The sequence below is a fragment of the Sorangium sp. So ce295 genome (assembly GCF_051527405.1).
Taxonomy (GTDB): Bacteria; Myxococcota_A; Polyangia; order Polyangiales; family Polyangiaceae; genus Sorangium; species Sorangium cellulosum_B.
Genome location: NZ_CP150324.1, coordinates 8,081,052 through 8,138,207, shown reverse-complemented (window position 1 = coordinate 8,138,207; position 57,156 = coordinate 8,081,052). Strand labels below are relative to the sequence as shown.

The following is a 57,156-nucleotide window of genomic DNA, read 5'->3' as shown; positions in this document are numbered from 1 at the left end:
TGCGCACCATCGCCCGGTAGTAGGCCTCGGCGTTCTTGACCACGAGGGCGTTCTGCTCGGCGACGAAGTGCCCGTCGCGCCCGTCGGCGCCGAACTCCGGCGCTCTCTCGCGCACCTCGGCGAGCAGCTTGACGGCCTCCGCCTGGCACGACTCGGGCACGAGCACCGTCGCCCGGGCGTACTCGTGGGCGCGCAGCGCGCGCCGCCGATGCGCTCGATCAAGGGGTCGAGATCGGCCGTGGAGCGCAGCGGCCGAGCCAGCGCGCGCAGCGCGGCCAGGAGGTCGGGCGTCGCGCGCGTCCCCGGCTCGATGAGGCGTCGCGGTCGAGCCATGATGGGATCCTCCTGGGGCGCGGCGCCGGAACGGCAAGCCGCGCGGGGTAAGGGCGGGGGTGCAGGCCGCCCGGCGGCGGAAGAAGGTCCGCCCGGTGCCGCCGAGCCCGTGCCTCCGCGGGCACCTCGCCGCCGGAGCCCGGTTCGTCCTCCGACGACGAACAGACGACCAGACTCTGCGTCGACGCGACGCGACGCGACGCGACGAGAAAAGTCTCGCTGACGGGTGTGCCTCCTCGGATGTCCTGCAGGTGCAAGCGTTCGCGAGGTGCTCCCGGAGACGATCCGGATCACATCGACTACAAGTCTGTCGAACATTTGCATCCTGACCAGATGCTGCCCGCTTCGGTCGTACGATTCCCAGCGATAAGCGTGATCGAATTGCCCTCCGCTGGGAATGGGTATCTGGTGATGTCGTCCCGGCCAGCCTTCTCCAGACCTCTCGCTCCAACGGCCCTCCTCCCCCTGTTCGTCGCGTGCGGCTCCAGCGACAGCTCCGAGACCACCGGCGCCGAGGCTCTTCGCTCCGGACCCGGCTGGACCGGAGGCGTCGCCCGGGAAGAAATCTCATAGCTCGGTTTACGGGTCCTCGGCTTGACGGCGAACGAATCGCACCGCGCCCTGAAATCTCTCGTTCACGTGCCATTGGCATACCCACAGCACATGGTCGCACACGTCACGAAAGCAGCGTCGCCAACGCGTAAAACGCACTGACTTCCCTGTCGTCCGCTCTGAGTACGGCGGTTTGCCCGCGTGTCACGTACCACGTGTCATGTACCGCGTGCCGCATCCCGCCACTGCCCTCGAAACATGGAGGCCTTCATGTCTGTCCGTTCTCGTGCCTCGCGCAAAATAACCGCTCTCGCGATCCCCGTCCTCGCCCTCTTGAACTTCCCTGGCTGCGCTACAGAAGTAGGAACCGGCGGTGCCGGGGGTGATGCTTCGGGCTCGGGCGGCGGGACACCGAGCGGGAGCGGGGGAGTCACCTCGGGTGCAGGCCCCGCGACCAGCGGTGCTTCCTCGACCAGCGGAGGTGCCGGTACGGGCGGCGGTGCTGCGACGAGCGGAGCCGGCGCGGGCGGCTCCCCGACTGGCGGGGCTGGCACGACCAGCGGGACTGGCGAGGCAAGCGCGACCACCGGGACTGGCGGCGGCCAATTCACGTGTGTCCTGCCCACGTTGCCTGAGCCGAGCGGCCTGACCGAGGTGAACGAGAAGCTCCCGGATCCGTTCACGTTCTTCAACGGAACGAAGGTCACGACCAAGGAGCAGTGGGAGTGCCGCCGCAAGGAAATCCTGGCCATGGCGGCCAAGTACCTCTACGGTCCGGTCCCCGCCGAGCCGGATGAGGTGACCGGAACCGTGTCCGGAGGTAACGTTTCAATCACCGCCAAGGTGGGTGGAAAATCAGAGAGCTTCTCGGCGAGCATCAGCGGATCCGGCAGCGTGATCGCCCTCAAGCTGTCGGGGGGGATCTTCCCGTCAGGCCATAAGACGCTGTCGTTCGGAAGCGGCTTTCAGGACAAGATAAAAAATCTCTTCGGCCTGTCCGAGGTCAACACCAACGTCGCCAACGGGTGGATGATCGACCGGGTGATGGACGTGCTGGAGAAGAACCCGGGCAGCGGACACGATCCCACGAAGGTGATGGTGTCGGGGTGCTCCGGGTGCGGCAAAGGCGCTTACCTGGCGGGTGTCTTCAGTCGTGCGCCGGTGGTCGTCATCGTGGAGTCGGGCGGCGGCGGTGTGGCCAACTTGCGCCAGGCAGAGTGGTTCAGGCACGGTGACGGTGGTTCCGTCTGGCAGTGCTCGGATGCCAAGCCTCAGAGCATCGACAACCTCGAGGACAGCGGTATCTGCGGACCCTGGGTGACCGGCGCGGCCCGCTGGCTCCGGAACGACCCCTCGAAGGTGTACAACCTCCCCTTCGATACGCACATGCTCCTGGCGACCATCGCTCCGCGGCACCTGGTGCACTTCACGAACGCCAACGGCAGGAACTCGTGGTGTCACCTGGGTGGGACCTGTGAAGCGCTCTCCGCGTGGGCGGCGAAGCCCGTGTGGAAGGCGCTCGGCGTCCCGGAGCGCATGGGTTTTACGATGTACAGCGCGAACCACTGCGGCGCCTCGGGCACTCAGACCGCCCTTGCAGGCGAGATGTTCAAGCGAGCGTTCGAGGGCAATACCAGCGCAAACACGGACGTCATGAACATCCTGGACAATGGCGTTCAGCAGCCGGTCAGCGAATGGAAGACCATGTGGGTTGACTGGGATATGGATGTGGTGCTGCAGTAGTGATGCCCTTGGGGGGCATGAGAGCCATGCTGGCCTTGCCCTCCCTCCGGCGTGATCCCCGGGCGTCGGTCGTTCGCCGCCCGGGCCCGGCTCGCTCGCCGGCGAGCAGACGACCAGACGCGACGAGATCCCGGCGAGAAGCCTTGCTCGAAGAATGTCGCCCCATCGGATGGCTCCACAGGAGCTACCTGGTGCGATGCGCCCCCAGAACCAATCAGGAGGGATGACATCGGTTGCATGTAGGGTGGATGTTTACGACTGGGTTGAAGACTTTTCACGCCAGCGATGCGATTCCCAGCGAACAGCGTGATCGAACCGCCGTCCGCTGGGAATGGGCGTCCCATGATGTCGTTCCGACCCAGCTTCTCCAAACTTCTCCCCCTGACCGCCCTCCTCCCTTTGTTCGTCGCGTGCGGCCCCAGCGATGGCGGCGTCACAGTTGATGAGGATGACACCACCACCGCCAGCTCCGGCGGCCCGACGAGCGGCTCGTCGTCGGCTGGCAACACGTCGTCCGTGTCCGGCACCGGCGGCGGCACCAGCGGCGTGACCTCGGGAACGGGCGGTCCGTCGACGAGCGTCTCGGGGGTCGGCGGCTCGGACCCGACGGGCGCCGGCGGCTCGGACCCGACGGGCGCCGGCGGCTCGAACCCGACGGGCGGCGGGGCCACGACGCTGGTCGGGGTCGAGACCCCGGGCGAGGACTGTCCCGTGCCCAACATGCCCGCTTTCAGCGAGCTGAAGGCGTACGACAAGCTGCACGATCCCTTCACCATGGCGGATGGTACCAAGGTGACGACCCGGGCGCAGTGGGTGTGCCGGCATCGGGAAATCTCGGAGATGATCCAGCACTACGAGACTGGCCCGAAGGAGGTCAAGAAGGCCACCGTCAAGGGCAGCCTGGCTGGCGGTAAACTGACGGTCAACGTGAGCGGTGGAGCGCAGGATGTCTCCTTCGCCCCGACCGTCGAGCTGCCCAGCACCGGTACAGCGCCCTACCCTGCGATGATCATGCTCGGCGGCTCTCTCGACAAGGCCCGGCTGAAGCAGCTGGGCGTTGCGATCATCAACTACGATCACAACGGGGTACAGCCGGAGGGCAACCGGAGCGGCGGCATCTTCTCCAAGTTCCATGGGAGCGCAGAGAGCGGCGCGCTGATCGCCTGGGCCTGGGGCGTGAGTCGCATCATCGATGCCCTCGAGTCCATGCCAGACGCACAGATCAATCCGAAACGGATCGCTGTCACGGGCTGCTCGCGAAACGGCAAGGGGGCGATGATGGTCGGCGCCATGGATTCGCGCATCGCGCTGACCATCCCGCAGGAGTCCGGCTCGGGCGGTGTTGCGGCGTGGCGCGTCTCGGAGGTCGACAACATGGGCAGGACCGGCAGCTCCGGCGTCCAGAACCTCTCGAGGACTTACGGCGAGCAGCAGTGGTTCAGCAAGACGATCGAGCAGTTCGGCAACGCGGTGACCAAGCTCCCGATCGACCACCATCAGCTGGTCAGCATGGTGGCGCCTCGCGGCCTCCTGATCCTCGGCAACCTCAACTACGAGTGGCTGAGCACCAACAACGCAGATCAGGCGGGCGGAGCCGCCAGGTTGGTCTACGAGGCCCTCGGCGTGAAGCAGAACATCGGGTACATCGACAGCGGGCACAATCACTGCGGAACGGACTACGCGGGCGGCGAGCAGGAAGCGGTCAACGCCTTCGTCAAAAAGTTCTTGCTCGATGATGCCAGCGCGAACACCGACATCTGGAAGCCGAAGAACCAGCTCGACAAGGCGAAGTGGGTGGAGTGGACGGCCCCGACGATCCCGTGACGGCAGTTCGTGGGTGAACAACGGGCCCCGAGCACCGAGGTGCGGGGCCCGTCCGTCGGCCCGGCGCGACAGCGCGGAGACGAAGCTCGCTCACTCCCAGCCGGAGCTGCTGGCCGCGCCCAGGATCGCGCTCACGCCGTAGACCTGGCCGTCGCGCATCTTGAACATATGCATATCGGTGTTCCCCATGAACATGGTGAACCCGACCCCGATTCCCCTCTCGACGTCGGCGAAGATGAGACGAGGGGGAAGCGCGGGTGACCCCGAGCCCGGCTGGCCAGGATTGCAGCTCGCGCCGGCGCTGCAGGTGAACGACCCGCCGCCGTTCTCGATGCGCTTGCAGTTGCTGACCGTGTTGCAGACGCCGCCCGGGAACATCCAGAAGTACTTCTCCATCCAGCCCTCGAGCTCGTCCCGCGAGTTGCGCTCGTCCTCCGGAACGGGCTCCTCCCACTTGACGGTATCCCCGCTCGCGATGATCGCGCCGGTGTTCGAGGCAAAATTCTGCCCGGAGACCTTGTAGTCCCCTGGCCGCACGGCGATGGTCTCGATCTCGGTGATCTCCCGGCCCTGTAGCTTGAGGCGAAGGGCGACCGGGATGTCCATGCTGCCGTCCGGCACCACGGCCTGGCTCGCGGAGCTGCAGGTCTCGGTATCGAGCGCGCTGTGAGCGTATTTGAGCGCTCCGGCGGTCTTCCAGAGCCCGTCTTGACCGAGCGCCAGGGCTTCGCCGTTCTCCGTGAATTTTACGTTGTCGGCGAGGGGCAGTGTCGACGGATCGTGCGCCGCGAGCGCTTCGAAATAGGCGTCGATCGTGCTCTTCAAAAGCTCGCGGGTGCAGGCCGTGGAATTCCCGCCTCCCCCCGTCCCGCTGGTCGCGCCGGTCGCGCTGTCGCCCCCGCCTCCAGTGGACGTTCCTCCGCCGCCGGTCCCACCGGCCGGCAAATCACCGGATCCACTGCTGCTCGTCGCGCCGACGCTCTCGGCGGTCGACGTCGTGCCCGTGCCGCCGCTGCCGCTCGTTTCCGGCGCAGGCGGCGAGTTGGCGCCGTCTCCGCCGCAGGCGATGAGCGCGAGCAACGGCAGACAGGCAGCGAGGGAGCGACCCACAGAGAGGATGGATATCACGCCATGGTCAGTCATGTCCTCGGCTACATCTCCCACGTCGGCACGTCAAGGCCGTCTTGCTCAGCGGCCGCGCGCATCTCTTTGAATGTTCGAGTGCTCTCCGAGATAGAGAAAAAATATCGTCACAACGTGCCCGTCACACTCTGACCCGGGCTTGCTCGCCGCCGCTGGACTGGCGCTTGCCGCTCCACGGGCGCGCGTGCTCGGCGCGTCCACGAGGCCCGATGCCGGACAGGGCCGCCGGGCGAGGGATGGACGGTCACCTCGGCGACCGATTTCAATATCGATGGGATGTCGGATCTGCTCTGGAACAACGAGCGACAGAACCTGATGACGGTCTGGCTGATGGATGGAGGCCAGCTGCTGGCCCCGGGGCCGGTGCTCCCGGGGCCGCCAGGCGAGGGCTGGACGGCGCCCACCGCGCAGGACGTGAACGCCGACAACATGGGGGACGTCTTCTGGAACAACATCCAGAAGAACCTGATGGCGATCTGGCTGATGGACGGAGCCGAGCTGCTCGCGCCGGGGCCGGTGATCCCGGGGCCGCTCGGCCGCGGCTTCCAGATCGTCACGTCGTCGGATTTCAACTTCGACGGCATGGGGGACGTGCTCTGGAACAGCCCCGAGCAAGGCCTGATGGCCGTGTGGCTGATGGCCGGACCCCAGCTGCTGTCGCCGGGACCGGTGATCCCGGGGCCGCTCGGCCGTGACTGGGAATTGCGCCCCGGCACCGACGTGAACTACGACAGCATGGCGGACGTCCTCTGGTACGCCGTCGGAACGAACCAGGCGGCGGTCTGGCTGATGGACGGCACGCAGCTGCTCGCTCCCGGGCCGGTGATCCTGGGGCCTCACGACGGCCGGTGACGCGGCGCCGCCGCGCGCCCAGGCACGCGACGTCTCGCGCGGTCAATGGCGCCGCTCGCTCTGGACGCGCGACGGCGGCATTTCGGCGCGGACGGAGATAATCGAGGTCGTTGAAGGTCGCCGTCGACTCGAGCGCCGTTGTGGGCTTGACGCTCCGGGAGCGTTTCGATTTCCTCCTCTCTCATGAAGAGTGTGAATTCAGCTGCCGGAACTTCCGGAGAATGCGCAAGAATCCGACGGTCGGCTCGATCGTGGCTCGACCGGCTGGCGTGGATGACCGCGGTGTCGTTGCTCATCGCGTGCGGTTCGGGCGATGGGAACAGCGCCGGTACGGGCGACACGGGCACGGGGGGCTCGGGCGGCGCAACGAGCAGGACCTCTCACGGTGCGTCGGGAGGTCCGGGCGGAGGCAGCGACGGCGGCGGGGCGGGGGAGGGCGGCGCAGGAGAGTGCGAGAGCGGCCCGGAGGCGCTCGAAGGCAGCGTCCATCAAGGCGATCTGCTCATCGCCTCGGACGCGGACGCCCTCGCGGCGCGCGCTTACTCCACGATCAACGGCACGATCTCGGTCAGCTCCGATTTCGCCGGAACGCTCGACTTGCCCAGCTTGCTCGAGGTCGGCGGTATCCGCGCCGAGGGCAGCGCCTCGAGCGGGGAGCTGGTCACGGCGCAGATCAAGGCGATCCGCATGCCGAACCTGGCGCGAGTTCGAGGTACGTTGTGGATCTATCTGGCGTTCGAGCTGCTGGAAGCCGATTTTCGCAAGCTCGAGGCCGTCGACGCGCGGCTCTGGATCCATCGAAACACGGAGCTCGCGACGCTGCGGCTCGATGCCCTGCGCAGCGTGGGCGAGGACGTACAGATCACCGACAACTTCAAGGTCCCGGCATGCGCTCTCGAAAGGATCGAAGCCAACCTGAGGGCGGCCGGCAACACAAGCATTGGCATTTCCGGAGGCTCGCAGGAGACCGGCTGTGAATGCAGGCTCGTCTGCGGACAGGGGCTCTGCTTGTAACGAGCGCCGGTCCGTGGCCAAGTCGAGAAGGTGAGCCATCGGACAGGGGGCTCCCTGCCGGCAGCTTCGGGGCGTCGATCGGCGCGGCGCAGCCGGCCATCGCGAGAGCGCCCCCATCGAGGCCTCGTGCGCGGCGTCCATCCGGTCTATGCTGCGACCAGCACGCCAGGTCGTCGTGCTGGTTCGCTCGAACGATGGGTATGGAGTCAAGCCGGCTCTTCTCATGAGGCAGGTGCGCGAGTTCTTTCGATCCGTGGCGTCCGAGCCGCGAGCGCCGCACCCCCCTCGGCGCGTCCGGATGGATTGGGTGCTCCTGGCCGTGTTCGCCGCGCTCGGGTCGCTCGAGGTCGCGATCCGGCGCGACCTGCCGTGGCGGATCGCTTCGCTGGTCCTCTGCATCGGGCTCTTGCCGACGCTGCTCTGGCGGAGGACCAGGCCGCTGCAGATGGTCGTGATCGCGTTCGGCCTCCTCATCGCGAACCAGCTCGCCGTGATGGCGACCGGCAGCGCGTCGCCGGGGCTCTACGCGATGGTCTACATGGTGCTGCTGCCTTATTCGTTGTTCCGGTGGGGTACGGGGCGTGAAGCGATGATCGGGCTGCCGATCATGGTGACCTCGGCGGCGGTCGACATGATCCGTTCTCATGCCAGGACGGGCGATGTCATCGGGGGCTACGCCGTCCTTCTCTCGACGATGGCGCTCGGCGCGGCGGTGCGCTACCGGGATCGCGTGCGCCTGCGAGAGCTCGATGAAGCCAAGCTGGCCGAGCGAGAGCGGATCGCCCGCGACCTGCACGACACCGTGGCCCACCATGTATCGGCCATCGCGATCCGCGCGCAGGCGGGCCTGGTCGCCGCGTCGGCTCGCCCCGAGGCGCCTGTCGACGCGCTCCGCGTGATCGCGGACGAGGCGTCTCGCGCCCTCGGCGAGATGCGCACGATGGTCCGGCTCCTGCGTCGAGGCGAGTCGGCCGAGCTCGCGCCGAGCCCGCGGGTCGCCGACCTCGGACAGCTCGCGGGCCCATCCGCCACAGGGGCTCCTGTCGAGGTGAAGTTGACCGGGAGCTTCGATGACCTGCCATCGTCGGTCTCCGCCGCGGTCTTTCGCCTCGCGCAGGAGTCGATCACCAACGCTCGCCGGCACGCTCGCCACGCGACCCGGATCGACGTGGAGGTCACGGCCGACGACACGTCCGTGCGTCTGCGGGTCACCGACGACGGCCAGGGGGCCCACGCCGGCCATTCCACGTCGGCGGGATACGGGTTGGTCGGCATGATCGAACGAGCGACGTTGCTCGGCGGCACGTGCCATGCGGGCCCGGGCCCACGGCGCGGCTGGACGGTGACGGCCGTGCTGCCTCGGAAAGGACAGTCCAGTTGAGCATTCGCGTCCTCGTCGCCGACGATCAAGAGATCGTCCGCACCGGGCTCAGCATCCTCCTCGACGCCCAGCCCGACATCGAGGTCGTGGGCGTCGCCGGCGACGGACACAAGGCCGTGGAGCTGGCGCTCGCCCTCCGTCCCGACGTGTGCCTGTTCGACATCCGCATGCCCGGGATCGACGGCATCGAAGCTACCCGACGGCTCGCCGGCCCGACCGTCGACCGTCCCCTGGCGGTCGTGGTGATCACCACCTTCGATCACGACGACTACGTGGTTGGCGCGCTCAAGGCCGGCGCCCGCGGCTTCTTGCTGAAAGACGCCGGTCCCGACCTGCTCGCGCAGGCCATCCGCGCCGCCGCGAGCGGCGACGCCCTGATCGCGCCACGTGTCACCGCCCGCCTCCTCTCCACATTCGCCGCCTCTCGGCCTCAGCTGCCACGAGCACAGCCCGGGGAGGCCCTTACCGCCCGCGAGGAGGAGGTCCTCCTCATCGTGGCCCGCGGTCGAACCAACGCCGAGATCGCCGACGATCTCCACATCAGCCTGAGCACCGTCAAGGCGCACATCGCCAGCCTCATGACCAAGCTCGGCGCGCGCAACCGGGTCGAGATCGCCATCTGGGCCTACGAGACCGGCCGCGTCCGCGACTGACCCGTCGGCCCGGGGCCAGGTGGCGGTGCACCTGGCCGAAAGTACGATCACCCCATCGGGCAATCGGCCGACCCGGATCCGCCATTTGCGCCAATTGCGACGCATCCAGGGCCGTCCCTAGCTTTTCGGCATGACGAACGAGAGCACCTCGACCCCCTCGGCGAAGCGAGACTGGCTCGTACCCGCGCTCCTGCTCGGCCTCAGCGCGGTCCCCGTGGTGGCCGGCGCCTTCCGCCTGGCCGAGCTGAGCGTCGGCGCCAAGGTCACCCCGGACAACGCCCGCTTCTTCGCTGCGCCCGTGCCCATCGTGCTGCACATTTTCAGCGTGAGCGTGTTCTCGGTCCTGGGCGCGTTCCAGTTCTCCCCGGGCTTTCGCCGCCGGCAGCCTCGCTGGCACCGCGCTGCGGGGTGGGCCGTGGCCCCGTCAGGGCTCGTCGCTGCCGCTTCGGGTCTGTGGATGCAGGCGTCTTACGAGCTCCCCGAGGGAGACGGCGACGCCCTCGCCGTTCTCCGGGTGCTGTTCGGCTCTGCCATGTTCATGTCGCTCGTGCTCGGCCTCGTCGCCATCTCGCGGCGCGACTTCGTCCGTCACGGCGCCTTCATGCTGCGCGGCTACGCGATCGGCCTGGGCGCGGGGACTCAGGTGCTGACCCACATGCCGTGGGTGCTGCTCTTCGGCGCGCCGGGCGAGGGCGTCAGAGCGGTCCTGATGGGCGCCGGCTGGGTGATCAACGTCGCCGTCGCGGAGTGGATCATCCGCAGGAGAGCGACATCGTCTCGGAAAGAAAAACAGCCGGGCGCGCAGCTGCGTCGCCCGGCTGTCGTTCCCTCGATCGCTCGGCTTATCGGATCCAGCGATTGACGATGTTTTCGTACAGCTCTTGCTGACCGCTCGTGAGCTTGACCTCACCGCCAGCGTTGCCGATCTCGGCCAGCTGCTCCAGCGTCAGCTTGCCCTGCTCGAACTCGGCGCCCTTGCCGCCGTCGAAGGACGCGTAACGCGCCTTGCGCATCGCCTCGAGCGGCGACTTGCGGATCAGGTCATCGGCGATGAGGAGCGAGCGGGCGAACACGTCCATGCCGCCGATGTGCCCGTGGAAGGTGTCGACGAGATCGCTCGAGTTGCGGCGGCGCTTGGCGTCGAAGTTGACGCCGCCGCCCTGGAACCCACCGCTGCGGAGCAGGATGAGCATCATCTCGACCGTCTCGTTGATGTTGTAGGGGAACTGATCGGTGTCCCACGCGTTCTGGTAGTCGCCGCGGTTGGCGTCGATGCTGCCGAGCATGCCGTTGTCCGCGGCCACCTGCATCTCGTGATCCATCGTGTGGCCGGCGAGCGTCGCGTGGTTCGTCTCGAGGTTGAGCTTGAAGTCCTTGTCCAGGCCGTGCTCGCGCAGGAACCCGATCACGGTCTCGGCGTCGAAGTCGTACTGGTGCTTCGAGGGCTCCATGGGCTTGGGCTCGATGAAGAAGACGCCCTTGAAGCCGCGCGAGCGCGCGTAGTCGCGGGCCATGGTCAGGAAGCGAGCGAAGTGCGCCTTCTCGCGCTTCATGTCCGTGTTCAGCAGGCTCATGTACCCTTCGCGGCCGCCCCAGAACACGTAGTTCTCACCGTTCAACGCGATGGTCGCGTCGAGGGCGTCCTTGAGCTGGGCGCCGGCGTAGGCCAGCACGGAGAAATCCGGGTTCGTGGAGGCGCCGTTCATGTAACGCGGGTTGGAGAAGAGGTTCGCCGTGCCCCACAGCAGCTTGACGCCCGACTGGCCCTGCTTCTGCTTGGCGTACTCGACGATGCTCTGGAGGCGACGCGACGTCTCGGCGCGGTTCTCGCCCTCCTCCACGAGGTCGATGTCGTGGAAACAGTAGTGCGTCGCGCCCAGCTTGGTGATGAACTCGAAGTTCGCGTCCATCTTCATGCGGGCGCGGGCCAGCGCGTCCTTGCCCTCGTCCCAGGGGAAGTTGATCGTCCCCGGACCGAACGGATCGTGGCCACGGCCGCAGAACGTGTGCCAGTAACACACGGCAAACTTGAAGTGATCCTTCATGGCCTTGCCGGCGACGACGCGGTTGGCGTCGTACCACTTGAAGGCGAGGGGGTTGTCGGACTCAGGCCCCTCGTAGGGGATCTTGCCAACACCCGGGAAGTACTCTCTGTCGCCAGTGACAACGGTCATAAACGGATCTCCAGCTCGTGGTTTGCGTGTGCCTTAGTTCAGAGGGCGCTTTCGACAACGGCGTCCGCGGGGGTTGCCCCGGGGCTCTGGTCTCCGGGCCAGGGTGGAGGCGGCATCTCCACGCCCGCGCTGGGCTTCCAGGCATGTTGCGTTTGTTGTGGCTCCGGCGCTCCTCAAGTCAGGTGAACCACCGGCGCGCATCAATTGCGCGCGTGGCGGAATCGGCGGGCTAGCAATAACATGGTGCCGGGTCGGAGGCTAGGGTGGGCCTCCGGCGCCTCGCGCCCTTGACTCTGGCTAGCTGTGCCGCGTCAACCTCCCCGCACGGACGAGCCGCGAGACCTTACCGAGGTTGCCTCCGCTGCCCTCGCTGGACCCGCCAAGGCGCTCGTGCTGCCGCCCCCCTGCGACGCCGGCCGTGTGGAGCGAGCCGGTCCACGGCGGCGGTGTCTTCCAGCGACATGGCATTTCAGCGCCTGGCGGCGGAACTTCGATGTGGGTGGCGCCCGAGAGGGGCCGAGCCCTGCGCCTCGGTGGCTTCGCGAGGCAAGGACTCACCCGCATCGTTTGCCGCCAGCCGCGCTCGCGCGGACGCTTCGCTCACCTACCAGGTCAGCGTGTCCATGTCAACGCTCGCCAGGACCCGCGGGACGAGGGGCGGACGGTGGTCTGGAGCAGGCGAGACTGCGGCCGTCGCGCCGGATCGCGAGCGACGGTCGACGCCGCAAGCTCGTTGCCCAGGGGCGCCTCGGGTGGCGCTGGAGGCCTTGCCGAGCCGCCGGGCCCCCTCACCGGGGGCCTGCGGGAGGAGCCTGGGACTGCTCGCGCGGCGGTGGGTGAGGGGATGTCCGCCCTCGATGGCTGTTCTGGTCCAGGGTGCTGGCGTGGTGTCCTGGCCGGCGAGATCTGCGCACAGCACGCTGAGCGCCAGGGCGCCTTCCTCACGCGCCGCGCGGAGATTCTGCCCCATGAGAGGCCGGCTCGCGCGGTAGCGTGACGAGATGTCGAGACGAACCATGCGAGTCATCTGGTCTTTGGTTCTTATGACCTTGCCCCCGGGCTGCGCTGGCGAGTCGGGCGGTGATGTGTCGAGTAGCGGCGGAGGCGCATCGAGCGGTAGCGGGGGAGGGGCGTCGAGCGGTAGCGGGGGAGGGGCGTCGAGCGGTAGCGGCGGCGGGGCGTCGAGCGCGAGCGGGGGAGGGGCGTCGAGCGGTAGCGGGGGAGGAGCGTCGAGCGGTAGCAGCGGCGGGGCGTCGAGCGCGAGCGGCGGTGGGGCGTCGAGCGCGAGCGGCGGCGGCGCGGGCGGTGATCCGGGCCCCGGCGCGTGCGGCGTCACCCGCGACCGCATTCGCATCACCCAGGTCGACGTCGGGGGCCGCGTGATCAACAACGAAGATGAGGCCGCGCTGAAGCCGCTCGTCATCTCACCGATACCGTCCGGCGGGTCGCGCCTGGCATGGATGAGCGACGACGGACAGGTCCACGTCCTCCAGCTCGACGCCGATGACAAGGCCGTGGGGCGCTCGTTCGGATTGCCGGCGAACGACTTCGCCGACCTCCACGCCGACGACGACGGCGGCGTGCTGCTGCTCACCCGCGATGCCGAGGGCGGCGGGACGCTGAACTGCGGCACGCCCTCGAACCTGTGCGGTACGCCGCCGTCCCCGCCGATCGCCTGTCACGACATGTACATGGTCCGCTTCGACGGCGAGCGCGCGACCTGGGCGACGAAGCTCACGAGCTCGAGCGCCGCGCTGCCGCCCTACTCGACCGGCCCCACCGGGCCCGATGTGACCATGATCTGGTGGTACGCGCACCACGGCCGCATCGCCTTCGACGGCTCGCGCTATGCGGGCTATTTCGGCGCCGCGATCAGCGTCTCGCAAGGCGGGTGCATCAACATCCACCAGGGCGATCGCATGAAGGTCGTCGACGCGAACGGCGCGCTGCAGAGGGACGGCTTCGACTGGGGCTGCAGCCACAGCGGTTACGAGCGCATCCTCTGGGACGACAGCGCCCGGAAGTTCGTGACGGTGTGCAAGACCGACAACGACAACCGCATCGCGTTCGCGCCGAATTACAAGACCATCTATCCGGTCGATCTCGCCTACTCGAACCTTGGAAACCTCGTCACGGCGGCCGGCGGCGGCTACTGGCTCACGACGAGCAATATCCGCTCGGGCCAGCCGGCGGGCGCGAACGGGCTCGCGGAGGTCCGGCTGCTCCACTTCACCGACGGCGCCGCGGACAAGGACCTCACGATCGCCAGCGACGCGGGCATGAACCACCGCGCTCCGCACCTGGCCGCCTACGGCCGCTCCCGCATGCTCGCGGCCTGGGAGACAACGACGAGGGCCGGCGAGCTCGCCCGCAACGACGCGGCGCGCGCGCTGTACGTACAGACGCGCGATCGCGCCACCGGCGAGGCCGAGGGCGAGCCGCTCGAGGTCGACGTGCTCGGCAATCGTTACCAGGACTTCGTCGCGTTTCCCGACGGGAGCGTGGCCTTCGCCGCGCCCGGCAGCTCGAACACCACGATCCAGGTGCTGCGCATCCTGCCCTGCGAGTAGCGCGCGCCGCGCCGTCGACTCGTCCTCTCCCCGGCGACCTCGGCCGTTGACGGCGGGCCGCGAGCCGGCCCACACACCTGGGGAGATGGGCAAATCGACCTTGACAGAACTGTGGTTCATCGCGCCTTCTGGGCCCTCGCGTCGCGCGTCGTGACGGCGGATCGAGCGGGACCCGTATGCGCCATGGAGTGGATCTCTTCGCGACATTGCAGCAGATCGTGCGACGGGCCATGGCGATCGCGCCGCGGGCGCCGCGCGGCAGCCTGCTCCTCTGCGAAGGGAACCGCCTCGTCTACAGGGCGCTCGAAGGGTTCGACGCGTTGGCTCGGCAGGGGGTGAACCTCCCGACCGACGCGGGCCTCGCCACCGAGAGCGGCCCGCGTGCCCCGCGCGCGGCGCCCGAGGCGGCGAGCGGGATGTGCGTTGTCAGTGCACATGCGTGGTATGAAGCGCACCTGCCTCTCGCGATCGCGGCAGAGGGCGCGGTGCCCGGCGGCGCGGGGGTGCTTGTCGCGCCCGTCGTCGTCCGGGGAGCGCCGGCGGGCTATCTCGCGCTGGAGCAGGCGACCCTCGAGGCTCCGCAGGGCGAGCGCCGCGCGATGCTCGAGGTGCTCCTGGACGCCGCCGGGGCCGCGCTGGAGCGGCACAGGCTCTATGACGAGAAGGCGAGGTTGGCGCAGGAGATTCGCCTGCTCGAGCAGGTGCTGAACGCGGTGGGCACCACGGTGGAGCCGGACCACCTGCTGGACACGCTCGCTCACGGCATCAAGAGCGTGCAGATCGACCAGCAATGGGCCTCGGTGGAGCTGTGGCTCGTCGAGGACGCCGGCGGCGGAGAGGGCGCCGCCGCCGCTTCGGGCGAGCTGGACGCCCGCGTGTTCCGGGCCGGGCGGTCGGCCCCCATGACGTACTTCCACACCCTGCGCGACGGCGCGGTCGACGCCGCGCGGAGCCTCGGCATCTCCGTGGATTTCCGCCTCGGGCGCCCCGCCGGCCCGGGGGGCCAGCGCGAGATCCTCGAGGACGGCATCCGGCGGGGTGTGGACGGCATCATCATCGCTCCGGGCGCCCCCGAGGAGGCGGAGGAGGGGTTCCGGCGCGCGGCGGAGGCGGGGATCCCGGTGATCGTCGTCGACACGCCGCCGGTCCCGGGCAGCCGGGCCCCTCTTTATATCGGCACGGACAACGTGGCGGCGGGCAGGCTGGCGGGCGAGATGATGCGGCGGCTGCTGCCGAGCGGCGGGGTCGTGGCGTCGCAGCGGCCCACGAAGGACGCGATCAACACGCGCGAGCGCATCGCGGGGTTTTGCGCGGCGATGGAAGGGGCCGAGTTCACCGTGCTGCCCCCGCACGAGGACAGCGACCACGACCTGGAGCTCGGGACGGAGCTCGCGCGGGCGGCCCTCCAGCGGCGGCCGGACATCGCCGGCGCCTTCGGGGTGGCGGCCGGCGGCGGGCCGGCATGGGGCCGCGCCGCGAGGGAGATCGGCAGGGGCGGAGAGCTCAAGATCGTCGCGTTCGATCTGTTCTCCGCGACGGTCGCGCTGCTCCGCCGGGGCGCGATCCACGCGACGATCGTGCAGCGCGAGTACGACATGGGGTATCGCGCCGCGGAGATCGTCCACCGGATGATCACCCTGGGCGTCGAGCCGACGCTCGCGGAGCTGCCGGCCTCGCGCATCATCCATACCGGCGTCGATTGCGTCACCCTCGAGCACACGCCGTGGTCCACGACGCTCAGCGATCACCTCGCGCTCGACGCGGCCCACCGCGTGGCGAGCCGGCGCGTCGAGGGCAACGCCGCAGGCCGGCCGATCGAGGTGCTGCTGATCGGCGTGGCGGCGCGCAGGGAGCCCGTCATCGAGGAGCGCGTGTCCTTCTCGCCGCGCTCGCTGGTCGGCCGGGTGCTCGACGCAGGCCGCCCGCTCGTGGTCGATCCGGCCGGGCACGGCGGGCGCGAGGACGCCTCGCTCCTCCGCGGGCACGCCGGCGCGCGGACGCTCGTCGGGGTGCCGCTGCGGGCGCGGGGCAGCGTGGTCGGCGTCCTCGTCCTGAGCAGCGAGCGCGAGGACGCCTGCGGCAGCGACGACGTGCCGTTCCTCGAGCGGGTGGCCGGCACCGCGGCCGTGGCCATCGAGAACGCCCGGCTGTTCAGCCGGATCTCCGAGCGGACCACCGAGCTGGAGCAGGCCAACGAGCTCCAGGAGTCGATGCTCCGGACGATCCATGAGCTGTCGAGCCCCGTTGTGCCGATCGCCGATGGAATCCTGGTCATGCCCGTGGTGGGCACGATGGATGCCCAGCGATCGAGCCATTTCATCGCGTCGCTGCTGAAGGAGATCCACGAGCACGACGCGCAGGTGGTGCTGATCGACGTGACGGGGATGGCGGTGGTCGACGCCACGGCGGCGAACCAGCTCGTCCGGGCGGCGCAGGCGGCGGCGCTGCTCGGCGCGGAGGCGGTGCTCGTCGGCGTGACCGCGGGGGCGGCGCAGATGATGGTCGCCCAGGGCCTGGACGTCGGCGCGATGGTCACGCACGTCGACCTGGCGCGCGGCTTCCGGTACGCCCTGGCGAAGACCGGCGGCCGCATCCTGTATCGGCGCTGACGGCGACGGCCGCCGATCGGGTCGGCGCGGACGTGCCGCTCAAGCCGCGCTCTCGACAGGCCGGAGCTTGCTCTGCTCCGCGCCGGCGCTCGCGTCGACGCGCGCGGCGAGCATCGGGCGGAACGCGGCGCGGTACGCGAAGGCGAGGTAGAGCTCGAGGGCGAGGACGAGCCCTGTGACCGGGTTCGCCGGCGCGAGGAACGTGTGGAAGGCGACGATGTTCACGACGACGGGCGCGAGGAGCGCGAGCGCGAGGGGCACGTAGCGGTTCGAGAGCAACAGCGCGCCTGCGACGACCTCGGTCCCCTTGATGAGCGGGAACATGTACCCCGTCGCCGCGAGCGCGCCCGCGAAGCTGGCCGCGGCCTCCGGGGCCGGGGGCTGCGGCAGGAACTGCAGGAAGCCGTTGAGCCCGAACACGAAGAACAGGAGCCCTTGCAGGATGCGGGCGGCGGTGGGGGCGAAACGCTTGACGTTGTTCATGGTGAGCCTCGCTGAGGTGTGGCGGGCTCTCCCGATCGGAGCGCCCGTGCCTTTCCTAATGCGCCCTCGCGGCGCCCGGTGCTATCGTGCAACGGCTCAACTCAACGTTGCGCTGGCGCAACCTGGCGAGAGCCCCCCGACCGGCGCCGTTTACCCCTCGTGAGGTCCTACCATGCCCAGCCCCCGCGCGGCAGCGCGAGCGCGCCCTGCCCGGGCGCCCCAGCTCGATGAGATCGCCGCGTTCGCCCGGGTGGCGGAGCTGGGCTCGTTCACCGCCGCGGCGGAGCAGCTCGGGGTCCCGAAGTCGACGGTGAGCCGGGCGGTGACGCGGCTCGAGGACGGCCTCCAGGTGCGTCTCCTCCAGCGGTCGCCGCGCGCCGTGGCGCTGACCGAGGCGGGCCGTCGCTTCTTCGGCGACGTGGCGCCGCACATCGCCGGTCTCCGCGACGCGGCGCAGGCGCTGGACGCCTATCAAGGGCAGCCCCAGGGCACGATACGGCTGAGCGCTCCCCCGGATGGTGGGGAGTCTTTCCTCGGAGAGATGCTCGTCGAGTTCGGGGCGCGTTACCCGCTGCTGTCGCTCGAGGTCGACATGTCCACGCGCCGGGTGGACCTCTTGCGCGAGGGCTTCGACGTGGCGCTCCGGGCGACGCCCGAGCTCCCGGACTCCTCGCTTGTCGTGCGCAAGCTGCTCGACTCCTACGTGCAGCTCTTCGCTGCGCCGGCGTACCTCGCGCGCCGCGGCCTGCCCCGCGCGTTCGACGAGCTCGTCGACCACGAGCGGGTGGTGTTCCTCCCCAATGCCCGGCGCGGACAGCAGCCCGTCGACGGCCCCCGCGCGGTGCGCGACGCGATGGCGACCGGGCGCATCGCGACCGACGATTTCCAGCTCATCCGCTCGGTGCTCCGGGCGGGGGGCGGTATCGGGCCGCTCCCGCGCGTCCTCGCCGCGCCCGAGCTGGCGAGCGGCCGCCTCGTCCACGTGCTGCCGGAGTGGTCGCAGCGCGCAGGGACGCTGTACCTCGTCTATCCGAGCGCGCGGCACGTGCCGCGGAACGTGGCGGTGTTCCGCGACTTCGTCGTTGCCTGGGTGAAGCGGCTCGCCTGTTAGAGCGGCGGTCACCCGCTTCGGATACGGGCCCACCTCGACGTTTTCGGTGCTCAGCGCACAGGAGTGCGCTTCCGCGCCGAAAACGCCGATCTGGACCCGTCTCCTGTGCGGGTGACCGCCGCTCTGCGACGTTCGTACTGGGCTCGGCTGAGAACCGCTTTATGGCTGGTTGTCGATCATCTTCTGGAGGGTCGCGGCGATCTCGAGGAGATCGGCGTCCGCGCCGGTCGTGTTCGCGGCGAGGACGGTCTCCCGGGCGGCCGAGAGCGCGCTGGCGCGTTCGAAGGGGCCGAGCTCGGCGAGCTGCTTGAGGGCCTCGGCATACGCGATGATCGCCGCCGCCTTCGTGAGGTTGCCGTCGTCGATGCCGAGCCCTCCGAGCGTGGTTTGCTGCACGGCCTCCTTCGCCTCACCGGTCGTCGCGTCGCGCCAGGTGACGCGGACCCGATACGGGTCGCTCGCGCTCGGCAGCGACGGGTCGCACGGGCGGAGGATCTGATACAGCATCATCGAGTCGCTCGGGGCGAGGTGCTGCGTGCGCACCTTGGCCGGATCAGGCGAGTACTCCTCTCCATAGAACTTCTGGATGCCGAAGTACGGGGGCAGCGTGAGCTCGATCCTCACGTCGCGCGCGGCGACGAGGACCGTCTCGGCGAACCGGTCGACGAAGACGCGCCGCGCCTCGTCGGCGCTGTCGAGATAGACATACGCGCCGCGGCCGGCGTCGGTGACCACGTCCATGAGCGTGTCGTTCACGCCGTCGCCGACGCCGACGCCGACGAGGTAGATGCCCTCTCCGTCCGCGTCCTCGGCGTTCGCTCCGATGATCTGCTCCTCGGTCACCCCGGCGTTGGCCTGTCCATCGCTGATCAGCACGACGCGGTTGATGCCGCCCGCGGCCCTGTGCGCGTTGGCGAGCGCGTACCCCGCGGCGAGGCCGCTGTTCAGGTCGGTGCCTCCGTCGGCCTCGATCGCGCTCGCGACCTCGAGCAGGACGGGGTCGTCGGGGCCCGAGACGACGTGGCCCTCGAGCACGGGGCTCTGCCCCGTATTCCACGTGACCGCGTTCACGACGTCGCCCTCGATGAGCGTCGACGCGATGGCCCGGACAGCAGCCCGCTCGAGCTCGATCGGCTCTCCCGACATCGATCCCGACGTGTCGAGCACGAGCGTGATCGTCATGGGCTCGCGCGCGGCGGGCGCCCGGCTCGACTGCACAGCGATCTGGAGCGCCAGATCGCCCGTGAGAACGCAGGATCCGAGCTGCGATACGATCGAGAGCTCTCCCGGCTCGGCCGGGGCGAACGAGTACCGGTAGTAATTCAGGAACTCGTGTGTGCGGATGACATAGGGGTCGATCAGCGGCGCGCCGCGCTCGATCTGGCGGCGGACGATGACCGGAGACGCCATCGAGTTGGAGTCGTCGGACGAGAGGTACAGCGTGAGCGGCGTGGAGAGGTTGACCCCCGCGCACGAGCCGCCGCTGGCCTGCGGCGCGAGCCGGGGCCCGGCGTCCCGCGAGCTGCCGGCCCCGCTGCCCGTCGTCGTGCTGCCGCCGCCGCCGGCCGAGCCGCTGCTGCCGCCGGCCGAGCCGCTGCTGCCGCCGGCCGAGCCGCTGCCGCCGCCGGCCGAGCCGCTGCCGCCGCCCTCGTCGCCGCACCCGCCGGTGCCGTCGCCGCCACCGCCGCCGGCCCCGCCTTCGGCGCATCCGCCCCCGGAGCCGCCGCTGCCGTCCCCGGAACCCCCGCTGCCCGCTCCGCCCACAGGCGGCTCACCCGGCGGCTCGGTGTTGGGGTCCGCGGAGCCGCCGCTCGAGCTCGATCCCACGCCCGCGCTCGCGCCCGTGCCCGTGCCCGCGCCCACGCCCGCCACCGGGTCGCGGCCGGAGCCGTCCCCCTCGCGGGTCGCGCCGCCGCCGCAGATCGCCGCCGGCGCCTCGCCTAGCTGGAGCGGCTCGTGCGGCGGCGCGTCGCTCGACGACGAGCAGGCGATCGACAACGAGACGGGGATGATGAGCGCGAGCGCTGTACGCTGAAACTGTGCCATGAACACCTCCACGGGCCGTGCGCTCTCGCACGGGCGGTGCCAGGGAAATCATCAATCATTCCGCCGATAGATGCCTCGTTTGCGCCAGGGTGTTCGGCTCATGTTGGCCTGAATCGATTCGCGGTGTGCCAATGTGCGATGGGACGTGTCCGTGGCGCGCCGGCGATGGGGATGCGCCGAGCGCCCTCGCGGCTCTGGGCCACGCGGAGGGGCGAAATGGCCCGGGATCGAGCCCGAGATGCGCACGGCGATGACCGCAATGCCGCCGCGGACGATGGCTCGGTGTACCCTCCCGCGCCGTGCGTGCGTTCGAGAGTGCCGTGCTCCACCCGCGCTGGCTCGCAGCTGTCGTCGTGCTCGCCGGCGCCCTGACCGGGGGTGACGCCTGGGCGGAGATCCAGCGCCTGCGCATCGCGTACGAGGCGCACGACGGCTGTCCCGACGCCGCGGCGTTCCTGCGCGAGGTGACCGCGCGCACGGACCTCGCCCGCGCCGCCGCGGCGGACGAAGCGGCGCTCGACGTGCGGGTGCGCATCACCTCGAGCGCGGACAGGAGCCGCGGCCGGATCACGCTCGGCAAAGGCGAGGACGCGCGCGTCCGCGAGGTCGACGGCTCGACGTGCGGCGAGGTCGTCGCGGCCCTGGCGCTCATCACGGCCCTCCGGGTCGACCCCACCGCGTCTCTCGATCCGCAACCGCCGGCCGTCGGGCCGCGCTCGTCCGAGGCTCCGGAGGCTGGCGGAGCTCGGGATGCCGGCGTGGCGCCAGCGCCGGCCGTGGATCCCGTCGCGGCCCCGCCGCCCGCCGCGGATCCCGCCGCAGCGCCGGGCGCGGGGACCTCGCCGCAGCTGCCCGCGCCGCCGCCCGCCGCCTCGCCGGCCCCATCGGCGCCGGCCGTGCGCCCCGCGACCGCGCCGATCCGCCCGCCGCCGCCGGTCGCGGGGGCCTCGCACCCTCCGCGGCCGCGACGGCCGCCCGTGGAGCAGCGCCCGTGGACGCTCGGCGTCCAGGGGAGCGCGGCCTCCGGGGTCGCCCCCGAGGCGCTGCTCGGCGGGGGGCCCTTCGTCGAGCTGCGCCCCGATCTGGGCCTCGGCGCGGCGTTCCGCGTCGCCGCCGAGGTGGCCGCCACCGGCGCGGTCGACGCGGGGCCGGGCGGCGCTCGCTTCGTGCGCGGGATCGGTCGGGTCGACGCCTGCGCGGACCTCTTCCGCCCGGCACGCCGGCTCTCGCTCGGGCCCTGCGTGGGCGCGGAGGGCGGCTTCCTTCACGGCACCGGGCTGGTCGGCAAGGCGATCTCCGACGTGGACGAGGGCACCGTCCCCTGGGCCAGCCTCGGGCTCCTCGCGCGCGTGACCGCCTCGCTCGGGGCCCTCGTGCGGATCGACGCGCAAGGTGGACCGGAATTTCCGCTGGTGCGGCGATCGTTCATGTTCGAGCAGCCCGCGCAGCTCATCCACGAGGTGCCCGCGGTCACGTGGACGCTCCGCGTCGGCGCCGGCCTCTCGCTCTGATCACCGGCCGCAGGGAGCTACGCGCGACGAAATTGTGATCCCGGGGGAGAGCCTCGGAGATTGCTACGGCGGGAGGCTTCGTCATGAGACCTTTGAAAGCCGTACCTTCACTCGGCTTCTTCTCGGTGCTCTCGCTCATCGTCGCTGGGTGCGAGATCACGATCGTGGGTGACGACACCGGCGGTAGCGGTGGAGACGGCGGCGGCGGCGTTGGCCACGGCACCACGGTCAGCGTCGGGGAGGGCCCAGGCAGCGGTGGGGGGGATCCCTGTTTCCCCGGCGTCCCGGCGACGTCCCAGATCCCGCGCCTGCTCAACCGGGAGTACGACGCGGCGGTGCGGGATTTGCTCGGCGTGACGGCGCTGGCGAGCGCCGGCAACGTCCGGCCGTCGACGCTGCTCGCCCCCGACTTCGAGGGGGACATGACGGGTGTCGCATGGAACGCCTATCTCGCGGTCGCCGAGCAGATCGCCGCCGAGGTGATCGCCGGGCCGAACAGGTCCAGGTTCGTCAGCTGCGATCCGGCAACGTCCGGGTGCTTCGAAGAGACGATCATCGACTTCGGTCGCAAGGCCTTCCGCCGTCCTCTGCTCGAAGAAGAGGTGCAGAGCTTCCTTCGGCTCACCGCGGTGGAGCCCCAGGGCACGCCCGACGAGATCGCCGAGGCCATCCTCTTCACCTTCCTCGCCTCGCCCTCGTTCATCCTGCGCCCCGAGCTGGCGGAGGAGCCGGAGGGAAGCGCCCTCAAGCTCTCCAGCTACGAAGTGGCGGCGAGGCTCTCGTTCCTGCTCTGGGACTCCGTTCCAGATGACATCCTGAACGCCGCGGCCGACGCTGGCCAGCTCGCCACCCGGGAGCAGATCCTGGCGCAGGCGCAGCGGATGATCCGGATCCGCGAGAAGACGGCGCCGGTCGTGGTCGCCTTCCATCGTGATTATGCGGAGATTCGTCCGATCTCGCACTGGCGAATCCACGATCACGACACGACCCTGTACCCCGACTATTCCCCGGACGCGGTCGCTCCCATGATGGCGGAGATCGACGCCCTCTTCGAGGAGGTGGCGTTCGAAGGGGGGTCCTTCGAGGACCTCTTCCTGAGCAACGTCGCTTTCGTCAACGAGGACACCGCGGCGCTCTATGGGCTCGATCCAGCGAATTATGGCGCGGAGCTGACGCGGGTGGAGCTCGACCCGGCCGAGCGGCCTGGGTTCTTGACCCGCGTCGGGTTCTTGAGCTCGTACTCGTCTTACGCCGCCACGAGCCCGATCCTCCGGGGCGCGTTCATCTCGCGGCTGCTCGGGATCAGCCTGGTGCCCCCGCCTGTCGCGGAGCCGGTGCCCCCTCCGGGCGAATACACAACGCAACGCCAGCGCGTCGAGGCGCTGACCTCCCCGGCGGTGTGCGCCGGGTGCCACGTCCCTTACATCAATCCGCCAGGCTTCGTGCTCGAGAGGTACAACGCCGTCGGCCAGGTGCAGACCACCGATCCGCTCGGCGGTCCCATCGATGGAACCGCCGACGTCCACTTCGGCATGGACATCACCGAGACGATCGAGACACCGCTCGAGCTGATGAACGAGCTCGCCGTCGCCCGGGCGGCCAAGCACCACTATGCCGAGCGGTGGGTCACCTTCGCCACCGGGCGGCAGCCGAACCCGAACGACGTCTGCGACGTCGATGAGCTCGACGCCAAGCTATCTGCCGACGGTTACACGATTCTCGACCTGCTCGCCGATCTTACCCAGACAGATTCGTTCCGTCTGCGCGTCCGCGGAAACTGAGGAGGGAATACGCCAGGAACCAGGAAGACGCGCCTGACCCGGCGCTCCTTCGAAGCGCGCCCGAGCAGGCCCCACGCTGGCCGCATCGGCGCGGGCGCCGGGTCGACGTGCGCGACGAAATTGTGATCGCGGGGAAGCCCCCCGGGAATTGTACGCCGGGAGGCTTTGTCATGAGGCTCTGGCGCGCCGTATCCTCGCTCTGCTGCTTCGCGGCGCTCTCGCTCGTCGCCTCTGGGTGCGGGATCACGATCCTGGGCAAGGGCACCGACCGCGACGATCAGAGCGGCGGCGGCAGCGGCACCGCGGCCGGCGTCGGGGAGGGATCCGGCGTAGGAGGGGGATCCGGCGTAGGAGGGGGGGACTCCTGCTTGCCCAGCATCCCGGTGACGTCCCAGATCCCGCGCCTGCTCAACCGGCAATACGACGCGGTGGTGCGGGATCTGCTCGGCGTGACGGCGCTGGAGCGCGCCGGCAATCTCCCGCCATCTGCGCTCCTCGTCCCCGACTTCGAGGGCGACATGACAGAGCCCGCATGGAGCGGCTATCTCGCGGCCGCCGAACACATCGCCGCCGAGGTGATGGGCGGGCCGAACAAGCCCAGGTTCCTCGCCTGCGATCCGGCGGCGTCCAGGTGCCTGGAAGAGACGATTGTCGCCTTTGGTCGCAAGGCTTTCCGCCGTCCTCTGCTCGAAGAAGAGGTGCAGAGCTTCCTGCGGCTCACCGCCGTGGAGCCCCAGGGCACGCCCGAAGAGATCGCCGAGGCCATCCTCCTCACCTTCCTCGCTTCGCCCTCGTTCATCATGCGCCCTGAGCTGGCGCAGGAGCCCGAAGGAAGCGCGATCAATCTCTCCAGCCACGAGGTGGCGACGAGGCTCTCGGTCCTGCTGTGGGATTCCATTCCAGATGACATCCTGGACGCCGCGGCCGACGCTGGCCAGCTCGCCACCAGGGAGCAGATCCTGGCGCAGGCGCAGCGGATGATCCAGGTCCGCGAAAAGACGGCGCCCGTCGTGACCCGGTTCCATCGTGCTTATGCGGACATTCGCCCGGGTTCTCGCTGGGGGGCGGCCGACCACGACACGACCCGCTTCTCCGACTACTCCCCGGACGCAGTGGCTCCGATGATGGCAGAGATGGACGCCCTCTTCGAGGAGGTGGCGTTCGAGGGCGGGTCGTTCAAGGACCTCTTCCTGAGCAACGTCGGTTACGTCAATCAGGACACCGCTCCGCTCTATGGGCTCGATGCGGCGGATTACGGCCCAGATCTGACGCGGGTGGAGCTCGATCCGAACGAGCGGCCGGGGTTCTTGACCCGCGTCGGGTTCTTGAGCTCCTACGCGCGTTACGACGCGACGAACCCGATCCTTCGGGGCGCGTTCGTCGCCAACAGGCTGCTCGGGATCGACCTGGCCCCCGTGCCCGCCGCGAGCGAGACGCCGCGGCCTCCGGGGCCGTTCTCCACGGAGCGTGAGGCCGTCGAGGCGCTGACCTCCCGCGCGGGGTGCGCCGGATGCCACGGCACGTACATCAACCCGCCGGGCTTCGTGCTCGAGAGGTACGACGCCGTCGGCAAGGTGCAGACCGTCGATCCGCTCGGCGGCGCCATCGACGGGACCGCTGACGTCACCTTTGGCGCCGACAACGTCAAGACGATCACGTCACCCATCGAGCTGATGAACGAGCTCGCCGCTGATCCGGCCGCCATGCGCCATTATGCCGAGCGGTGGGTCGCCTTTGCCACGGGACGGGAGCCAGACGGGAGCGACAGGTGTGACGTTGACGGGCTCAGCGTCAGCCTGCTTGTCGACGGCTATACCCTCCTCGATCTGCTCGCCGATCTCACCCAGACCGACTCTTTCCGCCTGCGCGTCGCCGGGAATTGAGGAGGGAATGCGACAGGACGAGGAGCCTGTTCGCTCGCCCTCGCGCGAACGGCTCGGCGTCGCTCGCTCCCGCGGCGCCGTGGCGCGGCCCGGCGGCGGGCTCTTCCGGCGGCTTGAGCGGCGGCACCTCCGCGCGTAAGGTTCGCCGATGAAGCTCCCGTTCGACAACACTTACGCCCGCCTTCCCGACCGCTTCCACGCGCGCGTCTCCCCCGCGCGGGTCCGCGCGCCGCGCGTCGTGAAGGTGAACCGCGCGCTCGCGGAGGTGCTCGGGCTCGACGCGGAGCAGCTCGCCTCGCCGGAGGGGGCGGAGGTGCTCGCGGGCAACACGCTGGCCGAGGGCGCGGAGCCGATCGCGCTCGCGTACGCGGGGCACCAGTTCGGCAGCTTCGTCAACCAGCTCGGGGACGGGCGGGCCATCCTGCTCGGCGAGGTCGTGGGCAGGGACGGCAAGCGGCGCGATCTCCAGCTCAAGGGCGCGGGGAGGACGCCGTTCTCGCGGGGCGGAGACGGGCGCGCGGCGCTCGGGCCGGTGCTGCGCGAGTACGTCGTGAGCGAGGCCATGGCGGCGCTCGGCGTGCCGACGACGCGCGCGCTGGCCGCGGTGACGACGGGCGAGCCGGTCTATCGCGAGGAGGTGCTCCCCGGCGCGGTGCTCACGCGCGTGGCCGCGAGCCACATCCGCGTGGGCACGTTCCAGTTCTTCGCCGTGCGGGACGACCGTGAGGCGCTGGCCACGCTCGCTTCGTATGCGCTCTCCCGGCATTACCCCGAGGCGGTGGGCAGCGGCAACGACGCGCTGGCGCTGCTCGAGCGCGTCGTCGACGCGCAGGCGTCCCTTGTCGCGCGCTGGCTCGGCGTCGGCTTCGTGCATGGCGTGATGAACACCGACAACACGTCGATCTCCGGGGAGACCATCGATTACGGGCCGTGCGCGTTCCTCGACGAGTATGATCCCGCGAAGAAGTTCAGCTCGATCGATCGGGGCGGCCGGTACGCCTTCGGGAACCAGCCGCGCATCGCGCAGTGGAACATGGCGCGGCTCGCCGAGGCGCTCCTGCCGCTCCTGGCCGAGGGCGAGGAGGAGGCCGTCCGTCTGGCGACCGAGCGCGTTGAGCGCTTCTCCGCGCTCTTCGTCGAGGCCCACGCGCGCGTCCTGCGGGCCAAGCTGGGGCTCGCGCGCGAGGAGGAGGCAGATCTCGCGCTCGCCGCGGATCTGCTGGAGCGGCTCGCGTCGAACGGCGTCGATTACACGGTCTTCTTTCGCCGGCTGTGCGCTTCAGCGGCCGATCCAGCGGCCGACGCGCAGGTGGCCTCCCTGTTCGCCGAGCCCGGCGCCTTCCGCGACTGGGCCGAGTCGTGGCGCCGGCGGCTCGCCCGGGAGGAGATCACGCCCGAGGCGCGCGCGAGCGCGATGCGGCTCGTCAATCCGGCGTTCATCCCGCGCAATCACCGGATCGAGGCGCTCATCCAGGCGGCCGTTCTGCGTGACGACTTCGAGCCGTTCGAGACGCTGGTGCGGGTGCTCGAGCGACCGTACGACGATCAGCCGGAGAGCGCGCACCTGAGCGAGCCCCCGCAGCTGGACGAGCGAGTGCAATACACGTTCTGCGGGACCTGATTACCCTTCAAGGGTGCAGCATCGCAGCAAATCGATCCTGGTGGTGGGGTACTTTGCCCGAAGGTGAGGTCATTTGAACGCCAAGACGCCATAAGACGCCACAAGACGCCACAAGACGCCAAGAAAAATACAAAAATTTGGCGTCTTGTGGCGCCTCATGGCGTCTTGTGGCGTCCTCTCGGTTCCTTCTTCCCGGCACGGTGGGAGAGTTCGCCCCCAACCAGACGAGGAGAGGTCTGGCGGACGGTTCGACGGGGTGATAAACTACCGTTTCTTCAAGCGCTCGGGCGGCAACCACCCTCCAGGAACCGGCCACCATGAGTCAGAGGAAAGGCAAGCCGCGCCCCGCGTCAGGAAAGAAGGCCCGGCGAGACGCCCGCAAGGACGGCGCGGGTCGCGTGCATCTCACGGTCCTTCGCGACCCCGCGAGCGGGCATGAGCGCGTGGCGCTCAGGACCCCGGTGTTCCGCGAGGCGTGGCAGAACGACATCGCGGCGGCCGCGGCCAACACGGCGTATTCCGCCCTGCGCGGGGAGCCGAGCGTGGATGGCGCGGTCGAGCTGGCGCGGGACGCGATGGCGGCCACGTCGCGGCTCGCTGCGGGGCTCCTGGCGCGCGCGCCCGACGGCGCGGTGGCGTGCAGGGCGGGCTGCGATCACTGCTGTCATCAATCGGTCGGCGTCACTCCGCCGGAGGCGCTCGCGATCGCCGACCACCTGAGGTCGACCCTGTCCGACGCGGAGCTCGCGCGCGTGGCTCAGCACGTGTCCGGGTGCCACGACAGGACGCGGAGCCTGCCGTCGGCAGAGCGGTTTTCGCCGGACCACCCTTGCCCCTTCCTGCGGTCGGGGCGGTGCTCGATCTACGAGGTTCGACCGCTCTCCTGTCGAGGCATGAACTCGCTCGACGCGGGCGAGTGCGCGACCAGGCTGCGGGACCCCGAGGCGCGCGCCGCGTTCCTGGCGCGCGGCGTGGGGGGCCGCTCGTTCATGGAGCCCATTCGCGGCGTCCACGCCATCAGCGCCGGCCTGCAGCTCAGCCTCTCCGAGCTCTTCCGCCTCGATATGCGCCCCCTGGAGCTGACGGCGGCGATGCACCTGCTCCTGAACGGGCCGGACTCGCTCGCCGACGCCTGGATCCGCGGGGAGCGGCCGTTCGAGTCGGCGCGCAGCGCCGACAAGGCGACGGATCCCGGCCTGGGCGAGCTCATCGCAGCGGTGGGTCTCGCGCCCGGCCGGGAGTCGTGAACGCCCCGCCTCAGGCCTTGAGCTCGGTCAGCTCGCCCGGCTTGGTGATGCAGGCCTGAGCGTCCCTGCTGTCGAGCTTTCCAAACCGGCCCGCGTGGGAGAGGGCCTTCCGCTCAGAGGAGCTTCATGTACGCGACCATGTCCGCCTCTTCCTGGGCGGTCAGGGTCGTGCGCCCCCCGAGGGGGGGGGCCAGGATCGGGGCGGCCTCGAACACCAGCTTGTAGTGGTGAACGACGTCCTCCAGCGTAGGGGCCGAGTTGTCGTGGAAATAGGGCGCCGTCTCGTTGATGCCCCAGAGGGAGGTGGTCTTGCCGTCCCCCAGGCCGTCCAGGCTGCCGAGGACCAGGGCGTAGGCCGGATCGGCGGCGAGCATCGAGAGGACGCCGTTCTCGAGCCTCGGCTGATAGACGGCGATGATCGGGAAGTACGTGTCTGGATCGGAGCAGAGCAAGCTGCTCCCGTCCGAAGGGCAGACCATATTGTAGCGACGCATCGGGTTCGGCGTCGGCCGCGTCTCGGTGGTGCCGAGGACCTCTCCCGAGAACCCGGTCAGCACGCCCGTGATCCTGAGGAACGGTCCGAGGACGAACTGGTCGCTCGCCGTGTTCAGCATGGGCCCGCTGTGGCACTGGCCGCAGAGTTGGTTCGGGAGAAAGTGCTTGCGCCCGCGCTTCTCGGAAGCCGTGCGGCCACGAGGCAGCTCGGGCTCGGGCCCGCCGTGCGCGTAGCGGCGCAGCTCCCGCGAGCTGAACAGCGTCCTCTCGTAGTCGGCGATCTTCTCGAGCTGCCGCCGCGTGGGCGTGACCGTCGGCTCGAAGTGCGAAAGGATCGCGTTCGCGGCCTGCGTCTCGAGGTCGGGCTCACGGGTATCGAACGTGATGAGCGGATCGAGCGCAGGCGAGTTCTTGACGGAGGGGACGCCTCGGAAGACGGTCACGCTCGTGGCCGCGGGGTCGTCGTCGAGCCAGATGTTCGGCGGCAGCGGGAACTCGAAGCGGATCGTGGCCTCGTTGAGGAGCCGCGTGTAGCTGTCGCCGACGCCATCGTCGCTGTCGATCGGGCGGAAGAGCGGATCGTTCGGGTTGGCCGCGTACCGCGCCTGCACGTCCGCCGGGGAGATCGTGCCGGTCTCCTCGCTGTGGCAGGTCACGCAGCGGCGCCCGTTGCCGCCGAAGGTCGCTCTCTCGAAGAGCTGCTCGCCGCTCTGGACCCGGTGCGCCTGGGCGGCGACCGCGACGAGCTCGCCTGTGCCCCACTCCTCCTCCCCCGCGCAACCCGCGGCCCCCAGCAGCGGGATAAGGAGGAAGAGACAGGCCATGAACATGCCTTGATGGGAATTGAACATGTGATTCATAAACCCTCCCTGATAATGAGCTTTACAGGGGAGCGTCGCCCGGAGCGAACACGGTGTCGTGATCGCGCCGGGCGAGGACGCGCGCCCGAACGGGGCGCGCAGCCATCATGTTGGATCTAGAACACGGTGATTCGGGCGTCCGCGCGAGGTTGCGGCGCGCCGCGAAGAGGACCCCCGGGTGACCTCGCAAGTGTCCAGAGGAAACGAATCGGTCCCCAGCTGTCAAGGGAGCTCAGCCGTACTCTCCGTGCTCGACCCGTTCGCCATGGTGTGCGTGTCCGTGGGGTTCGGGTCGCCGGTGCGCGCCGGGTGCCGCCGCTGTGTGACACCGCGTCGCCTGCCGGACCGAGGGAGCCTCGAGCGCCTGGCCAGGCCGGCGTCCAAGATCCTGCCCCATCAACGCGTGTTACCCTGCGACGGTGGTCATGGAGTCGCAGCTTACAATCGACGCCCTCGAGACCGGCGTGGTCCACGTACATGCCTGCCGCGCGTCGGAGGTCCGCCCGATGCGGCGCGCCGCCGTGCACACCTATTCGGTCCTCGCCTTTCACCTCGGCGGCCGGATGCGGGTGGAGCACCGCGGCGAGCTGGAGCTGACGGCTGGCCAGGTCCACCTCATCCCGGCCGGCGATGCCCACCGGTGGCTCACGGCGAGCAAGGTGGATATGCGCGGCGTGGCCTTCTGTCGCTCGTGCCTCCCCCAGGATCGTTTTCAGGAGCTGCTCGCGCCGCTCGAACGCGTCCGGCGCGGGGCTTTCCCGGTCGTCGAGCTGCCGACCAGCAGGCAGCCCCACGTGCTCGGTCTGCTCGAGGAGCTCGAGCGCGAGCTGTCACGATCCTCGGGCATGCTGCCCGTCGTGGCCGAGAGCCTGCTCGGGCTCCTGCTCGCCGAGATCGCGCGCGCCGCCCCGCGCGACGCGGCTCCTCCCGAGGCCCCCTCGATCGTCGCCGAGGCGCTCGCCGTGATCGAGGCGCGCTGTCTGGGACCGCTGACCCTCGGTGAGGTCGCCCGCGCTGTGCACCGGTCTCCCGCCCATGTCACGACCGCGGTGAAGCGGTCGACGGGCCGCTCCGTGGTGGCGTGGATCCTCGAAGGCCGCCTCGCCGAGGCGCGGCGCCGCCTGCGCGACACGGATGAGCTCGTCGAGATCATCGCCGAGCGGGTCGGTTATGCCGACGCCAGCCAGTTCAGCCGCCTCTTCCGCCGCCGCCACGGCGTGGCCCCGGCCGCGTGGCGCGCCCGCGAGCGCGCGCTGCCTCGCCCTGGGTGATCGTCCGGCAGGCCTGTCGCGCTGAGCTCGCTTTCAAGCTGGATCACGCGCCGTGAGCCCTCGGGCGTGGCCGCCAGGTGGCCTTGCAGCGAAGTTGCCTTCGTCGATCGCCTTGAGGCATCACCCCGACCCCCGAGCTGGTCGGCGCGCCGCCGCGCGGGTCGCGGCGGCGGTCTGTTTGGCACGGGGCCGAACGAGAGGAGAACAACGATGAGCTACGTCGACGGTTTCGTTGTGCCCGTGCCCGCGGGCAAGAAGCAGGCTTATCGCGATCTGGCCGAGAAGGCCGCGGCGGTGTTCAAGGAGCACGGGGCGATCCGCGTCGTCGAGTGCTGGGGTGACGACGTGCCCGACGGCAAGATCACCGACTTCAAGGGCGCGGTGAAGGCGGAGGAAGGCGAGGTCGTCGTCTTCTCGTGGATCGTCTGGCCCTCGAAGGAGGTGCGGGACGAGGGCAACAAGAAGGTGATGGAGGACCCGCGCATGCAGATGAACAACGAGGACTCACCCTTCGACGGAAAGCGGATGATCTACGGCGGGTTCGACGTCCTCGTCGACGTCTGAACGGCAGGCCGCGGTCCTCGAGCCCCGCGGTCAGGCGGGCCCCGCGCCGGTCACGGCGATGACCTCATCCCAGAGGTCAACGTGGTGGACGAGGCTCACGGCAAAGTGCTCCTCGTCCAGCTCCACGAGGATGGGGTCGGACTCGTCCCAGCTCGCTCCGGCGAGGACGGCGGCCACGCAGCCGGCAGCGAGCTCCTTGCGGCCTGCATCCTTTAGCGCAGAGACGCTGGCGCGAGCCCAGCCGGTCCGGGCATCGAGCAGCAGAGCGACAGTCGCGGACGGGAACGCGCGCTCGAGATGGGGGAGCGCTCGAGGGGCGGCTGACGGATCACCGAAAGGGGTGGCGATCAGGACGAAGAACTCCGAGGTACGGGGGGCGCCCTCGAGCGCGGCGCTGTAGCGAAAGAACTGAGGGCTGTGCTCGACGCCAGGGACCGGCAGCATGACGAAGCGGCCCGCCGTGACCTCACCCGCCCCAGGATGTCCGGGCGGAACGAGGAACCCGTCCTCGACAGGCTTCACCTGGGCCGACACGGCGTGCTGGCGCGCCGCGCGCGCCGTCATCCGGGGCCCCGCAGCGCCTCGACGAGCGCCTCGGCAAGCGCGCGCACAGGGAGCGAGGGCGACCGCTCGCCGAGCAACTCGAGCACGTCCTCGTCGTCCTCGCCGCACGAGAGCTGCACGGCCGCGACAACGGCCCCGTCGCGCTCGACCGCCAGGTCGAAGATCCCCTCCTCGTCGCTCACCGGCGCGCCGAGCAGCGCCGACAGCCGGCGGCCCAGGAGCTCGGCCAGCGGCTCGTCGCCGTCGAGGCTCGCCTCGTCGGGCTCGATGGTGGCCTGGACCGCGCGCGTCGGCGCCCCGCTCACCTCGGCGCCCTCGCGATCGAGCCGGAAACGAAGGCCACGTGCCTCGAAGAACCCCGTCGTCATGGGCTCGATCAAGGCATGCCGCGGATGCGCCGGCAAGCGGGTCGGGTATCGGGCGATGGCGAACGGCCTTACGCCCGACGTCCACGCGCATACGCGCGTGGCGACTCGCCCATCGTCCTCTTGAACGCGGCGCTGAACGCGCTCTCCGACCCGTAGCCGACGGCGCCCGCGATCTCGAAGACCGAAGCGCTGGAATGAAGTAGCCGCTCGCCTGCGATGAGCATTCTCACCAGACCGGCTTTCCTGTCCGCTTGAGCGACCGGAGGAAGCGCAGCCGATCGGCCTCGGGCGGCAGCGGATCCGAGCCCTGGGCTTCGACGATGAGGAAGCAGGTCATGTCCTCGAAATCCACCGTCCGCTGGTGTGCCGCCGGCGGTGTCCCTTTCACCTCGATCCTGTCACCGCCGGGCGCGCGCCTCTCCGGCCCGAGCGTTCCATCTCGCCGCGCCATGCAGCTCGCGCTGAAGGCGAGCCGTCCAGGCGTCTTTCCGCCGACCGTGTGCGTGCGCAGCTCCACGTCGTCGGTTGCCCCGGCGCGCGTTCGAAAGTCGTTGAACGGGAGCGGCAGCTCCACGGAGAAGGCGCCTTCCGTCGATCGGGCGAGGTGCCACCCATCTCCGAGCGGCTCGGTGGCCTGGACTCTGTGCATCACCATGAAGATGCCTGCGCCGATTTCACGCTCCTCGCCCGGGCCGATGCCCGCCAGTCGCTCGGCCACCTCGGCCTTCGAGGGCGCGGCCTGGCCAGCGACCAGTGGAGCGTGCGAGTTTGCCGGTGCGCTCGTGCCGCTTTCGGGGGCCGCCGCGCTCGCGGTTGAGATCTCGTTCGATTGCGTGGGTGCTCTCTGGCACCCGCAGAGCGCCGCGAACAGCATCAGAGGTAACCGCCGCCTTCTTTCAAGCGCGCTCTTCATGGAGAAGCACCTCGTGTCGCGGGCTTTCTGGGGACGTCGCGACCCCTACTCGTCCGGCTGATGCTCGAGGCCGAGCTCGGCCGCGAGCCCGTAGAAGCGCTCCGCCTCCTCTCGGTTGCCAAGCAGCTCATGGGAGCGGCCGAGGTTCACATACAACGAAGGGTAGAAGCTCTGGACACGTTCGTCGTCGACCTTCCTTGCGCGAAGGAGCGCCTCTCGATTCCACGACATCGCCTCCTCGGGCGTGTCCTGAAACCGTGCGACGTAGTGCGCCGCCACGCAGGCGTCGTAGTCGTCCTTGCAGACAGCCCACGCCCGACGATAGAGCTCCCGGGCATCCTCTTTCCTGCCCTCGAACTCCGCCCGGGTGCCCTCCGCACAGAGTCGAATCACGGGATTGTCCAGGTCCATGCACCACCGTCGTGCCTACCGCGATCCCGGGGAGCGCCTTGCTGGTGAGGAGGCGTCGACCCCGCCCGCGCCCGGCGCGTCACCCGCCTGGGCACGGAGCCCCGCCTCGGTGACGGCGCGCTCCACGCGGTCGGGCGACCATGCGCCCGCGTGGCGCGTGAAGAGCGTTCTCCCCTTGAACGCGCGGCCCGCGAGCTCCGCGGGCATGTCGGGCCAGCGCGCGACGAAGCTCCCCTTCGGCGCCCCCTTGCGCGCGGCGACCCACAGAGGGGCCCCGCCCTCGATCGTGAACCAGTCGATCACGCGCTCCACGTCCTGGGCCGCCTCGAGCCGCCCGATGAGCTTCGTGCTCGTGTTGCCGAACACGTTGTAATCGACCGATCGAGGGCTCTGGGTGCACAGCAAGCAACCCACGCCGTACTTCCGGCCCTGGGTGAAGAGCCGGATGAGCGGCTGCTTGGCGGGCGGCTTGCTGCCGCCGGCCGGGATCCAGTCGCGCGCCTCGTCGATGTAGAAGAGCAGGTTCACGCCGCCGGAGGTCGCGTCCACGGTCGTGATCATCCAGCGGTACAGCTCGGTCGCGAGGGCGGCGAGGAAGAAGTGCTTCTCATCGTCGTTGCTGAGCGCGTTCAGGTAAACGACGTTGAGCGGCACGCGCCCCGGCTTCGAGGGCCGGAGCAGCTCGGTGAAGTCGAGGCGCGTCCCCCCCGAGAAGAGCCGCGCGGACGGGCCCTGCACGAACGTGTTGAGCTTTCGCGCGAGCCGCTCGCGCTCGGACTTGCGGATCAGGCTGTCGACGTCGTCGATGCCGAGATCCTCGGGCGCGGTGACGGCGGCCACGATGTCCCTCAGCCGGACCGGCGCCGCGCGCGGCAGGTGCCGCAGCACCTGGTAGAGGAACGTGCGCTGCGACTCCTCCTCGCCGCCGCACGCGCACAGGCTGACGAGGTTGGCCGCCACCGCCACGAGCAAGCCCTCCTCCTCCTCGGCGCGGAGCGCGGGGTTCGCGATGTGCGAGAGCTCGCCCGCGCTCGGGAGCCGCAGGGGGTCGAGGCAGAGCCGCAGGCCGTGCGAGGACCCGGGCGTGAGGATGCGCGGCTCCATGCGCTGCCGGAGCTCCTCCCACGCGCGGTGCAGCTCCGCTGGCACGTCGGACGGCGGGCGCGCTTCCATCATCTGGACGAGATCGCCCTGGGGGTCGATCGCGACGACGGGGACCCCGGCGCGCAGCGCCTCCTCCGCGATGACCTTGGCCATCCACGTCTTGCCGCTCCCCGCCGCGCCGACGACCGAGACGTGCGTCCGGAGCACCGCAGGGTCCACGCAGACGGGCGAACCGCCGTCGTCGAAGCCGAGGAGCATGCCGGTGACGCTCGCGGTGCGGGCCTGCGGCGGCCTCGCTCCCGCGTCGAGCGCCGCGGGGGTCGGGCGCTCACCGCCTGGCGGCGCCTCCGCCGGCCTGGCACCGCCTGGCGGCGCCTCCGCGGGCCTGGCACCGCCCGGCGGCGCCTCCGCGGGCGCCTTTCGCCCGCGGCCCCGCGCCGGCGCCGGCTTCGGGCGCTCGACGGCCGGCTTCACGACCGCCAGCGCCTCGTCGAGCTCGGGATCGTCCTCCACCATCGGCTCGTCCGCCGCCGGCGCGCTGGCCGCGGTGGGCTCGCGCCCCTCCGGCGCTCCGCCGCCGCGCGTGGCCTCGAGCGCCGTCCAGCGCCTGTCCCACGCGCCCACGTCCTTGTGGCCGAGCTGCGCGACGCACGCCCCGGAGCGCTCGTGCTTGCAGCCGCCGCAGTACGCGCGGTCGCCCGGCGGCGCGAGCCCGCCCGCGCCCACCGCGTGGTCGGACCAGGCCACCATGCTGGCGATGAGCTCGTGGACCTTGCCGCGCTTCGCCTCGATCTCCTCCCAGCGCGCCTCGCGCACGCTGCGCGTGGGGTGCAGGTAGAGCACCGCCACGTCCGGCCGGGTGCCGTGCTGGTGGTGGTGCATCAGCGCGTACGTGAAGATCTGGAAGAGATCGCTGTTCGGGGAGGTCGCGGGCGTGAGCTTGTAGTCGACGATGCGGTGCTTCCCGAGCCGCGGATCGAAGTACACGTAGTCGATCGCCCCGGTCACGTGGACGTGGACGTCCTCCCCCACGTGGAACGTCACGTCGACCCGCTTGCGCGAGTCCCCGAAGAGCTGCGCCCGGAGCTCCGCCGCGGGCAGGCCGGCGGCCCTCGCGTGCGCCGCGAGCCGCGCGAGCTCCTCCATGTAGAGCTGGACCGCCGAGATGAAGCCCAGCCGCAGCGGCACCGGGCGCGCCGCGAGCGCGTCGAGGTTCAGGCAGGAGGCGTTGAACCAGCGCATCAGCGCCTGCTGGAGGCCCGGGGCGTCGCCGGCGGCCTCCAGCGCCGCCAGCACCTCGTCCGAGCTCGCCGCGGCGGCGTTGAAGCGCTCCACCGCGGTGTGGAACAGCGCGCCGCAGCCGGGCGCCTCCCCGCCCTTGCGCCAGATGCGGCTCACGACCGTCCGCCCGTCCTGCCGCTCGGCCGTGGCGCGCGCGTCGAACCAGTGCAGCCTCGGGCACGTCGCCGCGACGCGGAGCTGGGTCACGTTGACGTGCACGAGCCTCATTTCTTGCCCCGCAGCTGGACGAAGAGGTCGTCGTCGGTCGCGGTCGCGTGGACGTGGCCCTCGTCATGGAGCGCCTGCGCCGTCTTCTTGATGTGCGACCACACCTCCGGGAAGCGCTTCTCGTGCAGCTTCTTGCGGCTCGCGAAGATCTGCGCGAGCTCCTTCGCCATCAGGCCGAGGCGCCACGACAGCTCGGCCATGATGTGCTCCCGCGTCTGCTGCGGATCCCACGCCGGCGGCGGCGTCGAGTCCCCGCCGCCCTTCACGATCTCCTCGGTGAGCAGCTCGCGCAGCAGCGGGTGCGCGAGCAGGAGGCTCTGGCGCTCGAAGGACGCCAGCACCTCGGCCTCGGTCACCTTGCGGTACTGCCCGCGGGGGTGCTCGATCTCGAGGTCGTGGCTCCTCGCGGCGCCGAGGAGCCCCACCAGCGAGTCGAGCTCCGCGTGCCCGGCGAAGTCGAGGTGGAGGTGGAGGAAGCGCTGGCGGCCCAGCTTGCAGAGCGCGTCGTACGCGGCCTTGCCGGCGCCGCCGAGCCGGAGCGGCCGGCGCTCCTCGTCGGTGACCAGGATGCGCTTGTCCGTGTGCTTGGTGTCCTCGACCATGCGCTGGAGCGGCAGCCGCGCGCCGTGCCCGCTCGGCGCGCAGAGGAACGTCACGCCGGTGGTCACGATGACGCCGTCCGCGCGCTTCTCCTTGGCCACGAGGTGGTGCGCCGGGGCGGCCTTGCCGCGCTTCTTCGCGGTGGCGTGCTCGACGCTCAGGAGCGTCGAGGCGCCCTTGCCGGCGCACCTGGCGAGCAGGTGGTGGGTCAGGCTCGCGAGGTTGTCCTCGTCGGGCGGCAGCGACGCCTGCTGCAGCCGTCGGCGGGTCGTGCCCTCGACGAGCTTCTTCTTCACCTCGGCGTCGATGACGTCCTCCAGCTTCACCGGCGGCGACTTCGGCCCGTCCTCGGGGCCGGGCCACTCCTTGAGCCAGCGCTTGCCGCCGACGGCCGCGAGCCGATCCTGCTGCGCCTCCCAGCGATCGCGCGCCCAGAGGATCGCGTCCCGCGGCCGGAGCTCCTGCACGCCGTCGAGGCGCCGCTCGAGCCACGCGCTGCCGAGCGGGAAGAGCCGATCGCGCTTGCGCGCGGCGATGACCTCCTCGATCTCCTTCTCCTCGAAGCCGGAGAGCGCGGCGTCGAGCCGCCCCTCGAGGATGGCGCGGGCCTCCTCCGGCGAGACCATGTGCAGCTCGAGGATCCGCTCGGCGATGCGGTCCCACGCGGCCGCCGGGATCACCTCGCCGGTGCGCAGGGAGAGCATCGACTGCTTCACGCCCGAGACGATGACGACGAGGTGCTTCGCCCGGTCGAGCAGCGCGTGCGCGTACGACATCAGGGCGCGCACCGCATCGGCGTCGAGGTTGTCGATCTGGTCGAGGCAGAGCACGAGCGGGAGCTCGGCGAGGGCGCACAGGTGCGCGAGGACGTGGAGGACGCGCTCCACCGCGGCGTCGTCCGCGAGGGCGAGGCCGTCCTCCCCGGCCGCCTGGTCGAGCAGGCGCGCCTCGTCGGGCCCGAGCGTCTCGCCGGAGAGCCAGAGCACCGCCGCCTGGGCGCGCTTCTCGGCGCCGGCGTCGCCGAGGCTCGCGTGCGACGTCCCGGTGAGGAACGCGTTGAGCACGGGGATGACGGCGCTCTGCGGGTCGATCTTGGCGCCGAGGCGGGCCAGCGCCTCCTTGCGCGCCTCGATCTCCCTGGGCCCCGTCATCATCTTGCGGCCCTTGAGCGCGCCCGTCCGGATGAGGGCGCGGTTGAGGACGGTGTAGAGGCGCGACTGCGTGTAGTCGCTGCCGCGGTGCCCCGCGAGATCGCTGACGGTCGCGTTGAGCACGTACCGGAGCATCCGCTCGGGCGAGGCGAGGATGTTGTGCAGGTAGACGACCGTCGCCCTGTCTTCCCCGGCCCACTGGAACAGCCGCGCGAGCAGGTGGCTCTTGCCGACCCCGGGCGCGCCGATGAGCAGCGCGCCGATGCTGATCGGCTCCTTCGCGGCGTCCTGCACGACGCGCACGAGCCTGGTGAAGGCGCTCTTGTGGATCGACTCGACCGTGGCCTCGCCGCCCCCGACGTCGGTGATGCGGTGGCTGCGGAACGGGTTGGTGCCCCGGACCGCCGCCAGGAAGCGCTCGAACGTCGGCTCCTCGCTCATGCGTCGTCCCTCCGCGCCACGTAGACGAGCAGGTTCCCGGCCTCCATGATGCCTGCGTCGCGCTCCGCCTCGGCCATCTGGTGGTGGCGGCCGTCGGACGGGTCGAGCGAGTAGCGCCGCTGCCGCCGGAGCGCTGCGAGCTCCGTGTCGAAGGTGTCGCGCGGGACGTCCGGCAGCGCGGCGCGGAGCGCGTGGAGCGTGACGTAGTTGAGGCGGCCGGAGGCGCGGTCGAGCGAGGAGAAGGCGGCGTCGAAGCGATCGACGAAGGAGATGGCCGGCGCGCCGGGGCCGCTCTGGGCCGAGGTGACGGGGCCGTTGGAGATCGCGCTGCCGGCGCCGTCGGGAGCCGCGCGGCGGGCAGCGCCGTCGGTCGCGATCGCGGCGGGCCGCGCCGGCGCGCCGGCGGCCGGGAGGACGGCGTCTGCGAGGAAGAGGACGGCGTCTGCGAGGAAGAAGAGCAGCGGCTTCTTCCCGAGCAAGGCGCCGATGGCGCGGGGGAGCCGGCGCTCGGCGATGCGCTGATCGAGCGCCGCCTTGAACGCGCGGCCCAGGGCGGGAAGGAGGCCCTTGGGGAGCTGCGCCAGGTCGACCGCGGGAGCGTCGGCCGTTCGCGCCGACTGGAGCTGCACCTCCAGGAGCCGATCGGACTGCGCGACCGCCTCCAGGTCCTCCGCGAGCAGCACCAGCGTGGCGCCGGGGGCTGGCTTCTTCTTGCCTCCCGCGGCGCGGGAGAGCAGCACGCGCCCCTTCGCCTCCCTGGTCGTCAGGGCCTTGCTCGTCACCGCGAGCGTGTCACCGGTCAGCTCCGTCAGCCGCTCGAGCGTCGGCGGGTACGACGCGCCGCCGAGCTGCTTCTGGGACTCCAGGACGCCGAGGAGCTTCGGCACCGGCGAGGGCGGCGGCTCCTTCTTGCGCGCCGCGCCCTTCTGCCTCGCGGGAGCCTTCGGCGCGGCGGCCTTCCGCGGCGCGGCGGACTTCTTCGGCTCCCCGGCGCTGCTCTTCCTCGCTGCAGTGGTCTTCGTGGTCGTCGCCCGCGAGCGCGGACTCGATGCGCTGTTCCGGTTCGTGGCCCACCTCCGAGGAGCCGAGATTACCCCGGTATCCGGCCATGGGAAGGGGGCTCCGTGCCGCCTTGCTCTCTCCGATTGACACCCAGCTCGATTCCGCGTGACGTAGATTCGGGGCCTCGTGCTGCAGAGGCGACGGAACTGGCGTGTCGGGTGGCCGATCGCCGCTCACCTCGATGCCCCGGGAGGAGCACCATGAAGCGCATCTTCTGGGTCCGGTCCGCGATCGGGGCCGCCCTATGTCTCGCCTTGCTCAGTGTCGTCCTGGGGAGCACGGCCATGGGCACGGGCGCCGGGCGCTGGACCGTCTATGGCTACGATCTGGCCAACACGCATTACGCGCGCGACGAGCACCACCTCGGGCCATCGAACGTCGCATCGCTCGCCGTGAAGTGGGCCTTCACCACGACCGGCATCGTCCCCGCGACGCCGGCCGTCGACCACGGCGCTGTCTACTTTCCGGACGGGGGCGGCAAGCTGTACAAGCTCGACGCCAGGACCGGGCACCCGATCTGGACGCGCACGATCGCCGCCCTCACGGGCACGGCCGGCGCCGTCTCGCGCACGACCCCCGCGCTCCACGGCCACACGATGTTCCTCGGCACCCTCGCCGGCGCGCACATGATCGCCGTGGACACGCGCACCGGGGCGCTCCTGTGGAAGAGGCAGCTCGACACGCACCCCGCGGCGATCATCACGCAGTCTCCCGTCGTGCATGGCGGCCGCGTGTACGTGGGTGTCTCCTCGCGCGAGGAGCTCTTCGCGGCGGACAACGCCTATCCGTGCTGCAGCTTCCGCGGCAGCGTGGTCGCGCTCGACGCGGGGACCGGGGCGGTGCTCTGGAAGCGCTACACGGTGCCTGCCGGCTACACCGGCGGCGCCGTGTGGGGCGGCGCGCCCGCGATCGACCTCAAGCGCCGCACGCTGTACGTGACCACCGGCAACAACTACACCGTGCCGCCGTCCGTCTCCGCGTGCGTGGAGGCCGCCGGCGACGACCCCGTCGCCGCCGAGGCCTGCCTTGCGCCGGACGACTATATCGACGCCGTCCTCGCGCTCGACCTCCGCACCGGCGCGCTGAAGTGGGCGCGGCGGCTCCAGGGCTTCGACGCCTGGACGGGAGCCTGCTACTTCGGCGGCGACTGGTGCCCCGATCCGGCGGGCCCGGATTACGACTTCGGCACGGGCGCCACGCTCTTCACGGCCGGCCAGGGGGCGGAGCGCCGCGATCTGGTCGGCGCCGGCCAGAAGAGCGGTATCTTCTGGGCGCTCGATCGGGACGACGGCAGCGTCGTGTGGAGCACGCTGGTCGGTCCCGGCGGGGAGCTGGGCGGCATCATGTGGGGAGTCGCCGTCGACCAGAACCGGATTTACGTGCCGATCGGCAACAACGGCCAGGTCGACTACACGCTGCAGCCCTCCGGGGAGGTCATCAACTGGGGTTCGTGGAGCGCGCTCGACACCGCCACGGGCGACATCCTGTGGCAGACGCCCGATCCCACGCCGGGCGCGCAGACCAGGGGGCCGCTGACGGTCGCGAACGGCGTGGTCTACGGCGGCTCGATGAGCGGTGACGTCCACGCGCTCGACGCCGCGACGGGCGACGTCCTCTGGAGCCATCCGGCCGACGGCTCCGTCAATGCCGGGCCGGCGGTGGTGCGCGGTACGGTGTTCTGGGGGAGCGGCTACGAGAGCTTCGGCATCGGCACGCCGGGCAACACGCTCTTCGCGTTCGACCTGCCGTAGCGCTGCCCTGTCGACGGACGCCGGACGCCGGCGCCCGGCCGTGCCGTGGTGCCGGCGCGGGCGCCGGTGGCCATCCCCACGCTCTGCCCCAGCGACCCGCGCGCCGATCCGGCGCGACCTCAACCTGGGTGACCTGGGTCGCCTCGAAGGTCCGATAGGAGACCCCTGCGTGCCGGCGGCTCAGCTTCCTCCGCCCGAGGTCAGCGCGCCCCGCAGCCTTGCCCTGTCGACCTCGGCGGACGGCAGCCACTCCAGGATGCCCTCGATGGCCCGATCGATGGCGGTGCGGTCGGCGCCGTCGCTGAGCATGTACTCCTCCGCGACGACCTGCCGCGGCACGTCGATCGCGAGCAGGGCCGCCGCGATGACGACCCCGGTCCGGTCTCTCCCCGAGGTGCAGTGGACGTAGACAGGCCAGGGGAGGGCGGGGGCCGCGAGCGAGGAAAGAGCCTTTCCAATCCAGCTCCTCACCCGTCGCTGCCGCGTGTCGTAGTTCTCGATGTCGTCCTCCGCGGCGACGTGGACGACCTCGACTCCCGTGAGGTGACCAGGATCGGCACCGCGCCGGAGGTTCAGTATCGTCCCGGGGAAACCGAGATCGCCCGCCGTCGTCATGGTGTCGAATCGCCCGCCGCGGAGCAGGCGGCCGGCAGGGATCGGCGAGACGTCGAGCCAGAGCCCGAGCATCTCGCCGACATCCCGGTAGTTGGCGGGCCGGAACGTCGCGCTCATGGGTTTCGCCTGCGCCCGGCTACTCGTCGTCTTCGTCGTCCTCGTCTTCGTCGTCCGCGTCCGTCGTCACCGGCGCCTCGCGCTCGAGCTGCTCGGTGATGGTCTGCACCTGGATCTCCGCGGCGTGGATCTTCTGGCGGCAGAGCGTCACCAGATCCGCGGCCTCCTTCACGAGCGCGGAGAGCGCGTCGATGTCGACCTGACCTTCCTCGATGTTCTGCAAGATCTCCTCGAGGCGCGACGACGCCTCGCCATACGAGACCTCTTTCGTGGCGCGCTGCGGGCTTGTCGTGTCCCCGTCGGACAGCTCCTTCGTCCCGCGCTTCGGCTTTGCCATGACCCTATGTCTCCTCCGATCCGTCCGAGCGAAGCCGCAGCACGCCCCGCTTCAGCTCGGCGATGAGCGTCGTCCCCTGGGGCGCGCGCGCCGCGTCGGTGAGCACCGCCCCTTCCGTCGTGCGCAGGATCGCATATCCCCGCTCCACGACGCGCCGTGGATCGACGAGGCGCAGGCGCCGTTCGCGCGACTCGAGGCGCTCGGATTCGAGCGCCAGCCTCCGGGACGAGCGCGGCCCGAGGAGCGAGGCCACCTCGTCGACCCGATGCGAGGCGGCGTCGAGATCGCGCCTCGCCCCCTGGCGGAGCTGGCGGACCGCCTCCTGGAGCTGGCCCGCGCGGCGCGCGATGAGCAGCGACGCGGAGCGCGGGACCCGGGTCGCCCGGCGGGTGAGATCCGACGAGGCCGACCGGAGGACCCGCCGGCCCTGGTCGAGGATGCTCAGCAGCGACGACTCGACCTCATCCCGCGCGTCCGAGACGCGTTTGACGAGCATCGCGGCCGCGGCGGTCGGGGTCTTCTCGCGAAAGCCCACGAAATCGAGCGCCGAGATGTCTCGCTCGTGGCCGATGCCGACGACCACGGGGAGCGGGAATGTGGCGACGGCGCGGGCGATCGGCTCCGAGTCGAACCAGGCGAGGTCGGTGCGCGAGCCGCCGCCGCGGCAGATCAGCAGCACGTCGAGCTCCGCTGCGCGCGCCCGGAAGTAGTCGAGGGCGTTCAGGACCGACGGCTCCGTCTGCCGCCCCTGGACGCGGACCCCGTGCGCCACGACGCGGAACGCGAAGCCTGACTCCCTGAACGTGCCGAGCACGTCGTTGTAGGCGTCCGAGCCCAGGCTGGTCACGAGGCCCACGCGGAGGGGCAGGGCGGGGAAGGGCAGGGAGCGGTTCCGCTCGAGCAGCCCTTCCTCGGCGAGCCGGCGCACGATCTCCTCTCTCCGCCGGGCGGCCTCGCCGAGCGTGTAGCCCACGTCGAGGTCCTCGATCAGGAACCGGTACGAGCCCCAGGGGACGTAGAGCTCCACGCGCCCGCGCACGCGGATCTGGATCTCGTCCTCGATCTGGAACGGGTCGCCCGCCGCGGCGAGGCGCCGCTCGATCTCGGCGCGCGCGCTCTCGAAGAGGGTCGCCTTGACCTGGGCGATCTCCTTTCCGAGGGCGTCGCGCTCCACGAGCTCGAAGCCGACGATGCTCTTGTGGGCGGCCCGGTTGAACCCGCAGACCTCGCCCACCAGCCAGATCGAGGCTGGAAACGCCGCCTCGAGCGCGGCGCGGACCTGTCCGTTGAGCTTCGAGACGGTGAAGTCGGACGCGGCCACCGCTGGCCTCGGCCGCGCGTCCCCATTGCGCGGCTCATCGGCTCGGGCCGGCTCCACGGCGGGGATCGGCGTGACGCCCCCTTCATCGAGGGCGAGGGCCCCGCCGCGTTCCCGGTAGAGGCGCTGCGTCACCTCGCAGAAGCCGAACCCCTCGGCGAGCAGCACCTCCACCACCGCGACCACGTGCGTCTCCGGGACGCGCCAGGTCTTCTGTTCGGGATTCCAGCGGCGGGACGGGAGCGACTTCACGACCTCCACCAGCCTGCGATCGAAGGCGAAGTGGATCTGGAGGCTCCCGGTCCCGTCGCTGCTGACGCGGCGGCTCATCGCGCCACTCTATCATCGCGGGCGGGCATCGCGGGGGATCTCCCGGCCGACCTGCCGGGGCGCGCGGTCGCCGAGCGCGCGCTGCGTGCCGGGCGGGCGCGCGCTGCGCCACGGCGGCGGCGAGCAGGCTCTCGGCCTGGAGGGCGAGAGCTCCTCCAGCCACCTGCCCCTCAAGCGTTGAGGCTGGCGAACGCCTGGGCGATGCGCGGGGCCGCGTGAGGGCGCGCGTACATCCGGTCCATGTAGGTCCGCAGCTGCGGGAAGTCGCCCAGGAGATCGGCCTCGCTGGCCCAGTCGAGGGTGTAGGCCATCACGAGATCGGCTACCGTCAGGCGGTCGCCGACGACGAACTGCCGCTGATCCATGTGCTTCTCCAGCACGGCGGCCATGGCCTTGAAGTCGTCGCGGGCGACGGGGATGTCGCCAGGCTGGCGTTTGTCCTCCGGATACAGAAACTTGTGACGCGCGATGCGCCACAGCGGCTGCTCCAGCTCGGTCGCCGCGAACAGCAGCCATTGGTTGACCTTGGCCCGCTCCTTGGGGTCTGCCGGCAGCAGGCCCTTCTCGGGGTACTTCTCCGCCAGGTAGAGCACGATGGCAACGGACTCGGTGAGCACGAGGTCGCCGTCGACGAGCACGGGGAGCTTGCCGGCTGGGTTGAGCTTGAGGAACTCAGGGCGGCGATTCTCGCCGGCCCGGAGGTTGACCTGGACGGTCTCGAAATCCACGCCGAGCTCCTGGAGCGCCCAGCGCACACGGATCGAGCGGGTAGGAGCGAACTCATAGAGCTTCATCGATGCCTCCCTCCTCAGCCGCGCGCCGCGGCTGGTATCGTTGCTTCTGTTTACTTACGTCCGGACCTGCTGTGTTTCGAGACGAGCGGTGTCGGCCAGCAGGCGAATGGCCGAGTGTATAGCCGCACCGCGCGACGAGTGTCAATGGACACATTCGCGGTACGCAGACGGCCTCTACGCCGGTTTTCGGCGGTCTGGAGGCAGGCTCAGCCCGCGTCAGGCGCTCTTGCCATGCCATGCCCAGAACCGGCGCGCGCGTTCTTCAGCAGCATGAAGGAGACGATGCAAAGGATCAGCTCCGAGATCGCCTCGGAGGCCCAGATGCCGGTCAGGGAGAACAGGCGGGAGGCCAGCAGCAGCACCGGCAGCTTGACCAGCAGGATGCCCCCGAGGGTGAGCAGCAGCGCCTCCCTGGCCCGGCCCACCGACTGAAACGAGGCCGCCGTGACCATGGCCACGCCGGTCAGGGGGCAAGAGAGCGCCAGCAGCCGCAGCGCGGTCTGCCCTTCAGCGATGATCGCGCTCTCCCTGGACAGCAGGGCGATCAGCGCGGCCGGCATCACCAGGCAGGCGCCGCAGACGAGCGATCCATAGACGACAGCGGCGCCAAGGGAGAGCCGGATGGCCTCCCGCACCCGCTCGAGCTTCTTCTGGCCGAAGTTGTACCCCACCAGCGGCTGCATCCCCTGGACGATGCCGGTCAGCGGCGCGAGCATCCCGGAGTAGAGCCGGCTTACGATCGCGAACACGCTCAGGGCGCTGTCGCCGCCGATCCGCCGGAGCAGGTTGTTGGTGACGATGGCGATCAGGCTGACGCTGGCGTTCTTGATGAGCGAGGGGGACCCGATCTTCACCACCTCGATGAGGATGGGCCAGTCCGGCTTGAAGTAAGACGCCTTGATGCGATAGGAGCGGTTCTTCCTGAAAAAGAAGAAGTGGAGGCCCATGCCGGCCGAGGTGGCCTGGCAACAGACCGTCGCCAGGGCGGCGCCGGAGACGCCCATCTGCAAGACGAGGATGAAGAGCCAGCACAGGACGATGTTGACGCAGATCGGGACGATCCACATGGCGGTCGAGTACCTGGCGTTGCCATCCGCCCTGACGATGGCCGAGTAGCCGGTGCCGGTGATGGCGCCGAGGAAGATGATCCGCCCGTACTCGATGGCATAGGGGGCGACGCTGTCGGTGGCCCCGAGCAGGTAGACGAGCGGCTCGATGAAGACCGAGCCCAGGACCGTGATGGCGAGCGCCGCCGTCCAGAAGATCAGGAAGGTGCTTGCCACCGTCCGGGAGGCCTTCTCCAGGTCCTGCTCGCCGAGCGCCCTGGAGACCACCGAGGCGCCGCCGGCCCCGACGGTCGTGGCGACGGCGCCGAGGGCGATCTGGACCGGCGAGATGATCGAGGCCGCGGCTGCGGCCAGCGCGTTGACGCCCACGGAGAGAAAGTAGATGTCCGTGAGGCTGTAGACGGTAAAGACCAGCAGCGAGAACGTGGTCTGGGAAGACATCTCCAGCAGCAGCTTCCCGACCCGCTCGGTCCCCAGCTTTTCAACCCTGGAGCTCTCGCCCATGAGCGTTCAGTTTGCGCTCAGCCAGGCCATGTGTTCGCCCATCCACTGCCTGGAGAGGTTGAGGATGGAATCGGTGTCGTAGTTGCGGTAGTAACACTCCGTGTTCATGACCAGGGCGAGGTGCAGCGAGTACAGGCGGCATCTTCGCTCTTCCTCGAAGGTGAACGAGGTCTTGCCGTAGCCGCGCATGCAGCTGGTGATGCCCTCGGCGGAGAGCAGCCGGAACTGGGCCTCCATCAAGGGATCGGCCCAGAGCGCCCTCTCGAAGTCGATGATGCCGGCGACCCTGCCTTCCTTGACGAAGACATTGGGGTTCCAGACGTCCCAGTGGACGAGGCAGGGCGTGGTGACCTCGTCCAATGCCGGGGCGTGCCTGTGGACGGCGGCGCGGATCTCGTCGTAGCCCTGGTCGTACGCCACGCCTTTCCGGGCGCCGTCTTCCAGCACCGACTCCATGATCCTGGTGAACGCCTCTCGCCATGTGCTCGCGCGCAGGTCCGGGTTCCCATCGTAACCAAAATAGGTGCCGGTGAAGCCGTTGATCTCCCGGACGATCTCGCCGATGTGCACGTCGATGGACGCCTGCGTCTCGGGCGGGAGGCTCGCTCTCACGTGCTCGAGGTTGTCCGCGGCGATCTTCTCCATGAAGAAATAGTCCGAGTCGCACAGGTCGCGGGCATCGTCGAAATGGTAGATCTGGGGCACCGGGATGGCCGGGTTTCGCCGGACCAGGCGCATGGCGGCGACCTCGGTGGCCATGATGTTCTTTTCGTAGAACATGACCTCCGCGCCTCTCGGCGGCGCGATCTTGAGGATGACCTCCCGGCCATCGGCGAGCCGGACGCTGTACGCCGCGTTGAACCAGCCGTCTTTCAGCTCGACCACGGCGCCTTCGCCGTCCGCGAGCGCCATGCCGCCGAACGCCCTGGCGGCCATGGCCGCGATCTGCGGGCGTGTCTTCGTGTTCTTGGTCTTGCTCTCCACGGTCTTCCTTCGTCGATTGGCGGCCCTTGTGATGAGCGAAATGCCGTTCATTGTGCTGGATCCTGGGGAGCTGTCAAGTCGCGACCTGGAGTGTGCCGGGGCCCGGAGCGAGAGGGGGCTGAAGTCGCCGGCGTGGCCGGCGGGGGCTCACACGGGTTATCGTGTTATCCTGCGCCCCATGCCGACATACGATGCCCAGGAGAGCTGCAGTCGCGGGGTGCTCGCCATGCGCATCGAGGCGCCCCGCGCTCGTCGCATCGTCCGCGGTTCGTTCCTGGTCGCGTCTGCCCTCGCGGCGGGTTATCTCCTCGCCCTCGCAGGCTGCGGCGGGAGCACGCCCGGGCCGAGCGCGGCGATCGGACCGGCGCCGGCGGGGCCGGCGGAGCCCCAGCCGGCAGAGGAGCGGCGGACGTTCGCGATGCGGGCGCCTGCACAGACGCGTTTGCTCGCGCAGCTCGAGCTGAAGGCTCTGCCCGCGGCCGATGTCAGCGCCGTGATCGGATGGGGCGCCGCGCGGTGCGGCGTGGACATCGAGCGGAGCATCTCGCGAGTTCAGATCGCCGTCGCCGTGCCATCGGAGATTCGCGCCGACATCCTCGGCTCGCTCACGATCGAGGACGTGGGCTGCCTCCTCGAAGCCGAGCAGGACGGTGGCAGGCTCCGCGTCGGTCCGCTCGAGATCGTCCCGCTGCCCCACGGCGGCGTGCGCGTCGCGACACCCGGCGCCCTCGCTGACGGCCCAGGCGCGAAGGAGGCGCTCGCGCGGCGGCTGGACGAAGCGCTCTCCCGCAGCGGCGCCGCGGTGGTCGCCGACCTCGGGTCCGCCAATGCCCCGATCGAGCTCGTCGCGACCGTCACCGATCACCTGGAGGCGAGGCTATCGTCGCCCGGTCGCCCCGACGCGTCGCTCGCAGGAACGCGGCTCGGCGAGGCGCTGGCCGCCGCCCGGCAGAGCGGGGCGGCGGGCCTGGAGGCGCTGGAGATCGCGGCGGCTCCTCCCGACGGCTTCGTCATGAGGGTCAAGGTCGCGACGGACGCCGCGCGCGCCGCGGGCACGGCGCTCGCCGTGCGGCGGCACGTGATCGAGTCCTTCAAGGTGCCTTCCGGGAGCATGAGCCCGACCGTGATCCCGGGCGACCACCTCTTCGTGCTGAAAGACAAGCGTGGCGAGCGGGCCGGCCGGGGCGATGTCGTCGTGTTCCGCTCCCCAGCGAACCCGGGCCAGCGCTTCATCAAGCGGATCATCGCCACCGGCGGAGATCGCGTTCAGATCGATGATCGAGGTCTTCGGATCAACGGTCGCCAGGTGCCTTCGGAGCTCGTCGGCGCGGAGCACCGCATCCCAGGAGACGACGGGCAGATTCATGAGTTATGGCAAGAGACCCTCGACGGGAGGCGTTATCCGATCTTGCGCACCCCCGGCGTTCCTGCGTCGAGCGCCGCGATCGATGCGACGGTGCCTCGAGGGAGCGTCTACGTCATCGGCGACAACCGGGACAACTCGCATGACTCGCGGCATTTCGGCCCCGTGTCCGTCGAGGCCATCGAAGGGGTCGCCGCTGTGATCTACTTCTCCGTCGATACGAAGGGCCTGGGCCGCTGGGAGCGCACCGGGCTCGCGATACGGTAGAGGGGCTGCCCTCGAGGCGCCTCGCCGATGCGATGCGCACCTGATTCAGCGTCCGCGGCAGGTCGGTCCGCGGACGTCCTCGAGCAGACCGGGGCGCGTCAACCCGCCGCAAAGGAGCTCACCGCGGGAGCGAGCTCTGGTGGTGGAGCAGCAGCGAGCCCAGTGGGAGACGCGTCCGCAGCCGCCTGCGTCTTCCTGTACTCCTCGGCCGCTGGAACGAGCAGGAACGTCACGAGACCGTGAAGGCTCTGGACGGCGTCGCGGATTTCCTCGAGCGTGACGCGGAAATACTCTTTGCGATGGTTCACCATATTGACCCGGCGAGCCGCGAAGGCACGATGGAGCTTGCCCTCCAGCGTAGGCGCGTCCTCAGAGTAAATGATCGCGTGCACATCGAACGGGAACGGCACCGATGCGTCGCCGAGCTCTTCGACACGCTCGAGCGGCTCCAGCCGGCGTGTCATGCCGATCTTGTAGATGCCGTCGCCGAACGAACCGATGTTCGACAGCACGTAGACGTGGCCGGACTTCGTCAGCTGCGCGCGCGCGATCGCCTTCGCTTTCCGATCGAGCGCGTCCTTGAGGTCAGTTTCGAGACGGTTCACGAGGGCTTCGAGCTTCTCGTGCTGCTTCGCCGTCGCGGCGCGCGCGACTTCCGCGGCGGCCGCTTCGACTCCCGCGGCCTCGATCCTGGCTGCCTCTGCGGCCGCAGCTGCGTCCACCGCGGCGAGCTCCGCGCGTGCCCGAGCGAGCGCGGCTGCCGACTTGGCTTCCTCCTTCTCGGCATCGGCCTTGGCGCGATCGATCTCCTCCTGGGCCCTCTGCTCCTCGCGCATCTGCTCCTTGATGCGCTTTTGCTCTTCCTTCTCCTGCTGAACCTTCTCGCGGTGCTCGTGCACGAGGTGCAGCTCGGCGAGCTTCAGGTCGAAGTACCGACGCGAGATGAAGACGCGCTGGACCTCGCCGAGCTTGTTGATGTCGTCGTAGGCCTTCGTGATCCGCTGTTCCAGCGTCGTGACGTTGTCATACCGAACCTTCGCGATCGCAGCGTCGCATTCACCGTTGAAGGCGCGCAGCATCAGCTTCGACTGCTGGCGGATCATCTTCTTGCCCTCCGCTGCGCTACCGCCGACGGACCACTTCGTGTCGCACGGCGCCGCCTTGTCCTCCTTGATGAGCATCTGCTGCTCGTCGCGCGTTCCCTTGAGGCGGGCGGTGTATTGTGCGGACGACTCAAACCCATACTTGGGCGCGTAGAAGCCAAACGACTGGATGTCGAGAGCCTCCTCGATGGACCGAAGCGCACGATTCGCGGCCTCGAACTCCGCCTTGGCGCGCACGATGTCGCCTCGGATCCGCTCGAGCTCGTCGGGATCACGCGTCGCCGCCTTGAGTGCCTCTTGGGCGGCACGGAGCTCTCGATGCGCTGCGGCGGTTGCGTCCTGGGCTGATTTCGCCTCGGCCTGCGTGCGGGCGATATCGCTCCGAGCGGCCCTCAACTCGGTGCGGAGCTGTTCCAGCTCCTGTGTGGCCAACGGCAGCGACTGCCCGGCAACGGCCGCCATGAACGGCGGGGATTGCGCGGGCGGTGCTGAGGCGAGTGCTTGCCGGGCCACAGCCGCGGGCTGCGGCGCTGGCGCGGTCATTGACGAGGCTACGCGTTGCGACGGCGCTGGTTGAGGCGATGGCAAGGCAGGGAGCCAGACCACCACGCCGAAGGACCCTTGATTCGAGTGGGACGGCGGATCGAGTTGTGCCTGACAGGCCACGTGGGCTCCGTACCGGCCATATAAACTAGCGAAGAGGGGCTTCCACTGAAAGGCCAGCTCGCCCGGCAGATAGCCAACCTTCCCACCGAGCACCCAGACGATGATGGCGTTCGGATCGTGCGGATTTTGCGGATCGGGTAGCAGCCATGCCTGGATGAGCGCGTCCGTTCGACCGTGCACGGCCGAGACCACTCGCCGCATCTGGTCCGGGTTATATACCTCGCCGACGACCTCATGGCGCACGCACCTCGGGCCAGCGATCCAGACGGCGCGTTGAGCGTCCACAATCTCGATCGAATGCGGAATAGCCAGGTCGTCGAAGGGCTGCATCCAATGTGCTCCATCCGTAAGAGGTCGGAATGTCTACCCCTGTTTTAGAAGGTTAGATATGGCGCCATCAGCGTTGTCGGGAAGCATGGACGAGTGGGGCAAGCTGCGACCCACACAGAGCGCCCGTGTGTCGGCCGGCGGCGGTTTCCCGCTCGGGCGCACGACGATCTGCAGGCCCAGCTCGACGCCGTCGCGCGGCGGCACGAGAAAGAGCTCGCGCGGACCACGATGATCTCCACCCACATCATCGACCGCGGCCTTCTCGGCGTCATCAGCCCCCTTGACCGCTGACCGCCGCTCAGCGCGGAGCGCCATGAGCTCCGACCCCACCCTGTCGTGCCGCGCCCACGCATCGTGGAAAGGCAGCGTACCTGACGCTGCCCCCGCCTTGTCAAGGAGACCGACGGCCCGTGATCGGGAGCAGGCGCTAATAGTTGTCCCAGACGACGGGACCGGCGTCGCTCTCGGCGACGGCGACGGTCTCGCCGTGCAGTCTCTTGGAAGGAGCCGTGCCGTGCGCGTCGACGGGCGTCGGGCGGCGAGGAAGGGCCGATCTGGGCGGCCTTTCGTGACGTGCAGGGCGTCCGGCGCCTGCGATCGGGGTGCCGGGATGGTCGCAGGCGGGCCGTCTGGAATCGACACGATGCCCTTCAATCCATCTTGCCGGCGCCAGCGATTGGCACGTGGAGCAGCGCGAGCGCATGTACTGCGGCCCATGCGTCGAGGCGCGCAAGACCGGGTCGACCGGCGCGAACCGCCGCGCCCGCGAGCTCGAGGGCGCGGCGCCGACGCTCGATCACACCACCTTCCGCTTCATTTTGGATGGGTCAGCGCGTGCTTCCCGCGCGCGGTCAGGCGATGGCGCTCGAGGACGGTGGCGACGGCATAGCCGCCGCCGCCGGCCATGGCGAGGACCCAGAAGATGCCAGGAGTACCGAGGAAGAGCGCTGCGGTGGAGATCAGGGCGAGCCAGGTGCCGAGGCCGTAGTGCAGCAGGTTGCGGCGGGCGGCGCCTTCGCTGACGTAGATCAGGCCGACGATGAGGCCGGAGCCGGTGGGCCAGAGCATGGGCTGCAGGTCGGGCATGTCGAGGGTGTACGAAAGGCCGGTGATGGCGAGGAACAGCGCGGTGAAGGCGCTGAGCCAGGAAGCGCCGAGCAACTTGCCGGACAGGGCGTCGGACTCGCTCACGCCGCGCTGGGCGCGGGTGGCGGCGACGGTGGCGTAGACGGTGCCGACCGCGAGCCCCGCTCCCAGGAGCATCATGGGCACCCAGCCGGGCAACGCGAGAAGGGGGCTGGCTCCCTTGGAGATCGCCGCGGCGCCGTGACCGAGAACGTAGGCGAGCCCGAAGCTGATGTAGGTCGCGCGGTTGTCGACCTCGCCCGAGGGAAGCGCGATGTCGGCGTCGGCGGTGGCGGTGGCGGTGAACATGGCGGGAAACCTCCGGGTCATGGGTGCGAGCCGAGAACGTGGGGTGTGAAAGGAAGCAGGAGACGCCATCGGCGTTGCCTTACGTGTGTAACCTTATGACTGTCACCTAACGATTGTCAACTGACGCCGGCCAACAAAAAGCGCCCCAGCGCCTGGCGGGCGCGCCGGAAGCTCGCGGATGCGGACCTGCAGGCTGCGCGGCAGTCTGCTTACAAATGTGATTTTTATTACGTTAACTCGAGCTTGCGAGGGCTAACGGCGATAAGCTTTGGGGTGTAAGGTGACGCCATGGGAGACAGCGGAACGGCGGCATCGGCCGCACAGAAACCGGCCCGCGGCCGCAACCGCCGAGGAGAGGGCGCCCGCCTGCGCGCCGATATCGTGGCCGCGGCGGTCGAGCTGCTGGACGAGGCCGGCGACGAACGGGCCATCACGCTGCGATCGGTAGCCCGCCGGGTCGGGATCGCCGCCCCCTCGATCTACCCCCACTTCCCCGACCAGCCGGCCATCATGCTGGCCGTCGTGCAGCAGGCCTTCGCCGAGCTGGAGAGCAGGCTGCGGAGCGCCGTGGAAGAGGCCGGCGACGATCCACGAGAGCGGCTGTACGCCGCTTGCAACGCCTATCTGGAGTTCTCCCGGAGTCATCCAGAGCGCTACCGCACCATGTTCGGTGGCCTCTGGATGCCCACCCTGGGCGACAGCTCCGTGACCGAGCGGGACCTGACCACGCTCGGCCGAGAAGCCCTGCAAATCCTCGTGGACGCCCTCGGCGGCTGCGTCGCCGCCGGGCATTCCAGGAGCGTCGACCCGGTCGCCGACGCGATCGCGCTGTGGTTCGGCCTGCACGGATTCGCGCACCAGCGTGCCGTGAGCCGCGTCTTTCACTGGCCCGCCGACACCGCCGAACGCATCATCACCGCGCTTGCGCACCTCAATCCCTGAGCCGCGCACCGGCAGACGTGAGCGCCACACCTCGATCAGCGGGACATCACCTCGCCAGCCCCGGTGACGGCACGATCGCGCGGGCCGGCGCGGCCCCGCGCGCGCTCCGGCCGCGCCGCGCCCGCCCTTCCGGGCCCCGCTCGTGGATCGCGCTCCTGCTCGCGCTCGTGACGACGACCTCGTGCAACAGCATGCGAACCCAGGAAGGCCCGGCCGGCGAGCCCGCCGCCGCGCCGGGCAGCCCGCCCGCGCCGGCACAGCAGGCCGCCGGGCAGGGCGCCCTGCCCGCCCCGCCCGAGCCTCCGGCGCCCGCGGGGCCTCCGGGCGCCGCGCCTCCGCCCGGCGGCGCTGCGGGACGCGCCACGGCCGAGGCGATCGCGGCCTCCGCGCGCGCCTTCCTGGACGGCCTCGACGGCGAGGCGCGCGGCCGGGCGCTGCTCGCGTTCCAGAGCGGCGAGCGCGAGGACTGGCATTACGTCCCGCGCCGCCGCGCCGGCCTCGCGATCGGCGACATGGACGGCGGCGAGCGCAGCGCGGCGCACGCGCTGCTCCGGGCCGGCCTTGGCCCGGAGGGCTACCGCAAGCTCGAGGGCGTCCTGCTGCTCGAGGGCATCCTCGGGGGCATCGAGGGCAACCCGGCGTTCCGCGACCCGGGCCGTTACCACCTCGCCCTCTTCGGCCAGCCCGGGCCCCAGGCCCCGTGGGGCTTTCGCTTCGAGGGACACCACGTCTCGCTCAACTTCACCGCTGCAGGAGGCGGCGTGGCCACCACCCCGGCGTTCCTGGGCGCCAACCCGGCCGAGGTGCCCTCGGGTCCGCGGAAGGGCCTGCGCGTGCTCGCGCTCGAGGAGGATCTCGGCCGCGCGTTGCTGGCCTCCCTCACCCCCGCGCAGCGTCAGCGCGCCGTGATCGCCCCCGCGGCGCCGCCCGATCTCGTGACCGAGGCCTCCCGTCGGGCCGCGCTGGCGAGCTTCGACGGCCTGCCCGCCGCCGAGATGACCCCGGCCCAGCGCGCCGCGCTGCTGCGCCTCCTGGAGGTCTATGCCCGCAACTTCCCCGCCGACGTCGCCGACGGGCACCTCGGCCGCATCGCGCGCGCCGGCGTGGAGCGCCTGCACTTCGCCTGGGCGGGCGGCGCCGCGCCGAAGCAGTCGCATTACTACCGGATCCACGGCCCCACCCACCTCATCGAGTACGACAACCGCGGCGGCGATCACATCCACACCGTGTTCCGCGACCTCCAGGACGACTTCGGCGACAGCCTGCTGGCGCGGCACCTCCAGGAGGGCCACGGCGCGGAGTGAGCGCGGCTGGCTGGTCAGGCGAAGCACCCCTTCAGGCGCGGATCGGTCCGGAGGATCGCCTCGACCTCGGATACGCAGTCGCGGGAGGAGAGGACCGTGTGGTAGCCGGGCTTGATCTCCGGCGCGACGCGGACCGCCTCGATCCACTCGTCGAGCGAGAACGGGTCTGCCCGGATCGCTTCCCAGAAGCCCGTCGCGTCGAGGACGGCGGCGATGAGGTCCGTGTCCCGCCCCTGCAGCTGGCTGACCACGTAGGCGGCCGTGCCGACCTGCAGGCCGTGGAGCCGCGGCCGGCTGGAGGTCTGGTCGAGCGCGTGCGAGATGAGGTGCTCGCTGCCGCTCGCCGGCCGGGACGACCCGGCGATCTCCATGGCGATGCCGTTCAGCATGAGCGCCGTCGCGAGCAGGCGCATGCCCTCGAGGTCGCGCCGGGGGCGCGCCATGAACTGGAACACGGTCGCGTCCGAGAGCAGGGCGGCGAAGTCGTTGACCGGCTCGCCGTGCGCGTGGAACGCGAGCTTCCAGTCGTGGACCGCGGTGACCTTGGCCGCGAGATCGCCCACGCCGGAGAGCCACAGGACCTCCGGCGCGCGCAGGCAGACCTCGGTGTCGACAACCACGCCGAACGGCACCGCGCACGGAAGCGAGCGGCGCCTGCCGCCCACCGTGAGGCTCGCCGAAGGGCTGCAGAAGCCGTCGTTCGAGAGCGATGTGGGCACGGCGAGGAACGGCAGCCGGGCGAGGGACGCGAGGTATTTGGCCGTGTCGAGGGCGCGGCCGCCGCCGAGCCCGACGATCGCGTCGCAGCGCGCGGGGAGCGCGGGCAGGAGCGCCGAGGCCTCCTCGACGCTGGCCGAGGCGACCTCGCGCCGGGCCACGACCTCGATCGCCTGCGCGTCCAGGCCCTCGCGCATCGCCGCCTCGATGGCGGCCGGCGTCCCCGCGCTCGCGAGCAGCAGGACGTGGCGGCGCGCCGCCCGCGCGAGGTAGAGCCCGCTGCGCGGGAGCGCCCCGGGCTTGATGCGCACCAGCGTGGGGATGCCGATCTGGGTGGCTGCGGGCATGCGCGGTCTCCTAGGCCCGCCGCCGCGGCGCGGCTAGTCGCCGCGGACTGCTCTGCTTCCGGCCGACCCTGAGGGGCGCCGAGTCGTCCTGATCCAGTGAAAAGTGCGATGCTGGACCCGTGTCCCGCGTCGCTCTCCTCTCCGACCTCAACCGTGCCTTCGATGCCCAGGCCGACCCCCGCAACGTGGCCATGATCCGGCGTCGCCATGCGTTCTGGGCCCAGCTCGCCCGCCTTCATGGCTGGGACCTCGTGGTCTGCGACGCCGCCCGGCTCGACGCGCCGCAGGGGGTCAGCGGCAGTGTGTCCTGGATCGAACTGCCGATGCTACCCCGCGCCGCATACCACTCCATCTTCGCTCGAGCGGTCGCTGCCGGCGCCGCGTGTGTGCTCGACCTCCCCGAGCATGTGGAGCGGGTCCTCGGGCTCGATCGATTCTACTCGGTGCTCACGAACGCCGGTGTCCCCACGCCACGCACCGCGCTACTGCCCGTGGACGCCGCCGTCGCTGCCGCGATCGACTCTCCCGCGGCCGTGCGCCGTCTGTTGACCGAGGCGATCTACGGCGCCCTCTTCGATGCCGAGATCGATCCCCACGCCGGGGTCTTCGTCCGCGGCTTCTACTCGTCGGCCAAGTCCGCCAACCCGGAGCTCTACTACGGCAGCAACCAGGCGGACATCGAGGCCACGGTCTTCGAGGTGGTCCGCCGCCTGCGTGTCGCTCTCGATGTCGGTGGCCTCGCCTTGCGCGAGCACCTCGACCTCGAGCGCATCGAGCTCGCCACCCTTCCCGGCGACCGCAACGCCATCCGGGTGCCCTTCGAAGTGCGGCTGACGGTGCTGGGTGGCCGTCTCCTCATGGCCAGCTACCACGGCCCCTTCGATGTCCTCATCGACGACGCGCGCCGGCTCCTCGTCGATGAGCTCACTGCCAGGCGCGACGTGGTGCAGCGGGCGGTTCGCGACCTTGTCCCTGCGCTCCTCACGGCTGATCTCCCGGCGAACTACGTGGCTGACGTGGCC

General features: G+C 70.2%; 47 protein-coding genes and 1 pseudogene (2 of these 48 running past the window's edge). 24 read left to right on the top strand and 24 right to left on the bottom strand.

Annotation, left to right across the window (positions count from 1 at the left end; translation table 11 throughout):
* Nucleotides 1-193: pseudogene (locus tag WMF11_RS30740) on the bottom strand (erythromycin esterase family protein); its annotated part reaches 161 nt to the left of the window's first position; the annotation flags it as partial.
* Nucleotides 194-1,539: 1,346 nt separating this feature from the next.
* Here WMF11_RS30740 and WMF11_RS30735 point away from each other — a divergent pair.
* Nucleotides 1,540-2,628, top strand: a complete 1,089-nt coding sequence (locus tag WMF11_RS30735) for a glucuronyl esterase domain-containing protein (protein ID WP_437973250.1) — start codon at nt 1,540-1,542, stop codon at nt 2,626-2,628.
* Nucleotides 2,629-2,970: 342 nt separating this feature from the next.
* Nucleotides 2,971-4,452: a glucuronyl esterase domain-containing protein gene (locus WMF11_RS30730; RefSeq protein WP_437902807.1), complete on the top strand. Its 1,482-nt coding sequence runs from the start codon at nt 2,971-2,973 to the stop codon at nt 4,450-4,452.
* Between the two features lie 90 nt (nt 4,453-4,542).
* Here WMF11_RS30730 and WMF11_RS30725 read toward each other — a convergent pair whose 3' ends face one another.
* On the bottom strand, nt 4,543-5,595 hold the full coding sequence (locus WMF11_RS30725; protein WP_437973249.1) for a hypothetical protein: 1,053 nt from the start codon (nt 5,593-5,595) through the stop codon (nt 4,543-4,545).
* Between the two features lie 267 nt (nt 5,596-5,862).
* On the opposite strand from WMF11_RS30725, the gene WMF11_RS30720 reads away from it, so the two are divergent.
* From WMF11_RS30720 to WMF11_RS30700, 5 genes are all read left to right on the top strand, one after another.
* A complete protein-coding gene (locus WMF11_RS30720; RefSeq protein ID WP_437979360.1) occupies nt 5,863-6,447 on the top strand; it encodes a hypothetical protein in 585 nt (194 codons plus the stop codon).
* 282 nt (nt 6,448-6,729) lie between these two features.
* The gene (locus tag WMF11_RS30715) at nt 6,730-7,461 is read left to right on the top strand and encodes a hypothetical protein (protein WP_437973248.1); all 732 of its coding nucleotides are present in this window, start codon (nt 6,730-6,732) and stop codon (nt 7,459-7,461) included.
* Nucleotides 7,462-7,684: 223 nt separating this feature from the next.
* Nucleotides 7,685-8,842, top strand: a complete 1,158-nt coding sequence (locus tag WMF11_RS30710) for a sensor histidine kinase (RefSeq protein WP_437973247.1) — start codon at nt 7,685-7,687, stop codon at nt 8,840-8,842.
* The gene (locus WMF11_RS30705; protein WP_437902803.1) at nt 8,839-9,495 is read left to right on the top strand and encodes a response regulator; all 657 of its coding nucleotides are present in this window, start codon (nt 8,839-8,841) and stop codon (nt 9,493-9,495) included. Before WMF11_RS30710 ends, WMF11_RS30705 begins: the two co-directional genes overlap by 4 nt.
* A 130-nt stretch (nt 9,496-9,625) precedes the next feature.
* Complete coding sequence (locus WMF11_RS30700; protein ID WP_437973246.1) at nt 9,626-10,357, top strand: DUF2306 domain-containing protein; 732 nt, start codon at nt 9,626-9,628, stop codon at nt 10,355-10,357.
* Here the strand turns inward: WMF11_RS30700 and xylA are convergent.
* Nucleotides 10,338-11,669 (bottom strand): xylose isomerase, encoded by a 1,332-nt coding sequence (xylA, locus tag WMF11_RS30695; protein WP_437902801.1) that lies wholly within the window; start codon nt 11,667-11,669, stop codon nt 10,338-10,340. The two genes, WMF11_RS30700 and xylA, sit on opposite strands and share 20 nt — an antisense overlap.
* A 1,043-nt stretch (nt 11,670-12,712) precedes the next feature.
* Between xylA and WMF11_RS30690 the strand changes: the two genes are divergently transcribed.
* Nucleotides 12,713-14,239 (top strand): hypothetical protein, encoded by a 1,527-nt coding sequence (locus WMF11_RS30690; RefSeq protein ID WP_437973245.1) that lies wholly within the window; start codon nt 12,713-12,715, stop codon nt 14,237-14,239.
* A 176-nt stretch (nt 14,240-14,415) separates the two neighbouring features.
* The gene (locus tag WMF11_RS30685) at nt 14,416-16,848 is read left to right on the top strand and encodes a substrate-binding domain-containing protein (RefSeq protein ID WP_437973244.1); all 2,433 of its coding nucleotides are present in this window, start codon (nt 14,416-14,418) and stop codon (nt 16,846-16,848) included.
* A 39-nt stretch (nt 16,849-16,887) separates the two neighbouring features.
* Here the strand turns inward: WMF11_RS30685 and WMF11_RS30680 are convergent, their stop codons facing one another.
* Complete coding sequence (locus WMF11_RS30680) at nt 16,888-17,331, bottom strand: DoxX family protein (protein WP_437973243.1); 444 nt, start codon at nt 17,329-17,331, stop codon at nt 16,888-16,890.
* 172 nt (nt 17,332-17,503) lie between these two features.
* On the opposite strand from WMF11_RS30680, the gene WMF11_RS30675 reads away from it, so the two are divergent.
* On the top strand, nt 17,504-18,442 hold the full coding sequence (locus WMF11_RS30675) for a LysR family transcriptional regulator (protein WP_437973242.1): 939 nt from the start codon (nt 17,504-17,506) through the stop codon (nt 18,440-18,442).
* Nucleotides 18,443-18,601: 159 nt separating this feature from the next.
* Here the strand turns inward: WMF11_RS30675 and WMF11_RS30670 are convergent, their stop codons facing one another.
* Nucleotides 18,602-20,488: a vWA domain-containing protein gene (locus tag WMF11_RS30670; protein ID WP_437973241.1), complete on the bottom strand. Its 1,887-nt coding sequence runs from the start codon at nt 20,486-20,488 to the stop codon at nt 18,602-18,604.
* Between the two features lie 320 nt (nt 20,489-20,808).
* Here WMF11_RS30670 and WMF11_RS30665 point away from each other — a divergent pair, with 320 nt between their 5' ends.
* From WMF11_RS30665 to WMF11_RS30645, 5 genes are all read left to right on the top strand, one after another.
* The gene (locus tag WMF11_RS30665) at nt 20,809-21,999 is read left to right on the top strand and encodes a hypothetical protein (RefSeq protein ID WP_437973240.1); all 1,191 of its coding nucleotides are present in this window, start codon (nt 20,809-20,811) and stop codon (nt 21,997-21,999) included.
* 83 nt (nt 22,000-22,082) lie between these two features.
* The gene (locus WMF11_RS30660) at nt 22,083-23,780 is read left to right on the top strand and encodes a DUF1592 domain-containing protein (protein ID WP_437973239.1); all 1,698 of its coding nucleotides are present in this window, start codon (nt 22,083-22,085) and stop codon (nt 23,778-23,780) included.
* Between the two features lie 170 nt (nt 23,781-23,950).
* Complete coding sequence (locus WMF11_RS30655; RefSeq protein ID WP_437973238.1) at nt 23,951-25,663, top strand: DUF1592 domain-containing protein; 1,713 nt, start codon at nt 23,951-23,953, stop codon at nt 25,661-25,663.
* Nucleotides 25,664-25,811: 148 nt separating this feature from the next.
* Entirely contained in the window at nt 25,812-27,284 is a 1,473-nt protein-coding gene (locus WMF11_RS30650; RefSeq protein ID WP_437973237.1) for a protein adenylyltransferase SelO, read from the top strand.
* A gap of 317 nt (nt 27,285-27,601) precedes the next feature.
* On the top strand, nt 27,602-28,531 hold the full coding sequence (locus tag WMF11_RS30645) for a YkgJ family cysteine cluster protein (RefSeq protein WP_437973236.1): 930 nt from the start codon (nt 27,602-27,604) through the stop codon (nt 28,529-28,531).
* Between the two features lie 113 nt (nt 28,532-28,644).
* On the opposite strand, the gene WMF11_RS30640 is transcribed toward WMF11_RS30645, so the two are convergent.
* On the bottom strand, nt 28,645-29,886 hold the full coding sequence (locus WMF11_RS30640) for a hypothetical protein (RefSeq protein WP_437973235.1): 1,242 nt from the start codon (nt 29,884-29,886) through the stop codon (nt 28,645-28,647).
* A gap of 425 nt (nt 29,887-30,311) precedes the next feature.
* Here WMF11_RS30640 and WMF11_RS30635 point away from each other — a divergent pair, with 425 nt between their 5' ends.
* Nucleotides 30,312-31,157, top strand: coding sequence for a helix-turn-helix domain-containing protein (locus tag WMF11_RS30635; protein ID WP_437973234.1), 846 nt, complete (start codon nt 30,312-30,314; stop codon nt 31,155-31,157).
* A 210-nt stretch (nt 31,158-31,367) separates the two neighbouring features.
* Nucleotides 31,368-31,721, top strand: coding sequence for a DUF1428 domain-containing protein (locus WMF11_RS30630; protein ID WP_437973233.1), 354 nt, complete (start codon nt 31,368-31,370; stop codon nt 31,719-31,721).
* A 30-nt stretch (nt 31,722-31,751) separates the two neighbouring features.
* On the opposite strand, the gene WMF11_RS30625 is transcribed toward WMF11_RS30630, so the two are convergent.
* The 4 genes from WMF11_RS30625 to WMF11_RS30610 all read right to left on the bottom strand — a co-directional run bounded on the left by WMF11_RS30625 (nt 31,752) and on the right by WMF11_RS30610 (nt 33,308).
* Nucleotides 31,752-32,285 carry a hypothetical protein gene (locus tag WMF11_RS30625; RefSeq protein ID WP_437973232.1) on the bottom strand — a complete coding sequence of 178 codons (534 nt, stop codon included), beginning with the start codon at nt 32,283-32,285 and terminating at the stop codon, nt 31,752-31,754.
* Nucleotides 32,282-32,653 carry a hypothetical protein gene (locus WMF11_RS30620; protein ID WP_437973231.1) on the bottom strand — a complete coding sequence of 124 codons (372 nt, stop codon included), beginning with the start codon at nt 32,651-32,653 and terminating at the stop codon, nt 32,282-32,284. Before WMF11_RS30620 ends, WMF11_RS30625 begins: the two co-directional genes overlap by 4 nt.
* Before the next feature lie 68 nt (nt 32,654-32,721).
* Nucleotides 32,722-32,877 (bottom strand): helix-turn-helix domain-containing protein, encoded by a 156-nt coding sequence (locus tag WMF11_RS30615; protein ID WP_437979359.1) that lies wholly within the window; start codon nt 32,875-32,877, stop codon nt 32,722-32,724.
* Between the two features lie 2 nt (nt 32,878-32,879).
* Nucleotides 32,880-33,308, bottom strand: coding sequence for a hypothetical protein (locus WMF11_RS30610; protein ID WP_437973230.1), 429 nt, complete (start codon nt 33,306-33,308; stop codon nt 32,880-32,882).
* Here WMF11_RS30610 and WMF11_RS30605 point away from each other — a divergent pair.
* Nucleotides 33,307-33,627, top strand: a complete 321-nt coding sequence (locus WMF11_RS30605) for a hypothetical protein (protein WP_437973229.1) — start codon at nt 33,307-33,309, stop codon at nt 33,625-33,627. The two genes, WMF11_RS30610 and WMF11_RS30605, sit on opposite strands and share 2 nt — an antisense overlap.
* Here WMF11_RS30605 and WMF11_RS30600 read toward each other — a convergent pair.
* The 4 genes from WMF11_RS30600 to WMF11_RS30585 are packed head-to-tail and all read right to left on the bottom strand — an operon-like array spanning nt 33,612 to nt 39,669.
* On the bottom strand, nt 33,612-33,959 hold the full coding sequence (locus WMF11_RS30600; protein ID WP_437973228.1) for a hypothetical protein: 348 nt from the start codon (nt 33,957-33,959) through the stop codon (nt 33,612-33,614). The two genes, WMF11_RS30605 and WMF11_RS30600, sit on opposite strands and share 16 nt — an antisense overlap.
* Before the next feature lie 33 nt (nt 33,960-33,992).
* Nucleotides 33,993-36,590 (bottom strand): helicase HerA-like domain-containing protein, encoded by a 2,598-nt coding sequence (locus tag WMF11_RS30595; RefSeq protein ID WP_437973227.1) that lies wholly within the window; start codon nt 36,588-36,590, stop codon nt 33,993-33,995.
* Nucleotides 36,587-38,782: a hypothetical protein gene (locus tag WMF11_RS30590; protein ID WP_437973226.1), complete on the bottom strand. Its 2,196-nt coding sequence runs from the start codon at nt 38,780-38,782 to the stop codon at nt 36,587-36,589. Before WMF11_RS30590 ends, WMF11_RS30595 begins: the two co-directional genes overlap by 4 nt.
* Nucleotides 38,779-39,669: a hypothetical protein gene (locus WMF11_RS30585; RefSeq protein ID WP_437973225.1), complete on the bottom strand. Its 891-nt coding sequence runs from the start codon at nt 39,667-39,669 to the stop codon at nt 38,779-38,781. The genes WMF11_RS30590 and WMF11_RS30585 overlap by 4 nt, the downstream gene beginning before the upstream one ends.
* A gap of 22 nt (nt 39,670-39,691) precedes the next feature.
* Here WMF11_RS30585 and WMF11_RS30580 point away from each other — a divergent pair, with 22 nt between their 5' ends.
* Entirely contained in the window at nt 39,692-39,931 is a 240-nt protein-coding gene (locus tag WMF11_RS30580) for a hypothetical protein (protein WP_437973224.1), read from the top strand.
* A 113-nt stretch (nt 39,932-40,044) separates the two neighbouring features.
* Complete coding sequence (locus WMF11_RS30575) at nt 40,045-41,595, top strand: outer membrane protein assembly factor BamB family protein (RefSeq protein WP_437973223.1); 1,551 nt, start codon at nt 40,045-40,047, stop codon at nt 41,593-41,595.
* 180 nt (nt 41,596-41,775) lie between these two features.
* Here WMF11_RS30575 and WMF11_RS30570 read toward each other — a convergent pair whose 3' ends face one another.
* The 6 genes from WMF11_RS30570 to WMF11_RS30545 form a co-directional block, all read right to left on the bottom strand.
* A complete protein-coding gene (locus WMF11_RS30570) occupies nt 41,776-42,327 on the bottom strand; it encodes a tyrosine-protein phosphatase (protein WP_437973222.1) in 552 nt (183 codons plus the stop codon).
* Nucleotides 42,328-42,346: 19 nt separating this feature from the next.
* Nucleotides 42,347-42,664 carry an exodeoxyribonuclease VII small subunit gene (gene xseB / locus WMF11_RS30565; RefSeq protein WP_437708425.1) on the bottom strand — a complete coding sequence of 106 codons (318 nt, stop codon included), beginning with the start codon at nt 42,662-42,664 and terminating at the stop codon, nt 42,347-42,349.
* A 4-nt stretch (nt 42,665-42,668) separates the two neighbouring features.
* The gene (gene xseA / locus WMF11_RS30560; protein ID WP_437973221.1) at nt 42,669-44,312 is read right to left on the bottom strand and encodes an exodeoxyribonuclease VII large subunit; all 1,644 of its coding nucleotides are present in this window, start codon (nt 44,310-44,312) and stop codon (nt 42,669-42,671) included.
* A 170-nt stretch (nt 44,313-44,482) separates the two neighbouring features.
* Complete coding sequence (locus WMF11_RS30555) at nt 44,483-45,106, bottom strand: glutathione S-transferase family protein (protein WP_437973220.1); 624 nt, start codon at nt 45,104-45,106, stop codon at nt 44,483-44,485.
* A 206-nt stretch (nt 45,107-45,312) separates the two neighbouring features.
* Complete coding sequence (locus WMF11_RS30550; RefSeq protein WP_437973219.1) at nt 45,313-46,677, bottom strand: MATE family efflux transporter; 1,365 nt, start codon at nt 46,675-46,677, stop codon at nt 45,313-45,315.
* A gap of 6 nt (nt 46,678-46,683) precedes the next feature.
* Nucleotides 46,684-47,661: a phosphotransferase family protein gene (locus tag WMF11_RS30545; protein WP_437973218.1), complete on the bottom strand. Its 978-nt coding sequence runs from the start codon at nt 47,659-47,661 to the stop codon at nt 46,684-46,686.
* A gap of 178 nt (nt 47,662-47,839) precedes the next feature.
* Here WMF11_RS30545 and lepB point away from each other — a divergent pair, with 178 nt between their 5' ends.
* Nucleotides 47,840-49,291: a signal peptidase I gene (gene lepB, locus WMF11_RS30540; protein WP_437973217.1), complete on the top strand. Its 1,452-nt coding sequence runs from the start codon at nt 47,840-47,842 to the stop codon at nt 49,289-49,291.
* Between the two features lie 98 nt (nt 49,292-49,389).
* Here lepB and WMF11_RS30535 read toward each other — a convergent pair whose 3' ends face one another.
* Both WMF11_RS30535 and WMF11_RS30530 read right to left on the bottom strand, forming a co-directional pair.
* A complete protein-coding gene (locus WMF11_RS30535; protein WP_437973216.1) occupies nt 49,390-51,390 on the bottom strand; it encodes a DUF4041 domain-containing protein in 2,001 nt (666 codons plus the stop codon).
* An 813-nt stretch (nt 51,391-52,203) separates the two neighbouring features.
* Nucleotides 52,204-52,824 carry an ABC transporter permease gene (locus tag WMF11_RS30530; protein WP_437973215.1) on the bottom strand — a complete coding sequence of 207 codons (621 nt, stop codon included), beginning with the start codon at nt 52,822-52,824 and terminating at the stop codon, nt 52,204-52,206.
* Between the two features lie 288 nt (nt 52,825-53,112).
* Here WMF11_RS30530 and WMF11_RS30525 point away from each other — a divergent pair, with 288 nt between their 5' ends.
* Nucleotides 53,113-53,766: a TetR/AcrR family transcriptional regulator gene (locus WMF11_RS30525; protein ID WP_437973214.1), complete on the top strand. Its 654-nt coding sequence runs from the start codon at nt 53,113-53,115 to the stop codon at nt 53,764-53,766.
* 46 nt (nt 53,767-53,812) lie between these two features.
* Here the strand turns inward: WMF11_RS30525 and WMF11_RS30520 are convergent, their stop codons facing one another.
* Nucleotides 53,813-53,959 carry a hypothetical protein gene (locus WMF11_RS30520; protein ID WP_437973213.1) on the bottom strand — a complete coding sequence of 49 codons (147 nt, stop codon included), beginning with the start codon at nt 53,957-53,959 and terminating at the stop codon, nt 53,813-53,815.
* Here WMF11_RS30520 and WMF11_RS30515 point away from each other — a divergent pair.
* The gene (locus WMF11_RS30515) at nt 53,958-55,070 is read left to right on the top strand and encodes a DUF3500 domain-containing protein (RefSeq protein ID WP_437973212.1); all 1,113 of its coding nucleotides are present in this window, start codon (nt 53,958-53,960) and stop codon (nt 55,068-55,070) included. The two genes, WMF11_RS30520 and WMF11_RS30515, sit on opposite strands and share 2 nt — an antisense overlap.
* 14 nt (nt 55,071-55,084) lie before the next feature.
* On the opposite strand, the gene WMF11_RS30510 is transcribed toward WMF11_RS30515, so the two are convergent.
* The gene (locus WMF11_RS30510; RefSeq protein WP_437973211.1) at nt 55,085-56,134 is read right to left on the bottom strand and encodes an iron-containing alcohol dehydrogenase family protein; all 1,050 of its coding nucleotides are present in this window, start codon (nt 56,132-56,134) and stop codon (nt 55,085-55,087) included.
* A 119-nt stretch (nt 56,135-56,253) separates the two neighbouring features.
* Between WMF11_RS30510 and WMF11_RS30505 the strand changes: the two genes are divergently transcribed.
* Nucleotides 56,254-57,156, top strand: partial view of an ATP-grasp domain-containing protein gene (locus WMF11_RS30505; RefSeq protein ID WP_437973210.1) — the 5' portion only. Its footprint extends 222 nt past the window's final position; the window shows 903 of its 1,125 coding nt (coding positions 1-903); the start codon lies at nt 56,254-56,256; its stop codon lies off the right edge, out of view.

Coding starts and splice junctions, on each gene's coding strand:
- WMF11_RS30685 (WP_437973244.1), top strand. CDS start 14,416: ATGCGCCATGGAGTGGATCTCTTCGCGACATTGCAGCAGATCGTGCGA.
- xseA (WP_437973221.1), bottom strand. CDS start 44,312: ATGAGCCGCCGCGTCAGCAGCGACGGGACCGGGAGCCTCCAGATCCAC.
- WMF11_RS30675 (WP_437973242.1), top strand. CDS start 17,504: ATGCCCAGCCCCCGCGCGGCAGCGCGAGCGCGCCCTGCCCGGGCGCCC.
- WMF11_RS30520 (WP_437973213.1), bottom strand. CDS start 53,959: ATGCTGTTGCACGAGGTCGTCGTCACGAGCGCGAGCAGGAGCGCGATC.
- WMF11_RS30625 (WP_437973232.1), bottom strand. CDS start 32,285: ATGACGGCGCGCGCGGCGCGCCAGCACGCCGTGTCGGCCCAGGTGAAG.
- WMF11_RS30615 (WP_437979359.1), bottom strand. CDS start 32,877: ATGCTCATCGCAGGCGAGCGGCTACTTCATTCCAGCGCTTCGGTCTTC.
- WMF11_RS30530 (WP_437973215.1), bottom strand. CDS start 52,824: ATGTTCACCGCCACCGCCACCGCCGACGCCGACATCGCGCTTCCCTCG.
- WMF11_RS30690 (WP_437973245.1), top strand. CDS start 12,713: ATGACCTTGCCCCCGGGCTGCGCTGGCGAGTCGGGCGGTGATGTGTCG.
- WMF11_RS30655 (WP_437973238.1), top strand. CDS start 23,951: ATGAGGCTCTGGCGCGCCGTATCCTCGCTCTGCTGCTTCGCGGCGCTC.
- WMF11_RS30730 (WP_437902807.1), top strand. CDS start 2,971: ATGATGTCGTTCCGACCCAGCTTCTCCAAACTTCTCCCCCTGACCGCC.
- WMF11_RS30555 (WP_437973220.1), bottom strand. CDS start 45,106: ATGAAGCTCTATGAGTTCGCTCCTACCCGCTCGATCCGTGTGCGCTGG.
- WMF11_RS30525 (WP_437973214.1), top strand. CDS start 53,113: ATGGGAGACAGCGGAACGGCGGCATCGGCCGCACAGAAACCGGCCCGC.
- WMF11_RS30645 (WP_437973236.1), top strand. CDS start 27,602: ATGAGTCAGAGGAAAGGCAAGCCGCGCCCCGCGTCAGGAAAGAAGGCC.
- WMF11_RS30570 (WP_437973222.1), bottom strand. CDS start 42,327: ATGAGCGCGACGTTCCGGCCCGCCAACTACCGGGATGTCGGCGAGATG.
- WMF11_RS30610 (WP_437973230.1), bottom strand. CDS start 33,308: ATGGTGATGCACAGAGTCCAGGCCACCGAGCCGCTCGGAGATGGGTGG.
- WMF11_RS30515 (WP_437973212.1), top strand. CDS start 53,958: ATGCGAACCCAGGAAGGCCCGGCCGGCGAGCCCGCCGCCGCGCCGGGC.
- WMF11_RS30635 (WP_437973234.1), top strand. CDS start 30,312: ATGGAGTCGCAGCTTACAATCGACGCCCTCGAGACCGGCGTGGTCCAC.
- WMF11_RS30670 (WP_437973241.1), bottom strand. CDS start 20,488: ATGGCACAGTTTCAGCGTACAGCGCTCGCGCTCATCATCCCCGTCTCG.
- WMF11_RS30535 (WP_437973216.1), bottom strand. CDS start 51,390: ATGCAGCCCTTCGACGACCTGGCTATTCCGCATTCGATCGAGATTGTG.
- WMF11_RS30700 (WP_437973246.1), top strand. CDS start 9,626: ATGACGAACGAGAGCACCTCGACCCCCTCGGCGAAGCGAGACTGGCTC.
- xseB (WP_437708425.1), bottom strand. CDS start 42,664: ATGGCAAAGCCGAAGCGCGGGACGAAGGAGCTGTCCGACGGGGACACG.
- WMF11_RS30510 (WP_437973211.1), bottom strand. CDS start 56,134: ATGCCCGCAGCCACCCAGATCGGCATCCCCACGCTGGTGCGCATCAAG.
- WMF11_RS30710 (WP_437973247.1), top strand. CDS start 7,685: ATGAGGCAGGTGCGCGAGTTCTTTCGATCCGTGGCGTCCGAGCCGCGA.
- WMF11_RS30650 (WP_437973237.1), top strand. CDS start 25,812: ATGAAGCTCCCGTTCGACAACACTTACGCCCGCCTTCCCGACCGCTTC.
- WMF11_RS30595 (WP_437973227.1), bottom strand. CDS start 36,590: ATGAGGCTCGTGCACGTCAACGTGACCCAGCTCCGCGTCGCGGCGACG.
- WMF11_RS30640 (WP_437973235.1), bottom strand. CDS start 29,886: ATGAATCACATGTTCAATTCCCATCAAGGCATGTTCATGGCCTGTCTC.
- WMF11_RS30605 (WP_437973229.1), top strand. CDS start 33,307: ATGAAGATGCCTGCGCCGATTTCACGCTCCTCGCCCGGGCCGATGCCC.
- WMF11_RS30680 (WP_437973243.1), bottom strand. CDS start 17,331: ATGAACAACGTCAAGCGTTTCGCCCCCACCGCCGCCCGCATCCTGCAA.
- lepB (WP_437973217.1), top strand. CDS start 47,840: ATGCCGACATACGATGCCCAGGAGAGCTGCAGTCGCGGGGTGCTCGCC.
- WMF11_RS30590 (WP_437973226.1), bottom strand. CDS start 38,782: ATGAGCGAGGAGCCGACGTTCGAGCGCTTCCTGGCGGCGGTCCGGGGC.
- xylA (WP_437902801.1), bottom strand. CDS start 11,669: ATGACCGTTGTCACTGGCGACAGAGAGTACTTCCCGGGTGTTGGCAAG.
- WMF11_RS30660 (WP_437973239.1), top strand. CDS start 22,083: ATGAGACCTTTGAAAGCCGTACCTTCACTCGGCTTCTTCTCGGTGCTC.
- WMF11_RS30575 (WP_437973223.1), top strand. CDS start 40,045: ATGAAGCGCATCTTCTGGGTCCGGTCCGCGATCGGGGCCGCCCTATGT.
- WMF11_RS30725 (WP_437973249.1), bottom strand. CDS start 5,595: ATGACTGACCATGGCGTGATATCCATCCTCTCTGTGGGTCGCTCCCTC.
- WMF11_RS30630 (WP_437973233.1), top strand. CDS start 31,368: ATGAGCTACGTCGACGGTTTCGTTGTGCCCGTGCCCGCGGGCAAGAAG.
- WMF11_RS30550 (WP_437973219.1), bottom strand. CDS start 46,677: ATGGGCGAGAGCTCCAGGGTTGAAAAGCTGGGGACCGAGCGGGTCGGG.
- WMF11_RS30620 (WP_437973231.1), bottom strand. CDS start 32,653: ATGACGACGGGGTTCTTCGAGGCACGTGGCCTTCGTTTCCGGCTCGAT.